This is a genomic window from Paenarthrobacter sp. PPS72 (genome assembly GCF_048537125.1).
GTDB lineage: Bacteria > Actinomycetota > Actinomycetes > Actinomycetales > Micrococcaceae > Arthrobacter > Arthrobacter nitroguajacolicus_E.
The window spans coordinates 1-55,543 of sequence record NZ_JBLYIE010000035.1; the positions used below are offsets into that span (position 1 = coordinate 1).

At 61.9% G+C, this 55,543-nt stretch carries 55 protein-coding genes, 3 tRNA genes, 1 pseudogene and 1 riboswitch (1 of these 60 cut by a window edge); of the genes and pseudogenes, 26 read left to right on the forward strand and 33 right to left on the reverse strand.

All coding sequences use genetic code 11. From position 1 onward, the window contains the following. The coding region (locus ACLRGI_RS14530; protein WP_419202396.1) for an excalibur calcium-binding domain-containing protein at positions 1-150 on the forward strand (150 nt) is incomplete at its 5' end. 63 nt (positions 151-213) lie between these two features. Here the strand turns inward: ACLRGI_RS14530 and ACLRGI_RS14535 are convergent. Then, positions 214-894: a GntR family transcriptional regulator gene (locus ACLRGI_RS14535; protein WP_419202335.1), complete on the reverse strand. Its 681-nt coding sequence runs from the start codon at positions 892-894 to the stop codon at positions 214-216. 120 nt (positions 895-1,014) lie between these two features. Here ACLRGI_RS14535 and purU point away from each other — a divergent pair, with 120 nt between their 5' ends. From purU to ACLRGI_RS14580, 9 genes are all read left to right on the forward strand, one after another. After that, positions 1,015-1,929 (forward strand): formyltetrahydrofolate deformylase, encoded by a 915-nt coding sequence (gene purU, locus ACLRGI_RS14540; RefSeq protein ID WP_419202336.1) that lies wholly within the window; start codon positions 1,015-1,017, stop codon positions 1,927-1,929. A gap of 48 nt (positions 1,930-1,977) precedes the next feature. Next, a complete protein-coding gene (locus ACLRGI_RS14545; RefSeq protein ID WP_419202337.1) occupies positions 1,978-4,470 on the forward strand; it encodes a GcvT family protein in 2,493 nt (830 codons plus the stop codon). A 7-nt stretch (positions 4,471-4,477) separates the two neighbouring features. Next, positions 4,478-5,104 (forward strand): cyclodeaminase/cyclohydrolase family protein, encoded by a 627-nt coding sequence (locus ACLRGI_RS14550; protein WP_419202338.1) that lies wholly within the window; start codon positions 4,478-4,480, stop codon positions 5,102-5,104. Further along, positions 5,101-5,985, forward strand: a complete 885-nt coding sequence (locus ACLRGI_RS14555) for a bifunctional 5,10-methylenetetrahydrofolate dehydrogenase/5,10-methenyltetrahydrofolate cyclohydrolase (RefSeq protein WP_419202339.1) — start codon at positions 5,101-5,103, stop codon at positions 5,983-5,985. The genes ACLRGI_RS14550 and ACLRGI_RS14555 overlap by 4 nt, the downstream gene beginning before the upstream one ends. A 10-nt stretch (positions 5,986-5,995) precedes the next feature. After that, positions 5,996-8,314 carry an FdhF/YdeP family oxidoreductase gene (locus tag ACLRGI_RS14560; RefSeq protein ID WP_419202340.1) on the forward strand — a complete coding sequence of 773 codons (2,319 nt, stop codon included), beginning with the start codon at positions 5,996-5,998 and terminating at the stop codon, positions 8,312-8,314. Between the two features lie 143 nt (positions 8,315-8,457). Then, positions 8,458-9,675 (forward strand): formaldehyde dehydrogenase, glutathione-independent, encoded by a 1,218-nt coding sequence (gene fdhA / locus ACLRGI_RS14565; protein ID WP_419202341.1) that lies wholly within the window; start codon positions 8,458-8,460, stop codon positions 9,673-9,675. A 114-nt stretch (positions 9,676-9,789) separates the two neighbouring features. Next, positions 9,790-11,025 (forward strand): molybdopterin molybdotransferase MoeA, encoded by a 1,236-nt coding sequence (locus tag ACLRGI_RS14570; protein WP_419202342.1) that lies wholly within the window; start codon positions 9,790-9,792, stop codon positions 11,023-11,025. A 120-nt stretch (positions 11,026-11,145) separates the two neighbouring features. After that, complete coding sequence (locus tag ACLRGI_RS14575; protein ID WP_419202343.1) at positions 11,146-11,952, forward strand: IclR family transcriptional regulator; 807 nt, start codon at positions 11,146-11,148, stop codon at positions 11,950-11,952. Positions 11,953-12,440: 488 nt separating this feature from the next. Next, the gene (locus ACLRGI_RS14580; RefSeq protein WP_419202344.1) at positions 12,441-14,480 is read left to right on the forward strand and encodes a BCCT family transporter; all 2,040 of its coding nucleotides are present in this window, start codon (positions 12,441-12,443) and stop codon (positions 14,478-14,480) included. 82 nt (positions 14,481-14,562) lie between these two features. Here ACLRGI_RS14580 and ACLRGI_RS14585 read toward each other — a convergent pair whose 3' ends face one another. The 3 genes from ACLRGI_RS14585 to ACLRGI_RS14595 form a co-directional block, all read right to left on the reverse strand. Next, positions 14,563-15,243, reverse strand: a complete 681-nt coding sequence (locus ACLRGI_RS14585; protein ID WP_419202345.1) for a fasciclin domain-containing protein — start codon at positions 15,241-15,243, stop codon at positions 14,563-14,565. A gap of 208 nt (positions 15,244-15,451) precedes the next feature. Further along, a complete protein-coding gene (locus ACLRGI_RS14590; protein WP_419202346.1) occupies positions 15,452-15,628 on the reverse strand; it encodes a VOC family protein in 177 nt (58 codons plus the stop codon). Further along, on the reverse strand, positions 15,612-15,812 hold the full coding sequence (locus ACLRGI_RS14595) for a VOC family protein (RefSeq protein ID WP_419202347.1): 201 nt from the start codon (positions 15,810-15,812) through the stop codon (positions 15,612-15,614). The genes ACLRGI_RS14590 and ACLRGI_RS14595 overlap by 17 nt, the downstream gene beginning before the upstream one ends. A gap of 46 nt (positions 15,813-15,858) precedes the next feature. Here ACLRGI_RS14595 and ACLRGI_RS14600 point away from each other — a divergent pair, with 46 nt between their 5' ends. Beyond that, positions 15,859-16,431 carry a GNAT family N-acetyltransferase gene (locus tag ACLRGI_RS14600; RefSeq protein ID WP_419202348.1) on the forward strand — a complete coding sequence of 191 codons (573 nt, stop codon included), beginning with the start codon at positions 15,859-15,861 and terminating at the stop codon, positions 16,429-16,431. Between the two features lie 290 nt (positions 16,432-16,721). Here ACLRGI_RS14600 and ACLRGI_RS14605 read toward each other — a convergent pair whose 3' ends face one another. Together ACLRGI_RS14605 and ACLRGI_RS14610 are read right to left on the reverse strand one after the other, a co-directional pair. Next, positions 16,722-17,306, reverse strand: a complete 585-nt coding sequence (locus ACLRGI_RS14605; protein WP_419202349.1) for a hypothetical protein — start codon at positions 17,304-17,306, stop codon at positions 16,722-16,724. A 275-nt stretch (positions 17,307-17,581) separates the two neighbouring features. Continuing rightward, positions 17,582-18,229, reverse strand: coding sequence for a SatD family protein (locus ACLRGI_RS14610; protein WP_419202350.1), 648 nt, complete (start codon positions 18,227-18,229; stop codon positions 17,582-17,584). A gap of 172 nt (positions 18,230-18,401) precedes the next feature. Here ACLRGI_RS14610 and ACLRGI_RS14615 point away from each other — a divergent pair, with 172 nt between their 5' ends. After that, positions 18,402-18,812, forward strand: coding sequence for a hypothetical protein (locus tag ACLRGI_RS14615; protein ID WP_419202351.1), 411 nt, complete (start codon positions 18,402-18,404; stop codon positions 18,810-18,812). 248 nt (positions 18,813-19,060) lie between these two features. Here the strand turns inward: ACLRGI_RS14615 and ACLRGI_RS14620 are convergent, their stop codons facing one another. Continuing rightward, the gene (locus ACLRGI_RS14620; protein ID WP_419202353.1) at positions 19,061-19,861 is read right to left on the reverse strand and encodes an IclR family transcriptional regulator; all 801 of its coding nucleotides are present in this window, start codon (positions 19,859-19,861) and stop codon (positions 19,061-19,063) included. A gap of 154 nt (positions 19,862-20,015) precedes the next feature. Between ACLRGI_RS14620 and ACLRGI_RS14625 the strand changes: the two genes are divergently transcribed. From ACLRGI_RS14625 to ACLRGI_RS14635, 3 genes are read left to right on the forward strand one after another with little or no spacing between them, the layout of a single operon-like run. Then, complete coding sequence (locus ACLRGI_RS14625) at positions 20,016-20,747, forward strand: CoA transferase subunit A (protein WP_419202354.1); 732 nt, start codon at positions 20,016-20,018, stop codon at positions 20,745-20,747. A 20-nt stretch (positions 20,748-20,767) separates the two neighbouring features. Then, positions 20,768-21,496, forward strand: a complete 729-nt coding sequence (locus ACLRGI_RS14630) for a CoA transferase subunit B (protein ID WP_419202355.1) — start codon at positions 20,768-20,770, stop codon at positions 21,494-21,496. Further along, on the forward strand, positions 21,493-22,707 hold the full coding sequence (locus ACLRGI_RS14635) for an acetyl-CoA acetyltransferase (protein ID WP_419202356.1): 1,215 nt from the start codon (positions 21,493-21,495) through the stop codon (positions 22,705-22,707). The genes ACLRGI_RS14630 and ACLRGI_RS14635 overlap by 4 nt, the downstream gene beginning before the upstream one ends. Here ACLRGI_RS14635 and ACLRGI_RS14640 read toward each other — a convergent pair whose 3' ends face one another. Beyond that, positions 22,708-23,226 carry an ankyrin repeat domain-containing protein gene (locus tag ACLRGI_RS14640; protein WP_419202357.1) on the reverse strand — a complete coding sequence of 173 codons (519 nt, stop codon included), beginning with the start codon at positions 23,224-23,226 and terminating at the stop codon, positions 22,708-22,710. Positions 23,227-23,483: 257 nt separating this feature from the next. Then, complete coding sequence (locus tag ACLRGI_RS14645; RefSeq protein ID WP_419202397.1) at positions 23,484-24,059, reverse strand: GlcG/HbpS family heme-binding protein; 576 nt, start codon at positions 24,057-24,059, stop codon at positions 23,484-23,486. Positions 24,060-24,255: 196 nt separating this feature from the next. On the opposite strand from ACLRGI_RS14645, the gene ACLRGI_RS14650 reads away from it, so the two are divergent. From ACLRGI_RS14650 to ACLRGI_RS14670, 5 genes are all read left to right on the forward strand, one after another. After that, positions 24,256-25,485: a sensor histidine kinase gene (locus ACLRGI_RS14650; RefSeq protein WP_419202358.1), complete on the forward strand. Its 1,230-nt coding sequence runs from the start codon at positions 24,256-24,258 to the stop codon at positions 25,483-25,485. Then, positions 25,482-26,108 carry a response regulator gene (locus ACLRGI_RS14655; protein ID WP_419202359.1) on the forward strand — a complete coding sequence of 209 codons (627 nt, stop codon included), beginning with the start codon at positions 25,482-25,484 and terminating at the stop codon, positions 26,106-26,108. Before ACLRGI_RS14650 ends, ACLRGI_RS14655 begins: the two co-directional genes overlap by 4 nt. 28 nt (positions 26,109-26,136) lie before the next feature. Then, entirely contained in the window at positions 26,137-26,703 is a 567-nt protein-coding gene (locus tag ACLRGI_RS14660; RefSeq protein ID WP_419202360.1) for an HdeD family acid-resistance protein, read from the forward strand. Positions 26,704-26,772: 69 nt separating this feature from the next. Next, positions 26,773-27,579 (forward strand): exodeoxyribonuclease III, encoded by an 807-nt coding sequence (locus tag ACLRGI_RS14665; RefSeq protein WP_419202362.1) that lies wholly within the window; start codon positions 26,773-26,775, stop codon positions 27,577-27,579. Positions 27,580-27,615: 36 nt separating this feature from the next. Beyond that, on the forward strand, positions 27,616-28,503 hold the full coding sequence (locus tag ACLRGI_RS14670) for a DUF8083 family protein (protein WP_419202363.1): 888 nt from the start codon (positions 27,616-27,618) through the stop codon (positions 28,501-28,503). A gap of 133 nt (positions 28,504-28,636) precedes the next feature. On the opposite strand, the gene ACLRGI_RS14675 is transcribed toward ACLRGI_RS14670, so the two are convergent. The 4 genes from ACLRGI_RS14675 to ACLRGI_RS14690 form a co-directional block, all read right to left on the reverse strand. Next, on the reverse strand, positions 28,637-29,692 hold the full coding sequence (locus ACLRGI_RS14675; protein WP_419202364.1) for a LacI family DNA-binding transcriptional regulator: 1,056 nt from the start codon (positions 29,690-29,692) through the stop codon (positions 28,637-28,639). Positions 29,693-29,805: 113 nt separating this feature from the next. Beyond that, positions 29,806-30,768: a carbohydrate ABC transporter permease gene (locus ACLRGI_RS14680; RefSeq protein ID WP_419202365.1), complete on the reverse strand. Its 963-nt coding sequence runs from the start codon at positions 30,766-30,768 to the stop codon at positions 29,806-29,808. Continuing rightward, the gene (locus tag ACLRGI_RS14685; protein WP_419202366.1) at positions 30,765-31,730 is read right to left on the reverse strand and encodes a carbohydrate ABC transporter permease; all 966 of its coding nucleotides are present in this window, start codon (positions 31,728-31,730) and stop codon (positions 30,765-30,767) included. The genes ACLRGI_RS14680 and ACLRGI_RS14685 overlap by 4 nt, the downstream gene beginning before the upstream one ends. Positions 31,731-31,826: 96 nt before the next feature. Continuing rightward, the gene (locus ACLRGI_RS14690) at positions 31,827-33,173 is read right to left on the reverse strand and encodes an ABC transporter substrate-binding protein (RefSeq protein ID WP_419202367.1); all 1,347 of its coding nucleotides are present in this window, start codon (positions 33,171-33,173) and stop codon (positions 31,827-31,829) included. A gap of 249 nt (positions 33,174-33,422) precedes the next feature. On the opposite strand from ACLRGI_RS14690, the gene ACLRGI_RS14695 reads away from it, so the two are divergent. Then, positions 33,423-33,824: a helix-turn-helix domain-containing protein gene (locus tag ACLRGI_RS14695; RefSeq protein ID WP_419202368.1), complete on the forward strand. Its 402-nt coding sequence runs from the start codon at positions 33,423-33,425 to the stop codon at positions 33,822-33,824. 5 nt (positions 33,825-33,829) lie between these two features. On the opposite strand, the gene ACLRGI_RS14700 is transcribed toward ACLRGI_RS14695, so the two are convergent. From ACLRGI_RS14700 to ACLRGI_RS14725, 6 genes are read right to left on the reverse strand one after another with little or no spacing between them, the layout of a single operon-like run. Continuing rightward, positions 33,830-34,531, reverse strand: a complete 702-nt coding sequence (locus ACLRGI_RS14700) for a DNA alkylation repair protein (protein WP_419202369.1) — start codon at positions 34,529-34,531, stop codon at positions 33,830-33,832. 53 nt (positions 34,532-34,584) lie between these two features. Then, positions 34,585-35,196, reverse strand: a complete 612-nt coding sequence (locus ACLRGI_RS14705) for a hypothetical protein (RefSeq protein ID WP_419202370.1) — start codon at positions 35,194-35,196, stop codon at positions 34,585-34,587. Continuing rightward, positions 35,193-35,840, reverse strand: coding sequence for a DUF6286 domain-containing protein (locus ACLRGI_RS14710; RefSeq protein WP_419202371.1), 648 nt, complete (start codon positions 35,838-35,840; stop codon positions 35,193-35,195). Before ACLRGI_RS14710 ends, ACLRGI_RS14705 begins: the two co-directional genes overlap by 4 nt. After that, positions 35,837-36,217: a hypothetical protein gene (locus ACLRGI_RS14715; RefSeq protein ID WP_419202372.1), complete on the reverse strand. Its 381-nt coding sequence runs from the start codon at positions 36,215-36,217 to the stop codon at positions 35,837-35,839. Before ACLRGI_RS14715 ends, ACLRGI_RS14710 begins: the two co-directional genes overlap by 4 nt. Then, positions 36,214-36,405: a DUF2273 domain-containing protein gene (locus tag ACLRGI_RS14720; protein WP_018779541.1), complete on the reverse strand. Its 192-nt coding sequence runs from the start codon at positions 36,403-36,405 to the stop codon at positions 36,214-36,216. The genes ACLRGI_RS14715 and ACLRGI_RS14720 overlap by 4 nt, the downstream gene beginning before the upstream one ends. Continuing rightward, positions 36,402-36,848: an Asp23/Gls24 family envelope stress response protein gene (locus ACLRGI_RS14725; protein WP_419202373.1), complete on the reverse strand. Its 447-nt coding sequence runs from the start codon at positions 36,846-36,848 to the stop codon at positions 36,402-36,404. Before ACLRGI_RS14725 ends, ACLRGI_RS14720 begins: the two co-directional genes overlap by 4 nt. Before the next feature lie 224 nt (positions 36,849-37,072). Here ACLRGI_RS14725 and ACLRGI_RS14730 point away from each other — a divergent pair, with 224 nt between their 5' ends. Together ACLRGI_RS14730 and ACLRGI_RS14735 are read left to right on the forward strand one after the other, a co-directional pair. Continuing rightward, positions 37,073-37,738 (forward strand): DUF6318 family protein, encoded by a 666-nt coding sequence (locus ACLRGI_RS14730; protein WP_419202375.1) that lies wholly within the window; start codon positions 37,073-37,075, stop codon positions 37,736-37,738. Between the two features lie 223 nt (positions 37,739-37,961). Further along, positions 37,962-38,687, forward strand: coding sequence for a PKD domain-containing protein (locus tag ACLRGI_RS14735; RefSeq protein ID WP_419202376.1), 726 nt, complete (start codon positions 37,962-37,964; stop codon positions 38,685-38,687). Here ACLRGI_RS14735 and ACLRGI_RS14740 read toward each other — a convergent pair. The 10 genes from ACLRGI_RS14740 to ACLRGI_RS14785 form a co-directional block, all read right to left on the reverse strand. Then, entirely contained in the window at positions 38,684-39,568 is an 885-nt protein-coding gene (locus ACLRGI_RS14740) for a sugar phosphate isomerase/epimerase family protein (RefSeq protein ID WP_419202377.1), read from the reverse strand. The two genes, ACLRGI_RS14735 and ACLRGI_RS14740, sit on opposite strands and share 4 nt — an antisense overlap. Before the next feature lie 2 nt (positions 39,569-39,570). Beyond that, on the reverse strand, positions 39,571-40,407 hold the full coding sequence (locus tag ACLRGI_RS14745; RefSeq protein WP_419202378.1) for a carbohydrate ABC transporter permease: 837 nt from the start codon (positions 40,405-40,407) through the stop codon (positions 39,571-39,573). Continuing rightward, entirely contained in the window at positions 40,401-41,372 is a 972-nt protein-coding gene (locus ACLRGI_RS14750) for a carbohydrate ABC transporter permease (protein WP_419202379.1), read from the reverse strand. Before ACLRGI_RS14750 ends, ACLRGI_RS14745 begins: the two co-directional genes overlap by 7 nt. 11 nt (positions 41,373-41,383) lie before the next feature. After that, positions 41,384-42,682, reverse strand: coding sequence for an ABC transporter substrate-binding protein (locus ACLRGI_RS14755; protein WP_419202380.1), 1,299 nt, complete (start codon positions 42,680-42,682; stop codon positions 41,384-41,386). 237 nt (positions 42,683-42,919) lie between these two features. Continuing rightward, positions 42,920-44,026 carry a LacI family DNA-binding transcriptional regulator gene (locus ACLRGI_RS14760; protein WP_419202381.1) on the reverse strand — a complete coding sequence of 369 codons (1,107 nt, stop codon included), beginning with the start codon at positions 44,024-44,026 and terminating at the stop codon, positions 42,920-42,922. Positions 44,027-44,086: 60 nt separating this feature from the next. Next, positions 44,087-44,980: a PfkB family carbohydrate kinase gene (locus ACLRGI_RS14765; RefSeq protein ID WP_419202382.1), complete on the reverse strand. Its 894-nt coding sequence runs from the start codon at positions 44,978-44,980 to the stop codon at positions 44,087-44,089. An 81-nt stretch (positions 44,981-45,061) separates the two neighbouring features. Next, on the reverse strand, positions 45,062-46,063 hold the full coding sequence (locus ACLRGI_RS14770) for an SIS domain-containing protein (protein WP_419202383.1): 1,002 nt from the start codon (positions 46,061-46,063) through the stop codon (positions 45,062-45,064). 479 nt (positions 46,064-46,542) lie between these two features. After that, positions 46,543-46,618: transfer RNA gene (locus ACLRGI_RS14775), tRNA-Phe, on the reverse strand. Between the two features lie 46 nt (positions 46,619-46,664). Continuing rightward, a tRNA-Asp gene (locus tag ACLRGI_RS14780) sits at positions 46,665-46,738 on the reverse strand. Positions 46,739-46,821: 83 nt separating this feature from the next. Further along, a tRNA-Glu gene (locus tag ACLRGI_RS14785) sits at positions 46,822-46,894 on the reverse strand. 247 nt (positions 46,895-47,141) lie between these two features. On the opposite strand from ACLRGI_RS14785, the gene ACLRGI_RS14790 reads away from it, so the two are divergent. After that, a complete protein-coding gene (locus ACLRGI_RS14790; RefSeq protein WP_419202384.1) occupies positions 47,142-48,095 on the forward strand; it encodes a DMT family transporter in 954 nt (317 codons plus the stop codon). Here the strand turns inward: ACLRGI_RS14790 and ACLRGI_RS14795 are convergent. Beyond that, complete coding sequence (locus ACLRGI_RS14795) at positions 48,092-49,015, reverse strand: carbohydrate kinase family protein (RefSeq protein WP_419202385.1); 924 nt, start codon at positions 49,013-49,015, stop codon at positions 48,092-48,094. The genes ACLRGI_RS14790 and ACLRGI_RS14795 overlap by 4 nt on opposite strands. A gap of 89 nt (positions 49,016-49,104) precedes the next feature. Between ACLRGI_RS14795 and ACLRGI_RS14800 the strand changes: the two genes are divergently transcribed. Further along, entirely contained in the window at positions 49,105-49,605 is a 501-nt protein-coding gene (locus tag ACLRGI_RS14800) for a metallopeptidase family protein (RefSeq protein ID WP_419202386.1), read from the forward strand. A 24-nt stretch (positions 49,606-49,629) separates the two neighbouring features. On the opposite strand, the pseudogene ACLRGI_RS14805 reads toward ACLRGI_RS14800, so the two are convergent. Both ACLRGI_RS14805 and ACLRGI_RS14810 read right to left on the reverse strand, forming a co-directional pair. Continuing rightward, a pseudogene (locus ACLRGI_RS14805) lies at positions 49,630-52,376 on the reverse strand (PEP/pyruvate-binding domain-containing protein). Positions 52,377-52,394: 18 nt separating this feature from the next. Next, positions 52,395-53,432 (reverse strand): universal stress protein, encoded by a 1,038-nt coding sequence (locus ACLRGI_RS14810; protein WP_419202387.1) that lies wholly within the window; start codon positions 53,430-53,432, stop codon positions 52,395-52,397. A 418-nt stretch (positions 53,433-53,850) separates the two neighbouring features. Here ACLRGI_RS14810 and ACLRGI_RS14815 point away from each other — a divergent pair, with 418 nt between their 5' ends. Further along, positions 53,851-54,543 (forward strand): NAD(P)/FAD-dependent oxidoreductase, encoded by a 693-nt coding sequence (locus ACLRGI_RS14815; protein WP_419202388.1) that lies wholly within the window; start codon positions 53,851-53,853, stop codon positions 54,541-54,543. A 156-nt stretch (positions 54,544-54,699) separates the two neighbouring features. On the opposite strand, the gene ACLRGI_RS14820 is transcribed toward ACLRGI_RS14815, so the two are convergent. Then, positions 54,700-55,485, reverse strand: a complete 786-nt coding sequence (locus ACLRGI_RS14820; RefSeq protein WP_419202389.1) for an NlpC/P60 family protein — start codon at positions 55,483-55,485, stop codon at positions 54,700-54,702. 3 nt (positions 55,486-55,488) lie between these two features. Continuing rightward, positions 55,489-55,543, reverse strand: a riboswitch (cyclic di-AMP (ydaO/yuaA leader); it runs 113 nt beyond the window's last position.

A 55,543-nucleotide genomic window follows, 5' to 3' on the forward strand; every position in this document is an offset into this window, starting at 1 on the left:
CCGGTTGCCCCAGCGCCGGTTGCCCCCGCACCTGCTTACTATGCCAATTGCGCCGCCGCCCGCGCCGCGGGTGCCGCACCCCTGTATGCGGGGCAGCCCGGATACCGTGCAGGCTTGGACCGCGACAATGACGGCGTCGCCTGCGAATAGGCGTACTCGAGGCTCCGAGCCTGATGCCCCTGCAGGCAACTGCGGGGGCATCGTCAGTTCAAGCTAGGCCGCGAAAAGCGCCTGACGCACAGCCTGCTCGAAGCCGCTGACGTGGACGCGGGCCAACTCAGCGGCTTTCTCCTCGTCGCCGTCAATGACGGCCCGCAGCAGGTCCAGGTGCTCGCGCACGTGGTGCTCAAGGTTCGGCAGTCGGTCCAGAACCATGCACCAGATCCGGGTGGCGAGGTTGTCATAGCGGATCAGGACGTCTTCGAGGTGCGGGTTCGCGGCCGCCGCGTAGATGCCCCGGTGAACGCTGGCGTCGAGCCGCAGGGTTTCAACCACCGACGCCGCGTTGACGTCAAAGTCCTCCACTGCGCGCATCACTTCACGCAGGTGTTCCTTGGTGGCAGCGGAAGCAACCCGCGCCGCCCTCGCAGCGGCAAGGGGTTCCAGCTGGGCCCGGATCTCGGAGATAAAGGCGAGGTCAGTTACTTCCACCCGGGTGGCAAACGTCCCCCGCCTCGGATAAGTAATGACCAGTCGATCCAGCTCCAGGCGCTTCAGGGCTTCACGCACCGGCGTCCGACCGATCTCCAGGTCCTTGGCCAATTGATCGTCGTTGAGGAGGTCGCCAGGTTTGATGTCCAGCATCAGCAGGCGATCCCGGAGCCGTTCATAGGCGACGTCGGCCAGAGACTTCTTAGCGTCTTCACCGGCGACTGCCAAAGTTCCAAAAGCCACAGCGCCATCCCCTTCCTCATAACCGGAAAATCTATTGACCTGCTCCAGGGACCAGTATACGCTGAATCCCAATCCTAATATATCAGTTCAGGACTCAAGAATATATCTAAAGGAGGCGACATGACCCTCATGGCGACAGATTCCCCCGTAAGCACCCAGACCAAGCCCGAAATGCTCAATGGCGAGCAGGCACAGAAGTTCGTACTCACATTGTCGTGCGTCGAACGCGCCGGAATCGTTCAGGCAGTCACCACCTTCCTGTTCGAGCGCGGTTTCAACATTGAAGAGCACCAGCAGTTCGACGACGGCCTCCGCCAGACACTGCACCTGCGGACTGCTTTCTCCGGCCCGCTGTCCTACTCTCCGGAGCGGCTCGAAGAGGAATTCAGTGCGATTGCTGACCGCTTCGACATGAAGTTCAGCTTCCATGACCAAACCAAGAAGCGGGTCCTGGTGATGGTGTCCAAGTTCGGCCACTGCCTGAATGACCTGATCTTCCGCTGGCGGGGCGGCAGCCTCGGCGGCGAGCTCGTGGCCGTTGCCTCCAACCATGAGACCCACCGCGCCATGGCCGAAGCCGCCGGCCTGCCCTTTATCTACATTCCCGTCACCCCGGATACCAAGGCGGAGGCCGAGCAGCGGCTTCTGGACCTGGTGGAAGAGTACAACGTGGATCTCGTGGTTCTCGCACGCTACATGCAGGTACTTTCAGACGATTTGTGCCGTGCCCTCGAAGGACGCGCCATCAACATCCACCACTCTTTCCTGCCGGGCTTCAAGGGCGCCCGCCCCTACCACCAGGCCTATGACCGCGGCGTGAAGCTTGTGGGTGCCACTGCCCATTACGTCACCACTGACCTGGACGAGGGGCCGATCATCGAGCAGGAAGTCATCCGCGTCGACCACAGCTACGGTCCCACCACACTCTCAACGGTGGGCCAGGATGCCGAAGCCCTGGCCTTGTCCCGCGCCGTCAGGTGGCACTGCGAACACCGTGTGCTGCTGGACCGGACCAGCACCGTGGTTTTCCGCTAAGTCACCCGCCGCCCCAGATCCCCACGAACTTCAGCAGGAGAAACCCCCATGGCATCCACGCCCCGCATTGTCATCATCGGAGCCGGAATCGTCGGCACCAACCTGGCCGACGAACTGGTCACCCGCGGTTGGAACAACATCACCGTCCTGGACCAAGGACCCCTGAACATGCCCGGTGGCTCCACGTCCCACGCCCCGGGCCTGGTTTTTCAGACCAACCCCTCAAAGTCCATGGCACTTTTCGCCAAGTACACCGTGGAAAAGCTGCTGTCCCTCACTGAAAACGGCCAAAGCTGCTTCAACCAGGTGGGCGGCCTTGAAGTTGCCACCACGGAGACACGCCTGGCTGATCTGAAGCGCAAGCTCGGCTACGCCCAGTCGTGGGGCATCGAGGGCAAGATCCTCTCCCGCGAAGAGTGCAAGGAGCTCTACCCGCTGATCAATGAGGAAGACATCCTCGGTGGCCTCCACGTTCCCACCGATGGCTTGGCCCTTGCAGCTCGCGCCGTGCAGTTGCTCATCAAGCGCACCGAGGCCGCCGGCGTGAAGTACATCGGCAACACCGAGGTGACTGGTATCGAACAGTCCAACCGCCGCGTGACCGGCGTCGAAACCGCCGACGGCGTGATCCCCGCGGACATCGTGGTTTCCTGCGCGGGTTTCTGGGGCGCCAAGGTGGGCGAGCTGATCGGGATGTCCGTTCCGCTCCTCCCGCTGGCACACCAGTACGTAAAAACGACGCCGGTTCCGGCCCAGAAGGGTAAGAACGAGCTCCCCAACGGCGCCCAACTGCCCATCCTGCGCCACCAGGACCAGGACCTCTACTACCGCGAACACGGCGACCGTTACGGCATTGGCTCCTACGCCCACCGCCCCATGCCCGTGGACCTGGACGAGTTGGGGAGCTACGAGCCCAGCAGCATCAGCGAACACAACATGCCTTCCCGCCTGGACTTCACCCTGGAAGACTTCCTCCCCGCGTGGGAGGCAAGCAAGCAGATCCTGCCGGCACTGCGTGAAAGCGAAATCGAGGATGGCTTCAACGGCATCTTCTCCTTCACTCCTGACGGCGGTTCGCTGGTGGGCGAGTCCAAAGAAGTGGACGGCTTCTTCGTGGCCGAGGCTGTGTGGGTTACGCACTCCGCAGGCATCGCCCGTGCCGTGGCAGAGCTGCTGACCACCGGCAAGTCCCACATTGACCTGGGCGACTGCGATATCCACCGCTTCGAAGAGGTCCAACTGACTCCCGAATACGTCAGTGAGACCTCCCAGCAGAACTTCGTGGAAATCTACGATGTGATGCACCCGCTCCAGCCCAAGCTTTCGCCACGCAACCTTCGCGTCAGCCCCTTCCACGCCCGGCACAAGCAATTGGGCGGCTACTTCCTCGAAGGCGCCGGCTGGGAACGCCCGTACTGGTTCGAAGCCAACGCTGAACTCCTCAAGGAAATGCCGGACGACTGGCAGCCACCGGCGCGTGACGCCTGGTCCGGCATGTTCAGCTCCCCCATTGCCGCAGCTGAGGCGTGGAAGACCCGTACAGCAGTGGCCATGTACGACATGACGCCGCTGAAACGCCTTGAGGTTTCCGGCCCGGGGGCCCTCAAACTCCTGCAGGAACTGACCACCGGAGACCTCAACAAAAAGCCCGGCGCAGTGACCTACACTCTGCTCCTGGACGAGGCCGGTGGCGTCCGAAGCGACATCACGGTGGCCCGCCTCAGCGAGGACACCTTCCAGCTCGGCGCGAACGGCAACATTGACACCGCCTACTTTGAGCGCGCAGCCCGGCACCAGACCGAAAACGGAAGCGCCGGAGACTGGGTCCAGGTCCGAGACACCACGGGCGGCACCTGCTGCATCGGCCTGTGGGGCCCGCTGGCCCGCGACCTCATCAGCACGGTCAGCAGCGATGACTTCAGCAATGACGGCCTGAAGTACTTCCGTTCCAAGAAGGTCACCATCGGGGGTGTCACCGTCACCGCCATGCGGCTGTCCTATGTGGGCGAACTCGGCTGGGAGCTCTACGCCAGCGCCGACAATGGGCAGCGCCTCTGGGACGCCTTGTGGAAGGCCGGCCAGCCGTTCGGCGTGATCGCGGCAGGCCGCGCAGCCTTCAGCTCGCTGCGACTGGAAAAGGGCTACCGCTCCTGGGGCACGGACATGACCACCGAGCACGATCCCTACGAGGCCGGCCTTGGCTTTGCCGTGAAAATGGCCAAGGAGAACTTCGTCGGCAAGGCCGCTTTGGAAGGCCGCACGGAGGAAGGCTCCGCCCGCCGCCTGCGCTGCTTGACGGTGGACGACGGCAGGAGCCTGGTGCTGGGCAAGGAACCGGTGTTCTATAAGGACCAGGCCGTGGGTTACGTCACCAGCGCCGCCTACGGTTACTCGGTCCGGAAGCCTATTGCCTACGCCTACCTGCCCTCTGCAGTGTCCCTCGGAGACTCCGTGGAAATTGAATACTTCGGACGCCGCATCCAAGCCACCGTGACCGAAGATCCGCTGTACGACCCCACCATGAGCCGGCTCCGGGGCTAGCACTCACATGATCAGTTCAGAAACCATCAGTGAGTATCTCTCCAGGCTCGCTTCACGTCAGCCCACCCCGGGTGGAGGCGCGGCCGCAGCCCTGCATGCCGCCCAGGGTGCTGCCTTGGTAGCCATGGTTGCCAGGTACACCACCGGAGCAAAATATGAGGAACATTCCGCGCTGGTCACCCGGATCACCAGCGCAGCCGATCACCTGATCGTGGAGGCGTTGCGACTCGCGGACGCCGACGAACACGCCTTCCAGTCCGTCATCGACTCCTACAAGCTCCCCTCCGAAACCGACGAGCTCAAGTCATTAAAGACAGCTGCCATCCAGGACGCCCTGGTCCAGGCCGCCCATACTCCAGCGCAGCTCATTAAGGTTGCCGGGGAGGTGGTGGAACTGGCTACGGAGCTCTTTGGCGTGGCCAATCCCAATGTCATCAGCGACGTCGCAGCGGCCGCGGATGCCGCCCGTGCCGCCGCCACCACTGCCCGGGTCAACATCGACATCAACGTCGTCGCCATCAAACACGGCGAAGCGCGTTCCCGCTTGGCGGAGCAGACGGACGGGATTGAAGACAAGGTGGTCCTGGCAGCGGACTCTTTGGTGAAGCGTGTACGCGAAAGGATCCTCGCATGAACACTGCAGTGCTTTCCGGCAAGGAACTGGCCGGCGTTATCCAGCAGCGGGCCCGGGATGAGGCCCGCATCCTCCGCTCCGAGGGGTTGGGGACCACGCTGGCGGTTGTTGTCGCCACGGAGGACGAAGCAACCCATTGGTATGTCCGTTCGATCGAGCGCGCAGCTGAACGGGCAGGGATCGGATGCCGGCTTGTGGATCTTGGGGCGAACGCCGGCCAAGCAATGCTGGCGCATGTCATCGAAGACTTGAGCGCTGAGCCAGCCGTGCACGGCATCATCCTCCAAACACCCCTGCCCGCCGGCGTCCGGGCTGACACCCTGGTGGGGCTCATCGCTCCGGAGAAGGATGTCGACGGCGCCAATCCCCTCAGCCTTGGCCGCTTGGCTGTGGGACAGCCCGCCTTCGCACCAGCGACTGCCCGGGCCGTGGTGGAACTGCTGGACCACTTCGAGGTGCCCGTCGCGGGACGGAACGTAGCCGTCGTCGGGCGTTCCACAGTGGTGGGAAAACCGCTGTCCCTGCTCCTCCTCGAACGGGATGCGACCGTCACCATCTGCCATTCCAAGTCAGGCGCGCTGGAACGCTACACCCGGCTGGCCGACATCGTGGTTGTTGCTGCCGGGCGGACCGGACTGCTGAAGGGCAGCCACGTCTCGCATGAAGCGGTAGTGATCGACGTCGGCACGAACGTCCTTCCCGACGGTTCCCTGGTGGGAGATGTTGACGAAGCCAGCGTCACCGGAGTGGCTGCCGGGCTGAGTCCGGTTCCTGGCGGCGTCGGGTCGGTGACCACCGCGCTCCTGCTCCTGCACACTGTGGAAGCGGCGCGTCAGCACTCCCCCGCTGCCCTGCTGGCTGCTTCCACCTCCCGGATCTGAAGGGTTTCCCATGCATGCCAAAGCTCCGCGCGAGAACATTGATGAGTCGAAGCTGACAGTCAGCAAACCGAAAACCAAGGCTGTGGGCATCCCCGCTGTTGCCAACGCCTTGAAGATTTCGTTGGAACAGATGGGTCCGGTACGCAGCGTCCAGACCCTGCTTGCGGTGAATCAGCTGGACGGGTTCGACTGCATGGGATGCGCCTGGCCCGAACACGAGAAACGCAATGCGGCGGAGTTCTGCGAGAACGGCGCCAAGGCCGTGGCAGAGGAAGCCACGCGCCGCCGCGTCACGCCCGAGTTCTTCGCTCAGCATTCCGTTGCCGATCTCAAGACCCGCGACGACTTTTGGCTGGGCCAGCAAGGGCGTCTGACGCACCCGATGTTCCTTGATGAAGGCGCTACGCACTACAGGGCCATTGACTGGGAGGAAGCGTATGACCTCATGGCCGAGGAACTGCGAAGCATGGAACACCCGGACCAAGCGGTCTTCTACACCTCGGGTCGTACCTCCAATGAAGCAGCTTTCGTGTACCAGCTCCTGGTTCGCGGCCTGGGTACCAACAACCTTCCGGACTGCTCCAACATGTGCCACGAGTCCTCCGGCTCCGCGCTGGTGGAAACCATCGGCATCGGCAAGGGTTCTGTCAGCCTGACCGACCTGGAAACGGCGTCGCTGATCTTCGTGGCCGGGCAGAATCCCGGCACCAACCACCCCCGCATGCTCAGCGCGCTGGAGAAGGCGAAGAAAAACGGCGCGGTCATTGTGTCCGTCAACCCCCTTCCTGAGGCCGGGCTCCTGCACTTTGAGAACCCGCAGCATGTAGCCGGGATGATCCAGGGCACCCAACTGACGGACGATTTCCTGCAGATCCGCGCAGGCGGAGACCAGGCCCTCTTCCAGGGCCTGGGCAAATACCTGCTGGAAGCCGAAGCTGCGGGACGCAACACTCCTGGCCTGGAAACAGTCCTGGACCACAACTTCATCGAGAACCACACGGTGGGCATCGACGACTACCTGCGCTACCTGGAAAAGGTGGAATGGGATGACATTGTGGAGGCAACGGGCCTGACGTTGGAGCAGATTCATGCAACCGGTGAGCGGATGCTCGCGTCCAGTGCCACCATTGTGTGTTGGGCCATGGGGCTGACCCAGCACAAACACTCCGTACCCACCCTCCGCGACGTAGTTAATGTCCTGCTCCTGCAGGGCAACATCGGCAAGCCCGGCGCCGGCGTCTGTCCCGTGCGCGGCCACTCCAACGTCCAAGGCGACCGCACCATGGGCATCTTCGAAAAGATGCCGGAAACCTTCCACGATCGGCTGGACCAGGAATTCGAGTTCCGCTCTCCCCGCGAGCACGGCTTCGACACCGTGGCTGCCATCCGCGCCATGCGGGACGGAAAGGTACGTTTCTTCATGGGAATGGGAGGCAACTTCGTCCGAGCCGCCCCTGACTCAGAGGTCACCGAACATGCCTTGGCCAACACCCGGTTGAGCGTCCAGATCTCCACGAAACTGAACCACTCTCACTTGTCCACAGGCCGCCGGGCGTTGATCCTGCCTACCCTGGGACGCACCGAGAAGGATACGCAGCGTACCGGCGACCAGCGGGTCACCGTGGAAGATTCCATGAGCGCCGTCCATGCCTCACGTGGGCGCCTCAAGCCTGCAAGTGAACACCTTCACTCCGAGGTGGCCATTGTCTGCAACCTTGCAGACAGGTTGTTCAAAGACGGCCACCAACGCCTGCCCAATACCCCGCAGGCTTCCTGGTTGGCCATGAGGGACGACTACTCGCTGATCCGTCAGCACATCGAAGCGGTGTTTGACGGCTTTGAGGACTTCGAACAACGGATCCAACATCCTGGCGGGTTTGTGCTCCCCCACCCGCCCCGTGATGCGAGGAAGTTTGACACGGCGTCCGGGAAAGCACATTTCACGGGCAACGAGTTGGAGTTCATCAAGATCCCGCCCGGTCGCCTGGTCCTCCAAACCCTGCGCTCACACGACCAGTACAACACCACCATCTACGGCAAGGATGACCGCTACCGCGGAATCCATGGTGGTCGGCGCGTGGTGCTCATCAACGCTGAGGACATCACCGAACTCGGATTTGACGACGGCGACATGGTCCACCTGATCTCCGAGTTCGAAGGAACGGAGAGGCGGGCCGAGAACTTCCGCATCGTGTCCTACTCCACGCCCAAGGGGTGCGCCGCCGCGTACTACCCGGAAACCAACGTCCTGGTGCCCCTTGATTCCGTAGCAGATACCAGCGGAACGCCCACCTCAAAGTCGGTGATCATCCGCTTGGAAAAAGCCTAGGTCCCAACAGAGTTCCAACCAGCCCAATGGTCCGTGAAAGGTGCTTCGGTGCCTGAAACCTGGGGAGGTATTTCCTCATCGAAGCACCGCTTTCGGATCATTGGGCCGCATGTTCAGCAACAGCCAAAGAATAGGGAGTGACCATGTCAGGAAACAGAGCAGTCGCCTACAAGGAACCCGGTGTCGTCGAAATCATCGACACTGACTACCCAACGTTTGAGCTCCAAGACGGACCAGGTGTCAACCCCGCCAACGTGGGACGCAAGGTCCCGCACGGCGCGATCCTACGGACCGTGACCACCAACATTTGCGGTTCGGACCAGCACATGGTCCGCGGCCGAACCACAGCCCCGAAGGACCTGGTCCTCGGCCACGAAATCACCGGCGAAGTGGTGGAGGTGGGACCCGACGTCGAATTCATCAAGGTGGGCGACATCGTGTCCGTGCCTTTCAACATTTCCTGTGGACGTTGCCGGAACTGCAAGGAACAAAAGACCGGCATCTGCCTCAACGTCAACCCTGACCGCCCGGGCAGCGCCTACGGCTACGTGGACATGGGAGGCTGGGTGGGCGGACAGGCAGAGTATGTGCTGGTTCCCTACGCCGACTGGAACCTGCTGCGCTTCCCCGACCGCGATCAGGCGTTGGAAAAGATCATGGACCTGACCATGCTCTCGGACATTTTCCCCACAGGATTCCACGGTGCCGTCACTGCCGGCGTGGGCGTGGGCTCCACCGTCTACGTTGCAGGTGCCGGGCCCGTTGGCCTCGCCGCTGCCGTGGGCGCCCAACTGTTGGGGGCCGCCGTCGTGATTGTGGGCGACATGAACGAGGACCGCCTGGCGCAGGCGCGTTCCTTCGGCTGCGAGACCGTCAATGTGTCCAACGGCGACCCCAAGGAGCAGATCGAACAGCTCCTCGGAGTTCCGGAAGTGGACTGCGGCGTTGACGCCGTTGGCTTCGAAGCGCGCGGCCACGGCAAGGACGCCTCCCACGAGGCTCCGGCCACCGTGCTGAACTCGCTCATGGACATTACGGCCGCCGGCGGATCCCTGGGCATCCCGGGCCTCTACGTGACGGGCGATCCGGGCGGAATCGACGAGGCTGCCAAGCATGGTTCCCTCTCGCTTTCGCTGGGCACCGGCTGGGCCAAGTCCCTGTCATTCACCACGGGGCAGTGCCCGGTCATGAAGTACAACCGTCAGCTGATGATGGCCATCCTCCATGACAAGGTCCAGATCGCCAAGGCAGTCAACGCCACGGCCATACCGCTCGAGGACGCTCCGCGCGGCTACGCCGAATTCGACGCCGGAGCGGCAACAAAGTTCGTACTGAACCCCAACGGTTACGTGAAGGCCTAATACAGTACGCATCAACTGATACCGGGGACTGCGCGGCGCGATGTACGGGAAGGCCGGGCAGTCCCCGGTATCTATGCCACACACCAGAAGCACTACCTCAGGAATCGGAAATCCATGCTGGCCCAAGCCACCCACACCGCCGCTGCCCTCCGCCGGAAGCATGCACCCACCTGGGCCGAAGCCCGGCAGCTGGCCTATCACTGCGCGGGGCCCCTTCCGTCCTCGAACGCCTCCCTCGCCCAAGCCATAGGGAGCACCCTTACCAGCGCCGTCACCGCGCCATGGAACCTGCCCCATTACGCGTCGTCAGCCATGGACGGCTGGGCCATCCACGGCAGCGGCACCGGCAATGGCACCGGACCGTGGAAGCTGACGACGGCGGGGCCTCCGCTCGCCGCCGGTGAAGCGTGCGTTATTGCCACCGGAGGCCTCGTCCCCGCCGGAGCCACAGCAATCCTGCGCAAGGAAAGCGGGCACGTCTCCGGGGACGGATACCTCATGCTCAGGGACGATGCGAAGGCAGGTGAGACACTCCCTGGCCGGCACATTCGTCCAGCCGGAGAAGAAGCCCGGGCTGGCGATGTCCTCATACCCGCCGGCACCCTCCTTAACCCGGCGCACATAGCCCTGGCCGCTGTAGCAGGCCACGACTACGTACACATACAGCGCAAGCCGAGGGTCGCCGTCGTACTTACCGGCTCGGAAGTGGTGACCTCAGGCGAGCCGGCACCGGGACAGGTCCGGGATGTGTTCGGCCCGCAACTGGATGCCGTGATTACACAGTTGGGCGGGCAACCCGGCGGTCATGTCAGGATTGGCGACTCCTTTGAAGAGTGGATGGCGGCGCTGGGTGGCGTTCCTGAAAGGACACCGCGGGATGTAACGATCACCACCGGCGGAACGGGAAAGTCCGGGACAGATCACTTCCGTAACGCGATTAGCTCGCTCGGCGGCCGGCTCTTCGTGGACGAAATAGCCATGCGGCCAGGGCATCCGGCGGTGTTGGCAGAACTTCCCGGCGGACGTTTCGTGATCGGACTGCCGGGAAATCCGCTGGCGGCGATGATGGCGCTGATGACCCTTGGCGAACCCTTGCTGGCTGCCCTGGGACACCGGCCCCTCCAAGAAACCGTCCTGATGACATCCGGAGCCGACATTGATCCCGATCCTGGGCGTACCCGCCTCATACCTTGCACCTGTGTCCACGACCTCGCGTTGCCCGCCTCCCACACTGGTCCCGGGATGATGCGCGGGCTTGCCTGGGCAGACGGATACATGGCAGTTCCCCCTGAAGGCGTCGTGGCAGGGGCGCCGGTGCCCGTCCTTCCCCTGCCATGGACTAACCATTAAACGAGTCCCCCCGTTGTGAAAGGGTCCGTGCAAAACTCCGTCTAGGATGAGGAAAGACGAGAGTGCAGGCCGAACAGGGCTCCCAGCTCAGGGCCTGCCTGGACAATGACACGAGGCACCATGGCCGCACGTAACAACCCGGACATCGACAAGGACGTAGACGCCCAAGGCGGCGGCGTCCAATCCGTGGACCGTGCACTGCAGATCCTGGAAATCCTGGCCCGTAAAGGCGATGCCGGTGTGAGCGAAATCGCCGAGGAAATGGGCGTCCACAAGTCCACTGTGTCCAGGTTGGTGGGTTCCTTGGTCAACCGCGACATCGTGAGGCAGAACAGTGAACGCGGCAAGTACCAGCTGGGTTTCGGAATACTCCGCCTGGCGTCTTCCATCCCTGGCCGACTGAGCGTGGTTCATGAGGCGCGTCCGGTTTTGGAGACGCTGGCCACCGAATACAAGGAGACCGTTAACCTGGCCGTTCTGCGGTCAAACTATGCCGTGAACGTGGACCAGGCGATGGGACCCTCAACGCTGGCTACCTACGACTGGGTGGGCAGCCTGACGCCGTTGCATGCCACATCCAGCGGCAAGGTCCTTCTGGCCGCGCTGACCGCCGATGAAAGAACCCAGGTCCTCAAGACGGTGGGCCTTCCCGCCCGGACACCGCGTACGGTGACAAACCGTGAAGAGCTGGAAAAACAGTTGCTCGATGTTGCCCGCAAGGGATACGCCACGGTCCACGAAGAGTTCGAGATCGGCCTCGCCGCGATCGCCGTGCCCATCTTTAACCACTCGGGCAGCGTCATCGCCGCCGTCAGCATCTCCGGACCGGCGTTCCGCTTCTCACCCGAGGACCAGCCCGGGCTTATCGACGGCCTCCGCGAGGCCGGGCTGACCATTAGCGCCCGCATGGGTTACAGGCACCGCTAGGGCGTGTCTCCTTATTGGCCTAGCCAGATGAGAACGGATTAGTAATTCAGCGAGTCCCCCTGTGTTGCGGGGCAGGTTCGTTCCGCGCTGGTGGGCACGGTTGGTTGTCAAGTCCACACTGTCTGCCACGGGCCGAACTGCTCCAAGGCCCTTCACACAGTGGTGATGCTTAAAGCCAATTGATATATCAAATTACTGTCAAAGAGCGGAAACGCCTTGACTTTGAGTGTGACGGAGCGCACTCTGTTGCTTAGCGCGAATGTTGTTGATTCATGCGGAACGCCTTTTAGGCTCCACGAGCCGAGCGTTCAACCAACCCGTCCGACCAAAGAGGTGCACCATGAAACTGCCCGTCCACGCTCAGGCAGCGAAGATCGGGGACAGCAGAATCATGGTCAGCGGGGGAAGCCCCAACCTTTCCTTCGGCCTCATCTTCCAGGGCCATGTATAAACGCAAACCCATGACTCGCCGAGCAAAGGACCCGCTCATGGCTATAAACAGCGACACAAAACCTTTAACACCCGAGGAGTTACCTGCCGACGATCGCTTGGCGGGTGCTTCAGCAGCAGCCAGTTCCACCAAAGCAAGCAGCCCTGCCCACGCGGAGAACCCTGAGGGAATCATCAGGGTCTCCCCCGACGACATCAACTTGGCCGCCCTCGACGCTGAGGACGGAGGCGCAGAGAGCCTTCCTGATTCTGAAGAATATGAACAGATCATGGAAGAGCTGCGCCACGCCAAGACCGAGCAGGCCGTTTCGGCCCGCCGGAACCGCAAACTTACCCTCGACAAAGTCACCTTCGGGATCACGGGCGCCATCGCCGTCGCCTTCGTGGTCTGGGGATTTGTCGGACGGGACAGCCTGTCGGATACCTCCAAAGGCGCCCTGAACTGGGTTATGGAGTACACCGGCTGGCTCTTCATGGTCCTCGCTTCATTGTTCGTCGTCTTCGTCCTGTGGCTTGCCCTCGGCAAGTTTGGCAACATCCCGCTGGGCAAAGACGGCGAGAAGCCCGAGTTCCGGACCATATCCTGGGTGGCCATGATGTTCGCCGCCGGCATGGGTATCGGGCTCATGTTCTACGGCGTGGCCGAACCGCTGTACAACTACATATCACCGCCGCCGGGCACCGTGGATGGACGCACACCGGCAGCCATCCAGACGGCCATGGCCACGTCCATCTTCCACTGGACCCTGCACCCTTGGGCCATGTACGCAGTAGTCGGCATCGCCATGGCCTATGGCACCTACCGCTTGGGCCGCAAGCAGCTGATCTCCGCGGCCTTCACGTCGCTGTTTGGCATTCGAATGGTCGAAGGTCCGCTGGGGAAGTTCATCAACATCCTGGCCATCTTCGCCACGCTCTTCGGGACTGCCGCTTCGCTGGGCCTCGGTGCCCTCCAAATCGGCAGCGGTATGACCTCCAACGGTTGGCTCGGTGAAATCGGCACTCCGGTGCTGGTGGTGATCGTGGCCATCCTGACCTTCTGCTTCGTGGCATCGGCGGTCTCCGGGATCAGCCGCGGCATCCAGTGGCTCTCCAACATCAACATGGTCCTGGCAGTTGTTCTGGCCCTCATCGTGTTCGTGGCCGGACCTACCCTCTTCATCCTCAACCTGATCCCCTCTGCCGTTGGTGCCTACGCCCGCGACTTGGCTGAAATGGCATCCCGGACAGAAGCTGTGGGAGACGAATCCCTGCGTAGCTGGATGACCAGCTGGACCATCTTCTACTGGGCTTGGTGGATCTCATGGACGCCCTTCGTCGGGATGTTCATCGCCCGCATCAGCCGTGGGCGCACCATCCGACAGTTCGTCACCGGCGTCCTGCTGGTGCCCAGCGTTGTCAGCGTCATCTGGTTCGGCATCTTCGGCGGCGCCGCTTTCAAGGTCCAGCAAGAGGCAGACAAGGCCGGCACGCCCGGGCTTGTGACCATGGTGGACGGCGCACCCTCCATCAACTTCGATGGTGCCCTCTTCGACCTCGTGAAGAACCTGGGCATGCCTGGCTGGCTTACGGCAGCTGTCATCGTCCTGGCCATGGTCCTGGTGGCGATCTTCTTCGTCACGGGCGCCGACGCCGCATCCATCGTCATGGGATCGCTTAGCTCCAACGGAGCCGAGCACCCGCGTCGAGGAGTGGTGATCTTCTGGGGAAGCCTCACGGGCGCAGTGGCAGCGGTCATGCTGCTTGCTGGCGGCGATAAACCATCGGAAGCCTTGTCGGGCCTGCAAAGAGTAACCATCGTGGCAGCCCTGCCTTTCGTGGTCGTCATGCTGCTGCTCTGTTTTGCATTGGTCAAGGACCTTCGCCGGGACCCGCTCCAGTTGCACAAGCGCTTGGCCACTTCGGTGGTGGAACGAGCCATCCGAACGGGCGTTGAGCAACATGGCGGCATTCAGTTCGACCTCGTCACCAAACACGACCGCGCCGAACAGTGCACGGACTCCGATTGCGCCGGGGGAACACCCACAGGGAGCATACCGATCCCTGAGACCCCCCGTTCGGGGACAGCCGACAGGTAGCCGTACGCTAGCAGCCACACAACAACGCAGGCGCCGGGGTTCCGGAGCCTGCGTTGTTGTTAATGCTGGTGGAGGCTAAGGCCTATTTGGGCATCAGCACCGAGTCGATCAGGTAAACCGTGGCGTTAGCGGTCTGAACGCCGCCGCAGATCACGTTGGAAGCTCCGTTAACCGTGAGGGCATCCTTGGTGCCGCCAACCGTCACTTCGCCACCCTGGACAGTCTTGTGGGTGCCGACGATCTGGTCCGGGGTCAGCTGGCCGGGGACTACGTGGTAGGTGAGAATTTTGCTCAGCAGGGCATCGTCCGTCTTGAGCGTCTCGATTGTGGCGGGGTCAATCTTGGCGAAGGCATCGTCAACCGGTGCGAACACCGTGAATTCGCTGCCGTTCAGGGTGGAAACCAGGTCAACCTTGGGGTTGAGTTTGCCCGAGACGGCGGCGGTCAGGGTCTTGAGCAGCGGGTTGTTCGATGCTGCTACGGCTACCGGGTCCTGGGCCATGCCCATTACCGAGCCGGCACCGTCCGGAACCTGTGCCGCGTAACCGGCGCAGCCGGGGCCAACCAGGTTGGCGGCCGGATCCATTGCGGCGGAGCTCATGGCAGAAGCCGACGGCGACGGTGCCGCCATGGAGGTTTCCGGGGCGGCAGAGGAAGCAGCCGGTGTGCTGGAGGTGCTGGTACCACCACAGGCAGTGAGACCGAGAAGGGCGGCTGCAGTGAGGCCAACGAAGGCGAGGGCGGGGCGCTTTGTGGACAACATGTCATTCTCCTTGTTTTTGGAACCAGGGCGTTGGGTCCAGTTGGTGGTGGGACACGGGCTGAAAGTGATGCTGTTTGCTTCACCGGCGGTTTGTGTCTCACCAGCTATTCGGAGGTTGGCGCGGGGTGGATGGGTCCGGATTGAAAAAGTTTTTAAAAACTTCGAGATCCGCCCCGCCGTGCCCCTTGTCCAGCGTCCACTCCCCCTTTTAGAAGTACGGCCGGGTGATCAGTTCAAGGGCATGGCCGGCCGGGTCTTTGAAATACACGCCCCGTCCGCCATGCTCGGTGTTCGTCTCGCCCGGGCGGGACATCTGCGGATCCGCCCAGTGCTCGACGCCGGCACTCACCAAACGCTTGTAGGCGCGGTCAGTGCTGGTCGTCAACGAGGAATGCGTAGTGCTGCATCTGGATCTCGACCGGTGGCTCGGCAAGTTGCAGCATCACCCCGGCGGCCAGTGCCAGGTTGGTGAATGGGCCCCAGCTGGGAGCTTCCTCGGCCTCGAGGATGGAGCGGTAGAACTCGGCTGACACTGTGCGGTCAAGGCAGAAGCCCGATCCGGTCATCACGTTGGCCAGTCTAGCGGAGGGCCCCAACCGGTGGCAGGATGGGCGGATGGCTATCGAGGTCCGACCCGCGACGGTGTTCGATGACGTGAAAACCATGGTGGGGCCCAAGAGTCCCGACTCCAACGTGTGCTGGTGCCTGAGCTACAGGATCCCGTCGAAGCTGAACCAGGAGCTCCAGAAGCAGGAGCGCGGAAAGTACGTCCAAAAGCTGGTTTCCGAGGACCCGCCTCCCGGGGTTTTGGCGTACGACGGCGACGAAGTGGTCGGGTGGGCAGCGGTCCACCCTCGCGCGGACACCAGTTTCGCGAAGAACCGCAAGATCCCGCACGTGGACGAGACTAAGGCGTGGTCCATTTGGTGCATCCGGGTAAGGCCCGGGCATCGGGGCAAGGGCATTTCCCACGAGCTCCTGCGAGGGGCGATCGACTTCGCCAAGAGCCACGGCGCTCCGGCGATTGAGGGCTACCCGGTGGACAACAGGGGCGGCAAGGTGGACCTGACCATGGCCTATGTGGGTACCCGGAGGCTGTTTGAGAAGGCAGGCTTCAAGAAGGTTGCCGAAACCACGTCGGTCCTCAACGGCTTCCCGCGGGTGTTGATGCGCCTGGACCTCCGCTAGCGCCGGGCGAATCGCAGAGCAATTGGTTCTGAGCCGCTCAACGTCTAATGCCGGATTCGGATGAGGAGGGCTTCCCAGGATTTTCCGACAATCGCTTGTCGAAATTCCTGACGCGGTGATGAGCCTCGCTGAAGACAACCTCATCCCCGCTAGCCTGTTCGAAGTCGCTGTAGATGAAGCCAACTTCTCGCAACTCATCGGCCAACGTGCTGGCCTGCATACCCTCGTATGCGGTAGCTATAGGGAGTAGTGCTACCGGTTTCATTAGCAAATGACTTATAGAAGATCGATTATAAGCTGCTACGCACGAGTATCAGGTAGAGGATCGCGATTGCGGACATTGCCCAGCTTGTAAGGCTTCCTACTAGGAACTCTTCCGCCTTGGAGCCCGAAGTGCGGTCCTCAGAAATTTCCGGAAAACGAATGACCCCCTTCGCAGCCGCCAGCCCTGCGATAATGGGCCACGCGCCAGCGAAAGCAAGGACGACGACAAGGAGCCGCTCAATGGGGCCGATGAGTCGGCCTCCCTTCAGCGCTGGCCCGGACACCGGTTTGTCGCCTGCACGAAGGCTAGCGACCTTCCTGTTACTGACGAACAGTTCCCACTTACTCTCAGGTACCCCGCTGCCTGATTCCGCATAGACCGCGTCTTGTATCTCCGCTTTTGTGTCTTCTTTTTTGGCCCACCTAAGTGCTGAAACCGTGACGTTGTTGGCACTTTTGGTTAGAAAGATGGCAACTGCCGTGGCGGCCACGATGATTGGAAGGGGGAACGACGCCGCGAAACGTGGATCAGTCCGCGAATAGAAATCGACGAGGAAGCCGCTCGCAGTTTCAAAGGTGCGGTCGTAAGCGCTGATCCCAAAGACCAGCACGAAGAGTAATATAACCGGCCAGAGTCGCGGAGAAGGCTGGCGGGGTTCTCGAAGGTTCTTCCTCGACGATTTCGTCGAGGTCGACGTCGTGGCCCAAATCCAGGCCACAGCAGGCGCCAAGCATGCACCAGCGAGTAAAGGGTCCAACCCCAAACCCCAGTATGCTAGCGCCGGAACGCCTAAAACGACCAACAGCCGAAGCAAAAAAGACATTGCGCGAGTGCCGCTACCAACAAGGTCAACAAGACCAACCATCAGGAGAAGCGTGGAGCCGATCAATGAATTTCACCCTTCGTCAGTTCCTGCTGCGCTGCAACAAGGGCCGCTCCTCCCGAGCGACGAAGACTTTGTGAGACAGCAGACTGACTGATCCCTTCGCGCTGCGCCAGATCTAATTGTGAGGCGCCTGAAAGTGCCCCCATGATTAGCCTGCGGTCGCGCGGTCGCATCGAGCTGATCAACGAGTCTCGGAGCAGCAGAAAGCTATTGACTAACGCCATGGTGCCTGCCTCCCGGCGGTTGCTTGAAACGAACCATGAACGCAGGTACGGCTCATTCTTATGCTCCTTGCGATGGGTTAGTTCAATCGCCTCTCGTGCGTTCCACCAAGCCGATCCGTCCTGGATTGCTATTGGAGCCGACGGATCGACATATACAGTCTCGCCGCGCCCCAACCCAAACCTACAGTCGACGTCCTCGGGAAGCGCGAGACGAACAAGAGCCGTCGTCAGAAGTGCATCACCCAGCGTCGCGAACACGGCTTGGAACTCATCCCCCACAGTCGGCCACAAAGGTCTAAGGACTGGATGTTCCTTGCGTGCGTCGTCGAAAACAGACCGGATGGACTGTTGCGCGCCTAAGCGATCTCTAAGCTTGCGGGAGTTCACGATATCTACAATGAGTGCCACAACCGGATCCGACATGTCATAAGCATATAGCTTCTATGGGGACGACTATAAGCTGTTTCGAAGCACAGGAAGAAGAAGACCGGGGGCCGGAATTCGGACAGTTGCCCTTATAATTTTCAAGTCGCGTCCGGGAAACCGCCCCCACGCCGGTTCCATCACTGTCGCCGGCGCTCACGCCGAGGCCGCCATGAAGCGCCTGTTGCTGGTCCTGTCCACCGACGAAACAACCTTTGGCCTGGTGGATTATCAGTGGGGTGATCTTGAGAGTAAGCTTGCCGCGCAATGCGACGACCGGGACAAGCGCCGCGTCCGGCTTTCCCGGATTCTGGATTGGGCACAGAAGCTTGACCTCCGGGAGCGCCGCAATACAGCCGTGCACGGGTCATGGCGGCTGTACAAGCAGGATCGCACTGTGGCCAGCCGCTGGCCGCGCAAGAAGAATGACACGATACTCATCGGCTCACTGAATGACCTGCGTGCCCTTGAAAGTGACTGCTGGAAGCTCGTTGAGAACCTCGACAGACTGCTTGGCGAGGAGTGGCCGGGGGCAGTCTTTCCGGAGGAATCAGTGCCCGCGTCGTTCAGACGAAAGGAGTAAGACCGACGCGCCGTATGTGATTCAAAGCGGCAAATCCTGGTGGTGCCAGGGCCAGTCAGTCGTTGCCGGTGACGCGGTTCTCGATCCCGGGACCGACGCCCTCCATGCGAGCGAGAGTTCCTTCTCGGCCCACTCGTATCGCTGCTCCTGGGTTGACCCACGTGTCGCCCTTAAAACCGTCCTCATCAGCAGCTTCAGTTCGTGCAGCTTCTTGGCGGCGTCCGCTTGGTGGGACCATCTACTTTCACCTAGTTGGGGTGGGCGCCCTGCAGGCGCGCGCTCATCCGGTGCGCTTCTTCGAGCAGCAGCTTGCCCAGGAATTCCTGGCGGCCCGGCCGGAACCTGGGCTCGATTCCCGTCAAGGAAAGAGCCCACGCCGGCCGTCCCTGCTGATCGAACACCGCCGCTCCCATGCCCCAACTGCCCTCCAGGATCAACCCGGGATTGACGGAGTAGCCGGCAAGCCGTGTCCGTTCCAGATTGCTGCGCACCACGTCCGCAGGATGCCCCACGGCAAAGTCGCCGGCATGCGCAGGCCAGTCACCCAGCAGCGATTCCTGTTCGTCGGGAGGCAGGAAGGACATGATGGCTGTCCCGGCAGATGCCACGCCCAAAGGAAAGCGCACCCCTTCGTGCAGCACGAAGGACCGCACCGGGAACGAGCCCTCTTCGCGCAGCACGCACACGGTTTCGTTTCCACGACGTATGGAGAAGAAGGCGCTCTCCCCCGTCTCTGCCGCCAACCTGCGTAGCGAGGGCCGGGCAATGTCCTCCATAGGGAACCGCGCAGCCGCCACCGATCCCAGCAGGAAGATCTCCGGCCCCAGGACCCACTTCCCGGACACGGAATCGTGTTCCAGCAGGCCCTCCGCGGCCAAGGACGTCAGCAGCCGGTGGACGGTTGGCCGGGTCAGCCCTGACTCGCGCACCAACCCGGCCAAGGAGGTGCCTTCGGGCTTGCGTCCCACCAGCCGAAGCAGTAAAGCCACCCGGCCCACCACCTGTGCTCCCTGAACTGCCACAGCACCCTCCCGATAGTTTTCATCCATAATATGGACACCTCCCATCCTAATGTCCACACCTTGAGTATCCCGCACCTCCTCCCATTGACCGGTAGACGCAGCGATCCTAAGCTGCTTCTGAAGAGCCAGCGTGGTCCACAAAGTGGATACCCTGGGAAGCAAACTCAAAGAGGAGTCGTACGTGGCAAAGATCCAAACAAGCGCAGCCCAAGCACTCCATGACCTGATGGCAGACGGCCTGACCATCGCCGTCGGCGGCTTTGGCCTCAGCGGCATCCCTGCGGACCTGATCGACGCCGTCCGGGAGTCGGGCGCGAAGGACCTCACCATCGTGTCCAACAACATGGGTGTGGACGGCAAAGGCCTTGGCGTCCTGATAGAGGCGGGCCAAGTCCGGAAGGTCATCGCTTCCTACGTGGGTGAAAACAAGCTCTTCGCCGAACAGTACCTGGCCGGAAAGCTGGAGGTTGAGTTCACGCCGCAGGGCACCCTCGCCGAACGCCTGCGGGCCGGCGGCGCCGGAATTCCCGCCTTCTACACGCGGACCGGGGTGGGAACCCTGGTTGCCGAAGGCAAGCCGCTGGAAGAGTTCGACGGCGTGACGTACGTCCGCGAGCGCGCTATCACCGCCGATGTCGCGCTTGTCCACGCTCACAGGGCCGATACCGACGGCAACCTGATCTACCGCTATACGGCACGGAACTTCAACCCCGTGGTTGCTGCGGCCGGCGCAGTGACCGTCGCCGAGGCTGAAGTCATTGTGCAGCCGGGTGAGCTGGATCCCCATCACATCGTCACCCCTGGCGTGTACGTGCAGAGGCTGGTTCAGGCCACGGATCGGGTCAAGGACATCGAACAGCGCACAGTCCGCCCCCGGCGCGAAGCACCCAGCCCCGAAGCACTCACGGTTTAGAAGCAAAGGAGCTCATCACCATGGCATGGACAAGAGACGAAATGGCTGCCATTGCGGCCGAAGAATTGAACGACGGCGACTACGTCAACCTCGGCATCGGCATCCCCACGCTGGTGGCCAACAACCTGCCCGACGGCGTGCGGGTGGTCCTCCAGAGCGAGAACGGCCTACTCGGCATGGGCCCATTCCCCTATGAGGGCGAGGAAGATGCCGACCTCATCAACGCCGGCAAGCAGACCGTCACCATCACCCCCGGCGGCAGCATCTTCGATTCGGCAACATCGTTCGGCATGATCCGCGGCGGGCACGTCAAGGTGGCCATCCTGGGCGCCATGCAGGTGTCCGGCTCCGGGGACCTGGCCAACTGGACCATCCCCGGCAAGATGGTCAAGGGCATGGGCGGTGCCATGGACCTGGTGGCAGGCACTCCGCGCGTGGTGGTCCTCACCGAGCACAACGCCAAGGACGGTTCGGCCAAGATCGTCACCGAATGCACGCTCCCGCTGACGGGGCTCAGGTGCGTTGACCGGATCATTACGGACCTCGCCGTTTTCGATATTGAAGAGGCGCCAAAGGAAACGCACGACGCCGGCACGCGGCTGCTGCTGACCCGCCTCGCCCCGGGCGTCACGGTGGAAGAAATCCGCAGCAAGACCGACGCGGAGTTCACAGTGGCGCTCGCCTCCGGGGAAGCCACGCCCGGTGAACCGACGCCTGTTGAACACAAGCTTGAAGGAGCACACCCATGAGCCTGAAGGACCAATTTGGCCAGGACATCCTGCTCACGGGGTGGGGGCACAGCAAGTTCGGAAAACTCACTGAGGACACCTTGGAGTCGCTGATCGTTCAAGTGGCCGGCGAAGCCATCAAGAACTCAGGGCTCGATCCCAAGGACATTGACGAGATCTACCTCGGCCAGTTCAACTCGGGAATGCAGCCTCTGGGATTCACGTCCTCGCTGGCACTTCAGTTGTCTGCGGACCTTGCCAACGTCCCCGCAACCCGCACCGAGAATGCTTGTGCATCCGGTTCGGCGGCTTTCCAGCAGGGCGTCAAAGCCGTCCTGGCAGGAACGGCCCGCAACGTCCTGGTGATCGGGGCGGAGAAAATGACCGACGCCGGCGCGGACGTCGTGGGGGCGGCCTTGCTCGGCGCTTCGTACGAGATGGCCGGAAAAGCGTCCAGCACCGGATTCACTGGCCTGTTCGCGGAGGTCGCCAAGCACTACGGCAAGCGCTATGGGACAGGCATCAGTGGCCCTGGCTTTGAAGGCGGCCTCGGGGACGTCCTCGGTTCCATCGCCGCCAAGAACCACCGCAACGGCATGGCCAACCCCTACGCCCAGATGCACCGGGACTTCGGCGAGGAGTTCTGCCGGACCATCTCCGAGAAGAACCCCATGGTGGCCGACCCCTTGCGCCGCACGGACTGTTCGCCGGTCTCCGACGGTGCTGCCGCCGTCGTGCTTTCCACGTCGTCTACCGGAGGTGCAACCGCGCCCGTGCGGCTGGCCGGTTTCGGCCACGCCAACGACTTCTTCCCCGCGGAGAAGCGCGATCCCACCGAGTTCGCAGCCACGCGCGCGTCGTGGGAGCGCGCGTTCACCATGGCGGGCGTCGGCCTGGAGGATCTGGACTTCGCCGAGGTGCATGACTGCTTCACCATCGCCGAGCTCATCATGTACGAAGCCATGGGCCTCACTCCCCGCGGCGAGGGCGCACGCGCCATCCAGGAAGGCTGGGTCTATAAGGATGGCAAGCTGCCCGTCAACGTCTCCGGTGGACTCAAGGCGAAGGGCCACCCGGTGGGTGCCACCGGCGTGTCCCAGCACGTCATCGCAGCAATGCAACTCAGCGGGACCGCAGGCGACATGCAGTTGCCTACGGCCCGCCGTGGCGCGGTGCAAAACATGGGCGGAGTGGGCATCGCCAACTACGTGAGCGTGCTCGAAGCCGTGTAATTAGCGGCTCCGGATCAGCTCCGCGATCTCCGTAAATCCGAGCCGCTCTGCGTTTTGCAGGGCGGTTCGGCCTTCAGGGTCGCGGATGTCCGGGTTGGCTCCGGCGGCGAGGAGCTGCCTGACCACGTCCTGCTGATTGGGCCCGCCGTTATTGAGCAGGATGGCTTCCTGCATGGCGGTCCAGCCTGGTTTGTTTACGTGGTCCACGGGCACACCCGCCGCGATCAGAATGCGAACCGTTTCCGTATACCCGTGCTCGCTCGCCGGGATCAAGGCGGTGCCGCCGTACCTGTTGGTGCTGCGTACATCCGCGCCCGCAGCCAACGTTAGTTGCAGCACCTCGTTGAAGCCTTCGGCTCCGGCGTAGAGGAATGCGGAGTCCTGGATTTCGTCCTTGGCATTGACGTTTCCGCCGGCCGCGATCAATTCACCTACCCGGGCAACGTCGTTGGCTTTCGCCGCCAGGATCAGGAGTCGGTCGGTTTCGATTTGCGCCTCCGGTGAGAGAGTGGGCGGCATAGCAGTCGACGACGCCGGGCGGGGACTTGCGCTCGACGTCGCGGCCGGGCTTGGGGCGACAAGAGACGGGCTGGGGGGCGGCGTCGGCCTGGAAGTCGAGGCAGGGCTGGAAGGCGGGGCGGCCGCCGTCGTACATCCGGACAGCAGCCCAAGCACCAGCAATCCCGCCCCCACCCCCGGAGTTTTTGTACAGATAACGCCCCTAAAGCGCCTCCATAAGGGCGGTATCTGTACAAAAACTCCACGAGGATTCATGGTTACTTCGCGGCCGTGGCCAACGCATCGGCTCCTGCGGTGGCGCAGGCTTCGTCCAGGGCGCCGTCGGGAGCGCCACCAACGCCGATGCCGGCCACGGATACGCCGTTGACCTTCAGCGGAACGCCGCCGGGCAGGAACAAAGTGCCGGGCAGATCGGCGATGGACGGGCCGTTAGCGTTGACGCGCTTGGCGAGTTCGCTGGTCGGAGCACCGAAAGCGGCTGCGGTGTAGGCCTTCTGCTTGGCGGCTTCGATGGTGTGCTCGGCAGCGTTGTCACCGCGAAGGAGCGCTTGGACGGTGCCGAAGCGGTCAACCAGGGCCACGGTCACGAACGGAAGCTTGTCGGCCTGGCACTTGGCGAGCGCGGCATTGACGGCTGCGCTGGAGGCACCCACGGAAATGCGGTTCTGAGCGACCACGTTCTCCGGGGCGGGCTGGACCTCGGCGGCAACCTTCACCGGGGCGGCAGCAGGTGCGGCAGCGGGTGACACGGCGTTGGCCACGGCAGTAACACCGCCGGTGAGCAACAGTGCTCCGGCAGCGGCGGCGGCAATCATCTTGTTGGACTTCTTCACGGCGTTCTCCTCGTAGTAAAGCATCGGGTACAGCTCCATGCTTCCGCGGACAGCCCCAAGGCACATCGGCCGGGCGCCGTCCCGGGGCTCAGCCTTTCCGCCACCGGTATCAGCCAAAAGGTGGAGAGACCAATGACTGCGCGGGACCTAGCATGGAAAGAACGTCTTCCATCAATGTCCTGAACGGGAACCACCCATGCCAACTGCTCATCCACGGCCAGATACCAGTAACGGGACCAGTAACCGGATTGATGGCCGCATCGATGTAGTGGTGCATGTGGGCTTTGCCGTCCTCATGGTGGCTTCCGCGGTCAGGTACGTGATGCGCCACTCCCCCGCGGACAACCTGTGGACCGTTGCGCTGGCCGTTGCCGTGTGCGCGCTTTATGCGGTCACCGCAGTGTTGGCCCACCGGCAACAAGGCCAGCGTAAGCAACGGCCATGGATTCCTTGGATGGTCGCCTTGGTGGCAGCGTGGGCCGCGCTGGTGGTGGTCGCCCCGAGCTTCGCCTGGTGTTCCTTCGCCATCTTCTTCCTCACACGCACGGCCTTTCGAGGGTGGGCAGGCTATGTGGCGGGAGGTGCGACGGCTGCCGCCACCGCCGTCGGACTCTTCCGGATGAGCGGCTGGACGGACATCGCCATGCTGCTCGGCCCACTGGCAGCGGGCGCCCTGCTCACCCTGATCTACGACAAGATTGAGCGCGACGCGGCACTGCAACGGACGCTTTTCGACGACGTCACCCAAGCCCAGCAGCAGCTTGCCGCCAAGCAGCGCGAAGCCGGAATTGCCACTGAACGCGAGCGCGTTTCACGGGAAATCCACGATACCGTCACCCAAGGCCTGGCCAGCAGCCTGCTCCTCCTCGAGGCCGCCCAGCGCTCCTGGCCTGCCGAAACCGCCCAGGACGACGTACGCAAGGCGACGGATCTACTCAGGCGGAACCTCGCTGATACCCGCAGCCTGGTCCACGAACTCTCCGCCCCTGGCCTCGAGTCAGGTCCGCTCCCGGAGGCCTTGGAACACGCGGCACGGCAGTACGTTGAGACCGTCAGTATCCGGGTCACCGGTGATGTGCGCACTCTTCCTTCCGAAGTCCGGCATGCCCTGCTCCGCGTCACGCAGAGCGCCGTGGCCAACATCAAACTCCACTCACAGGCGGACCACGCCAGTGTGACCCTGGGGTACCTTCCGGACGCGGTCACCCTGGACGTGTTCGACGACGGCCGCGGCTTTGATCCCGCAGCTGTACATCCGCCGTCGGCAGAGGGAGGATACGGCCTGAGGGCCATGCGGCAGCGCGTTGAACAGTTGGGCGGAGAATTGTCCGTGGAAAGCTCACCGGGCGAGGGAACCATCATCGCCGCGCAGTTCCCGCTGACCCATCCCGCTGATCCGGCAAACCTCCTGAAGGAGTCCTTGTGAATACCATCTCCGTGCTCCTGGTGGACGACCACACCGTAGTCCGGAGCGGGCTCAAGGCCCTGTTGGGCACCCAGGGTGATATCGCCGTCGTCGGGGAAGCAGCCTCCGGCGAGGATGCACTGAAAGCTGCGCAGGAGCACACGCCTGCGGTAGTCCTGATGGATCTGGCCATGGGCAGCGGAATGGATGGCATCGAAGCCATCAAGCAGCTCCGTCAGTGGAACCCGAAGCAGGCCGTCATCGTATTCACCACCTACGATTCCGATGCCGACATCGTCCGCGCAGTGGATGCCGGAGCCATGGGTTATCTGCTCAAGGACGCCGCGCCGGAGGAGATCTTCGCGGCCGTCCGGGGCGCTGTGCAGGGAAAGAGCGTAATGAGCGCGCCGGTGGCCTCGCGCCTGTTCCAACAGCTGCGGAATCCGGACGAGATCCTCACTCCCCGCGAAGCCGAATTACTTAGCCTCCTGACCGAAGGCCTCAGCAACCGGGACTTGGGGAAACGCCTGTTCATTTCCGAGGCAACAGTCAAAACCCACCTCGCCCACATCTACGCAAAACTGGGCGTGGAAACCCGGGCGGCAGCAATTGCCACGGCCATCAGGCGCGAAGGGATGCGGTAAAGGTGCGTGGTTGGCTACGCTGAGGCTTATGTCGGACGTAGCGGATCGCAAAATGTTCAAAAGCCCGGGAACTGCTTTGTTGGTCCGGGGAGCCCTTTCCATAGTTTTTGGCCTCTTGATCATTGTTTTGCCGAGCGTTAGCGCGTTGGTGGTGGTTGTCATGTTCGGCGTTTTCGCGATCATTGACGGTATTACCAGCGTGGCGCATTACTTCTACGACCCCGCCGGCCGTTCCCGCTGGACCATGGTGGGGGGCTTCATCTCCGTCGCGGCCGGCATTGTGGCAATTGCGCTGCCGGGAATTACTGCAGCAGCAATTGGCGTCCTTATTGGGTTGTGGGCCCTTGTTCTCGGTCTCTCCCAAATCGTCCTGTCGCTCGCTGCGAGGAGTTTCATCCGGAGCTGGGGTCTTTGGTTCCTGACGGGACTTATCACCACCGTGTTCGGGATCGTTGTCCTTTTCAACCCCGGGCTCGGCCTCTTGGGCGTGGTGTGGATGCTGGCAGGGTTCGCGATCCTGACGGGGTTGCTCCTGATCGCCTCAGGCATCGGGCTCCGCAAGCTGGCCAGCTCACCGCCGCTGTTCGCGCGTTAGAGCTGGTTGTGAACGGCAAAAAGGGCATCAGGGGATGCGCTCAGCGCCAAGTTCGGTAAGTTAGTGGCTGTGAAGATAGCAACCTGGAATGTGAACTCCCTCCGCGCCCGTGCCGACCGCGTTGAAGCCTGGCTTGAGCGCAGCGACTGTGATGTCCTGGCCATCCAGGAGACCAAGTGCAAGGACGAGAACTTCCCTTGGGAGCTCTTTGAGCGCATGGGTTACGAGGTTGCGCACTTCGGCGTGAACCAGTGGAACGGCGTTGCCATCGCTTCGCGTGTGGGCTTGGAAGACGTGCAGCGCACCTTCCTGGACCAGCCGGCGTTCGGCAAGGCAGGCAAGGATCCTGCACAGGAAGCCCGCGCCATCGCAGCCACCTGTGGCGGTATCCGCATCTGGAGCCTCTACGTTCCCAACGGCCGTTCCCTGGATGACGAACACATGCCGTACAAGATCAAATGGCTGGACGTCCTCCAGGGCCACGCCGCCGAGTGGGTAAAGTCCGCTCCCACCGCCCAGATCGCGCTCATGGGCGACTGGAACATAGCACCGTTCGACGACGACGTGTGGGACATCGAGCTCTTCCGCAACAACAACTACACCCACGTCAGCGAACCCGAGCGCGCGGCCTTCCACGCCTTCGAAACCGCCGGGTTCACCGACGTCGTCCGCCCCTACACACCGGGCCCCGGCGTGTACACGTACTGGGACTACACGCAACTGCGCTTCCCCAAGAAGGAAGGCATGCGCATCGATTTCTGCCTCGCCTCACCGGCGCTGGCATCACGGGTCACCGGAGCCTCCATTGACCGCGAAGAGCGCAAGGGCAAGGGCGCTTCGGACCACGCTCCCGTGATCGTGGAGCTCGCAGACTAACTACACGCTCCACGCGACGAAAGGGGACGGCTGGACATGACTGGAAACCTGTACCGGGGCCAGGCAGGTCTGCCGTTCTCTTCGTCCCTGCGCATTTACGAGCCCCTTGAGGCGTTCCCGCCTGAACAGCAGCGCCAGCTCGTGGCGGAAGGCAGCAAGAGCGGTTCCCGGGCCGCCGTCGAGAATGCGGAGCTCCAGGCCTCGCTGGGACGCATCACGCGCTCCGGCGGCGATCCTTTCCCCACCGGCCGCACGGACTTGGTGCGCATGACGCGTGTGCCCACCGGACGGCACGCCGCCGAGCCGGATACAGAAGATCACGACGCCGGACGGCTGCTTTACTGCCCCAGCCAACTGGTAATTCGGGCTGGCTTGGCTGCCAATGCGCTCATGGACGGTGTGCACAGCCCTTTGGCAGACCTTCTCATTCCGGTCTCGCAGCGGGACAAACACCAGGCCAGGATCGACCGCATCAACGCCGGGGAGGCCGCCAAACGTGTCCATACCCGTGCCTCAACCTGGGGAATACCGTTCAGTTGGTTCTCGCTGTTCAACGAGTCGGATCGCAAGGACGTGGTGGAGTCCGAGGGGCGCATCCTCACCGTCCGTGTATGGACACCCCTCACTGAGGCCTTGGACCGGGCACGGTTTGCCGTGGCGCACTTAGCCTTGGCCGCACCGGATCTGGACATGCTGGATGACCTGACGCAGCTCACGGAGTGGCTGGAACTCTTCCATGTCCAGTCCATGGTGGAGCTGGACTACGGTGCAGTAGCGGACAAGGTGTACCCGGACGAGTCTCCCATGGATGTTCGGCTGGGCATCGAGTGCTTGGCTGAAGGCGACATGACCGGGGCGGCCGCTGCCTACCGACGCCTCGCCTCGCGTTGGATCCCCATCCGGCAGCTGGCGCGGGCTTCCTAACCCGGCGCATTTCTTTAGCGTTCGAGGATGAACAGCCATACCTGTCCCAGCCCGGTTGCTACAGGCACGGAAACCGATGCCCATGTTGATCCGGTCCTCGGAGAGAGGACAAATGCAGCTTGGCGCGGGCTTGCTAGCTTGTTGTTGGCGGGGCAGTTGTGTCGCGCACGATCAGCTTGTGGGGGGCCACTTCCGAATGCACTGCTCCCGGGTTGCCGTCCAATTCGTCCAACAGCATTTTTGTGGCCAGTTCGGCCTGGTTGTCCGGCCGCTGGCCCACGGTGGTGAGGCCCACTGACGACGAGAAATCGTGGTCGTCTATTCCGATGACCGACAGGTCTTCCGGCACCCGGACACCGTGGCGGCCGGCTTCGAAAATGACTCCCATCGCCATCTCGTCCGAGGAACAGAAAATGGCTGTTGGTTTGCGGCCGGGCTGGCTCCAGAGCCGGTTGAAGGCTTGCTGTCCGCTGGCTACCGTGAAGTCACCCCATTGGTCCCATTCCGGCCGGACTTCCAGGCCGGCATGGGTCATGACTTCCTGGAAGGCGCGAATACGCACGCGGGGAACATCGAAGTTCAGGTCCGTTTCGTCGTCACCGTGCAGCAGTGCGATGTCCTTGTGCCCCAGGTCCAGCAGATGCCGCACGGCGGTGGACGCGGCGTCGTAATCATTGATACCTATATACGCGCAGTCCTCAACGTGACCTCCCACCACAACCAGGGGGATGTCGATCTTGTGGAGGTGTTCCAGCTCTTCCTCGGTCAGTGACATACACAGCACCAACAGCGCGTCGATCTGTTTGTAGACCATGGTGGAGCTGAAGAGCCGCTCTCGGTTGCTGCCGTGGCCGCCCAGGTTGAACAACGAAAGGTTGTACTTGCGCGAGTGCAGTTCCCTATCCGCGCCTTCGATCGCCTTGGAGAAGAACCACCGGCTGACGAAAGGGGCCAGGACGCCGATGGTGCGTGTGCGGCCCGTCGCCAACCCCGATGCCGACGACGACGCCACGTACCCGAGGGAACTGGCTACCTCGAGGATTTTCTCGCGGGTGGCGGGAGAGACCCGCGGTAATCCCCGCACGGCCCGTGAGACGGTCGCCGTCGAGACTCCAGCGGCCGCTGCGACATCCTCGATACTGACGCCTGTGTGGCCGCCGCGTTGGGACCTACCCGTTGTTTTTGACACAGGCTCCCCTCTCCGGCCGCCGTTGCTCCGCCTTCACCTTAAATGTGGACTTGTGCTTTATAGCCCTCGGTTACGCAGCGACGTAATGCGCTGCGTAACCGAGGCTGCCGTTCCTAGCCCTTGAGGCCACCGGAGAGCAGGCCGCGCACGAAGTAGCGCTGCAATCCGAAGAACACCAAGAGCGGGATGATGATGGAAACGAATGCTGCCGCAGGGTTCAGGTAATCCCTGGCACCGCGCGTACCCGAGATCTCCGCCAAACGCTGCGTAATAGGAGCAACGTCTGCTGTACCGCCAGAGAACACCAGCGCCACCAACAAGTCGTTCCAGACCCAGAGGAACTGGAAGATGGCCAGCGAAGCGAGTGCGGGAACCGACAACGGAAGGATGATCCGCCAGAAAATGGTGCTGTGTCCGGCGCCATCCACCCTTGCCGCCTCAATGACTTCCCCGGGAATTTCCGAGATGAAGTTGTGGAGGAGGAAGATGCCCAGCGGAAGGCCGAACATGGTGTGGGCAATCCACAGCTGCGCGTACGAGCCCGCCGGAAGCTGCAGGGTCTGCGTGAAGAACTGCAGGAGCGGAATCAGCGCCATCTGGAGCGGAATGATCTGCAGGGCAAAGACGAAGATGAAGAGTGCGTCGCGGCCCTTGAACTTCCCCCACGCGAAAACGTACGCAGCCATGGACGCCAGCACCAGAACAAAGATGGTGACTGGGATGACGATCGCTATGGAGTTGACGAAGTACTGCGAGAGGTTGGCGGACTGGGAACCTGCCGGAGTCAGGACGTCAACATAGTTCTTGAACGTGAAGTCCCAGTCAACGAAGGCGTTCCACCAGCCGTTGGAGCGGGGACCCACCTGCTTGGCGGCGGGACGGAGCGAAGTAACGAAGAGCCCCACCGTCGGCACGGACCATACGACGGCGATGATGATGGCCGCCGCTGTTGCCCACTTGGAGGTGAGCTTCGTCTTGACCCGTCGCATGATGGGCTGGGCGTCCTCCGTGGGGTCGGATCCAGGACGCTGCCGGGTGGCCTTCGAGGCCTCTTTCGGGGCTGGCGTGGCTGTCAATGGATCTCCCTTTGCTTGCGAAGGACTCGAGCGTTGTACACGACGATCGGCAACACCATGAGGAACAGGACCAGGGCCAAAGCGGCACCACGTCCCGGCTCACCGGCGCGGAAGGCCTGTGTGTACATTTCGTTGGCAACCACTGACGTGTCGTAATTGCCTGCCGTCATGGTTCGGACAATGTCGAACACCTTCAGCGTGGCGATGGTGATGGTTGTCAACACCACCACCAGGGCGCCGCGGATACCCGGAACCGTGACGTTGCGGAACTGCTGCCAGGCGTTGGCCCCATCCAGGCGGGCGGCCTCGAGGAGTTCCACGGGGACACCCTTGATTGCTGCAGAGAGGATCACCATGGCAAAGCCGGTCTGGATCCAGACCATGACGATGATCAGGAAGAAAGTGTTTTCCGGGGCATCCAAGAGGAACTGCTTGGGATCCATGCCCAAGGCGTCCCGGAAGAAGTTGATGACACCGGTCTGCTCGATGTTCGGGCCGCGGTAGTCGTACACGAGCTTCCAAATGATGCCGGCGCCCACAAAGGAGATAGCCATTGGCATGAAGACGAGTGACTTCAGAACCCGCTCTCCACGGGCTTTGTCAATGAACACCGCGTAGGCGAGTCCAAAGCTCGTGGACAAAAGTGGAACCAGGACGGTCCAAATCACGGTGTTCCGCAGCGTGGTCAGGGCCTCAGGCTGCGTGAACATCCAAACGAAGTTGTCAAATCCGTTGCCGTTGCCACCGGCATCCGTGAAGGCCAGCATTGACGTGCGGACCGCCGGGTAAACCAGACCAACCAACATCAGGATGGCTGCGGGGGCAAGGAAGCCTGCAACGGTTACCTTGTCCTTGACCGATTTAGGTGCCCTGTCCACCAAGAGCATGATGAGGCCGATAACCGCTGCGAATATCGCCAGGGCTATCACTACTTGTAGGAGTTTTTCTCCAATAAATTCCATACCCAACCTCCGGGGCGTGAGTGAATCACTAAGTTCCGGGAAAAGCACTGCCTCCCCGGCTGGGAGTTCCAGTCAGGGGAGGCAGCACTTTGGGAGTTAGCTCTTAGGCCAGCTGGATTCGATGCTGTTGGCAACATCCTGTGAGGACGTGCCGTTGATCCACTGCACAATGCCCTTCCAGAAGGAGTTGGAACCAACCGCGCTCGGCATCAGGTCCGAGCCGTCGAAGCGGAAGACAGTCTCAGGGTCCTGAAGGATCTGGACGGTCAGCTTGTCGAGGTCCGACTGAGCGTTGTTCGGATCCAGACCCTTGTTGGCACTGACTACGCCGCCAAGCTTGACGCGGTTGTTGGCGAAGTCGGCGCTGGCCAGGTAAGCGAGGAACGACTGGACTTCAGGCGTGTCCTTGTAGGCGCCCACCATCTCGCCGCCACCGGTGACTGCTTTGCCCTTGCTTTCGTCAATCGGCGGGGTAATGAACGCCCACACGTCGCCATCCTCGGCAACGTTGGTTCCTGCAGGCCAGTTGGCTGCCTGGAAGTTGGCTTGGTGGTGCATGGCGCACGTGCCATCCAGGACTGGCTGGCCGGCCTGGGCGAAGCCGGTGCTCAGGATAGTGCGAACGTCGCCGAAGCCTCCGTTCACCATCTCCGGGTTGAGCAGGATGTCGCCGGCCTTGTTGAAGGAATCAACGATCTTGGGGTCATTGAAGGGGATCTGGTGAGCTACCCACTGGTCGTAAAATTCGGGTCCCTGGGCGCGCAGGACGACGTCCTCGATCCAGTCCGTGCCGGGCCAGCCAGTTGCCTCACCGGACTCGAACCCGGCACACCAAGGCTTCATGTTCTTGTCGTCGGCTGCAATCTTCTTGGACAGCTCGATCATTTCGTCCCACGTCTTGGGGACTTCCCAGCCCTTGTCCTTGAAGGTCTTGGGCGAGTACCAGACAAAGCCCTTGACGTTCGCGAGCATCGGGGCCGCGTAGTACGTGCCGTCTACCGTGCCGTACTTCTTCCAGTCAGGGGACCAGTTCTTGTCCACTAGGTCCGAGACGGTCTTGGGAGCGGGCTTCAGGTAGCCTGCACGTGCCTGCGTGGCGAGAAGACCGGGCTGCGGGAAGATCGCGACATCCGGGGCGGTGCCGGACTGGGCACGGACGCCGATCTGAGTTTCGAATTCCTTGCTGCCCTCGTACTTAACGGTGATGCCTGTGCAGTTCTCGAACTGCGACCAGGATTCCTCAAGGTTGGTTGCTTCAATATCCACGATGGTGGAGTAGACAGAGACGGTCTTGCCGTCATACTTGCCATAGCTTTCGTAGGCGGAGCAATCATCCGAGCCGGCGGTGGATCCTCCACCGCCACCATCTCCGCTGCAGGCGGAAAGGGTAAGTGCCAGAACACCGGCCGCTGCGACCGGTAGCAGGTACTTGGTTTTCTTCATGCTAAAGACTCCTCGCTGAGTACAAAGATTCGGCGGCGCAATTGATGTGGTGACGCTCACACTAGCCATGATCGTCCATGTAATGCAAGCGCTTACATATAACGTAACCGCATCGATACCAAGTAGCCTGACTTTATCCAAAGGCGGGTCCATCTTGGGGCTCCTGCGCATCAGTGAGACGAACTTCACGCCCCGCCATTTAGCCGCCCGATTTGATTGCCTACTATTGCCTATGGAAAAGTGGGAATCGTGGATGAACTTGAAGCACTGCAGACTATCGGCCGACTGATCAAAGAAGAACGCCTGGCCCAAGGCCTGAGCCAGGTTCAGTTGGCCAAGCAGGCCGGCACTGCCATCAAGACGGTCCGCACATTGGAATCAGGGACCCGCCGGACGCAAGAGATCAACCAGCGCAAGCTCGAGCACGCCCTGGGCTGGAGGGCAGGTTCCGTTTCGGAGGTCTTGAAAGGCAAGTCGAACTTCGCCCCGGACATGATCACGCCTGACGACATGCGCTCGAGCGACGAGTCACGGCAGGGACCTCCCCGCGTTACTGTCCCCGCTGCTCCCATAGCCCGGGCCTCGCACCTCTCCGACGAAGAGCTCCTCGCCGAGCTGACGTATCGGATGATGCACCGCAACAGGGGCTGATCGGACTACTTCACTGACTGACGCCGCACCATCTCATTGATCCAGGCCGGGGCAAATGGTGACGTGCAGTTAGGCGGCGTCGGGTAGTCCTTCAGGACCTCCAAGCGCTCACCGATATCCAAAGCCCTGGCCCGGTGCTCCGGGAACTCAATTCCGATTTGTGCCAAGCAGTGGTTCATGGCCCACTGAAGTCGGTCCGGGGCATCCTTCATTTCAGCCTCGATGACATCAAGCAGTTCCACGAGGTCCAGGCCTTCAGGCTTCTTGACCACACGTTCAGAAGTCAACGCCCATCCTGCACTTGCCACCACGGGATGGGGGTCGGAGAACCATGCCCGTCGCAGGTCTTCGGAGTGCGCGCTTTTCTTAACGACGTAATTCACGAGCCAGTCCTGCACTTTGGGCGCCCGTGCCTCACGCAGCATGCTATCCAGCTCAGCCAATTCAAACGCCTTGGGGCGGCAAATCAAGAGCGCCAGTAACCTGGCGGCGGTGTCGCCGGTTTTCCAGAGCTCACGTGCGAGATCCGGCTGGGTCTTCAAGCGCTTCGCGACAGCACGCAGCTTGCTGAGGTTTACCCCGTGGTCATCACCGCGTTTCGCATTTACCTCGCGAGCCCGGGGTTCTTCCAAGGCAGCCAATTCCGCCATAAGCTCAGCCACCGTTGTGCTGGCCACTGTTGTTGCAGCCACTGTTGTTCCAGCCACTGGGGCGTCCTGTCCTTCGGGTATGGGTCAATGGACTTCCGGGCTCCAACCTCTCAGCGGACCCTTTCGGCCTTGGTGAATCTGGACCGGGCACCGGAAACCATGTGCACCAACACCGGTGTTTTTTGTCCGATCACGAGGTCCAATGCTTCAACGAGCTGCGACACTTCAGCCGCGAGGATGTGCGGCGCCACTCCTTGCCTCGGTTGGATGCGAATACGCAGGCCGGGTTTTCCCTTCACCTCAAGGGTTGCCACGGATGCGCCGGCGAGGTCGGTCCTCTCAGACAGGGCAGCCCTTAGCGCTTGCTCGGCAACCCCACCACCGATCCGGACCTCGCCGTCCACGTCGCTGTCGTCGTCGCTGGCCACCAGAAGATTGGCCCGGCCTTTGCCCTGCTGCGACAACCAGGCGATCATCGCAATGATGATTGCCACCAGGATCAGGCCTGCCACAATCCACAGCCAGCTCTCTTCGCGCCCGGGAAAGGGCGTCTGACGGAACGCATTTTCGGCTGCCGTCCACGCAGATGCGGACCAGCCGTGCCACCATGTGGCCACTGCCGGCACGGCGGCCAGCAGGACGAGAAGCAGCCCTACGGCCAACAGTTTCACGCCAATAATGAAGAGCAGTACGCGGTTGAGGGCCCGCGGTGTTCCGTTCATGCTCCGATCACCCCCGACGACGCCAGGTTTACCCTGACGGCAGGCGTCGGCACAGGCGACATTTCTTCAAGCTCAGCCTGCACGGCCGTCAGTACTGCTTCTTCGCTGACCCGGCTGCCCGAGGTGGGCCGGACGTTCACCACCACCAATTGTCGCGAGACCACCACCATGACTTGTTCCTGGGTGACGTTCGCGGCGGTCCGTGCACGACGTGCCAGCGCAGAGGCCAGGACTTCGTCATCAACCACGACGGCGGTGCGCGGGTCCCGGAGCAAGTGGCGGGCGCGCCTGCCCGGCAGAACAGCATGAAGAAGGAAGAAGAGTCCCACCATGGCAATGACGGCACCGCTCGCACCGAGCAGCAGCGGTGAGATGCCTGCGGGGAGTGCGATGATGCGTTCCGCGGCCGTGGTGGGATCAATGAGCCAAGGGGGCTGCCCGACGGCGCGGACCCCCGCTTCGAGGAGTGCGTAGACACACAAAATGATGACCAGGACGGCCGCGATCACGGATGCTCCTGCGCGTGACGAATGAGTCTCACGGCGCAGGATGCGGCTCATTTCGGGATCTTCCCCGGCCACCGGGCTGGCTCCCGCGTTCGGGTCCGTAGTTTTCAATTGTCGTGTTACCTGGTCTTGGGTCATTGGACGCGGCCTCCCTCAGTGACGTGCGCTCCGCTGATCCTGATATCCACCCTGCTGAGTTGGGAACCGCTGAGCCGGGTCACGGTTTCAAGAACGAAGGCCTTGGCCGCCACGGCACGGTCCCAGATGGAGCCTCCAAATCCCCTGACACGCTGCGGATCACGCAACACCTCTGTCAAAGCCGGGACGCTGATAGGTGCCACGATGGACAAAGCCAACAGGCCGTCGTCGTCCGCCCAATCAGCACGGATGTCATGGGCCTCAACGCCGAGCGCCTCGGCGGCAGCGGCCCGAGCCAAGGAAGTCAATGCCTGGGTAGAGATCCGGTTATGGCCGGCCAGGCTTGTGGTGTACTCCACAGCCTCAGCCACGCTCATGACGAAGAGCGCCGGCCCGTAATGGCGTCCAGCACACTGCGGAGATCCAGCTTGCCCTCGGCTGCGCGGCCCAGCAGCGCGCCGATACCCATGAACAGCAGGGAGATCAGGAACCCCCACAGCCCGAACGAGAAGGACATGAAAGCCACGAAAGCGCCGATAGCGATTCCCACTACGGTCATGCTCATTGGAGTGCCTCCCTTTCCACTACGACTGTTTTGCTTCCAGCCGGTTTTGCCGGCGGTGCAATGAAGACATCGGTGATCTCAATGTTGACCTCAATCACCTGGAGTCCCACCAGTTCCTCCACGGCGCGGTAGACCGCAGCCCGAACCTGGTCGGCGACGCCGTGCAGGGGATGACCATAGAGAGCAACCAACGTGATGTCCACCGCCACTTGGGTCTCCCCCACCTCGGCGCGGACGCCTGCTGCGTGGTCCGAGCTGCCGACGGCGTCGCGAATGGCACCCAGCGCACGGGACGGTGCCGAGCCCAACGAGTAGACGCCAGGCACTGTACGGGCAGCAATACCCGCTACTTTGGCGACGGCCGCCTCGGAAATGATGGTGCGTCCGCTACCAAGGATTTCGCCCCCGGGCACGGGATCAAGCTGCACGTTCTGGTCTTCCACGGAGCACTCCCCTTCTCTTGAGTACCACCCTAGCGTCTAGCTCCGACGCTTTGGGAGAAGCTTCAGGGAGAAGGCAGCGCGCCCGACGCAGGCTACTTGCAGTTCTTCCCCGCCTAGTCCTGCAGGCAAGTTATCCACAAGGCCAAATTCCCAGCTGGGCCGCGGCTGTTTGCCCCACCTAGACTGGCCGACACACCACCAAAACAGCTGCTGGGGAGCCTGTCATGCCACGCCATCCGTTCATGTCTTCATCTTTTGCTCGCGCCCGGCCAGCAGTTTTGGCTCTCACAATTGCGCTACTTCTGAGCGGTTGCCAGGGCGGCGCCACACCCGGCAGCACCGCCTCCCAAACAGGCTCGACGACGGCGGCACCCACCTCGAGCGTCTCAGTTCCCTCGGCTTCGGCTACTCCGGCAGCGCCTGCTGAATACAAGCCTGCGGACGCAGCAGGTAAGGCGCAGAACGTGCCCGTTCCCGTGATGCCCGAGATGGCGAAGGAGAACTCGAAGGCGGGACTGGAGGCGTTCATTGGGTATTACTATGCAGTGAAAAACTACGCCAATGAAACAGGCGATATCTCAAGTCTCTCCATGCTGAACTCTCCGGAATGCACGGCGTGCAGCACGCTTCTCGATGGAACGTCTGACAGCTACATCAATGGTCGCTGGATGGCTGGAGGACGGATCACAATTCCTTCGATGGAGCTCGACTGGAAGGCCGACGACCCATCGCATCTAGCAAAAGTTCAGTTGATTCAGGACGGCATTGCCTATTACAACGCAGACGGCACGGAAGGGCGCCCGGCAAGTGCAGCGACGAACAGTGCTTTTGTGTTGATCGCGCGTTTCCAGGCCACTTGGAAGGTGGTGGAAATAGGTGTCATTCGGTAACCGCGTCCTGGCCGTGTTCGCCTGTATCGCAATGTTGTTTCAGCCGCTCCCCGCGGCTGCTGCCGATCGACCGGGAGGCTCATCGTCTTGGGGAACTAGCAACGAACAAGAGGGAACGATTGATGCGGGCGTTATTTGGAAGTTCGATCCGTTAAAGGGGGCGGCTGTTCGAGCCGGGGCTGGTGGAAGTCCTAGTTCGGTAGCCAACGATCCGAATCAGTACATGGCCGACACCCACTGCCGTGCAGACGGGCCTGACACTAAGGACCCCGGTTGCGACGCCCTCGAATGCCCAGCCACCACTCCCGCAGGTGAAGAAGGCACACCGGTCATCTGGAAAGAAGCACCTAAAGCCATCACCAACCCTGGCTGGACGGACTGGATCCCAGTCAGCGGTCCCACCTGTCTCTACGACCCGGAGCCCGAGAACGTCCTGGCCGACATTGCCGCCAGAATCCTGAACGACTTCCGCCAACTCCCCGTCAACCCGGGAAACCTCGAAGCCCAACCCTTCCCCCACACCCTCAAAGGCGGACTCACCAACTTCTACGCCACCCCCGGCCAACAGGCCTTCGACGTCACCATCCTCGGCCAAGAAGTCCACCTGACCGCCACACCCACCAACTACACCTACACCTTCGGCGACGGCACCACCCTCGGACCAACCCCAGCCGCCGGCTACCCCATCCCCGAAGCCGAATGGCTCACCACCGAGACCCGCACCAGCCACATCTACGCAGAAACCGGCAACTACCAAGCAACCGTCACCACCAGCTTCGCCGGCACCTACTCCGTCAACAACGGACCGCCCCTACCGATCAACGGAACACTCGACATCACCACACCACCCAAAACCATCCAAGTCTGGAAAACAGAAAAAGCCCTCGTCGCCGACACCTGCCAGGAAAACCCCAACTCCTGGGGCTGCCCCGGCGCCGAGACCGGCTAAGCCGAGATACGCCTCAGGCTGGCCTCAACAGCATCGAGGCACTGGACTACTGCAGCGCGGGGCTCCAAGGCGTAGGAGCCGTCGCCGAAGAGTTCAAAAGTCAGGGCTCCGCTGTAGTTCAACTGACTTAGTTCGCGCAGAATCTCATCCAGGTCCAGGAAACCGTCGCCCCAAGCCAGGTGCCCGGTGGGAGCACCGTCAACCAGGTGCACGTGTCGGATGCCCTCACCGAAGGCCTTGGCGTAGTCGCTGATGTTTTCTCCCGCTGCCGCCATGGCAACAGTGTCAATCACCACCCCCAAAGTTGAGGACCCGACGTCGTCGAGCATTAAACGCAGTGAGCCGGCGTCAGTGACGAGGTTCGACTCGACACGTTGAAGAGGCTCCAGCACGCAGGCCACCCCGAGATCAGCAGCGCGTTGGGTGATCGTTTGGAGGCATTCAACGGACCGGGCCCACGCGACTTCAGCTGGTTCGTCCTCGTACCCTCTTCCTGCAGTGAGGAACAAAAGCGGAGATTCCAGCTCGCTGCACACCTCCGCGGCCCGCAGGAAGAACTGCAAGCTCTGCTCTCTGAGCCATTCTTCCCCCGAGGCAATATTGACGGGATAAGCAACCTGTTCGGGGGTAACGCAGGCGACGGTGAGCTCACGCTCCTGCAGCAACTCCCTGACTTTTTTCTGATGGGCCGAATCAGCTTGGGGAATGTGAAGGTGCGGGGCGATGCCCCACAGCTCCACTGTGGTCCTTCCCAGTTCGGCCATGTCGTCCAGGCATCGCGTGAGGGTGTGATGCTGGTAGGCGAAGTTCGAGCCACTCACCTGATCCAAGCCCGGAACGCTACCCAAACCCAGTACGCCGTCTAAACCCAGGACGCTCATGACTACTTACCAACTCCATCGGCGAGTCCACGGATGAAGTACCGCTGCCCGGCAAAGAAGAGCACGATCACGGGAATTGCGGCGATGGCCATGCCCGCGAACACCACGGGATAGTCCGTGCCGTGTTTGGACATCAGATTGGTCAGCCCCACAGGAAGGGTTTGCAGCGCTCCCCCACTGGTGAAAACCATGGCAAACAAGTACTCATTCCAGGTGAACAGGATGTTCAAGAGGACGGTCGAGACCAGGATCGGCTTGCACATGGGCAGAATGACCTGCCAGAACGCCCGGGCTTTGGAAGCTCCGTCCACTGATGCTGCTTCGTCCACCTCGGCGGGCAAGTCCATCATGTAAGCCCGGATAAGGAACGTGGTGAAGGGAACCCGGAAGGCCGTGTACAGAATCAGCAGCGCCCAGAGGTTGTTGTAGAGCCCCAGGCTCTGGAACATCTTGACCAGCGGGATCAGGGCCACGGTGGGAGCAAGCATTAGGCCACCAAGAATGAGAACGAGCACCACCCTGTTAAAGGGGATGTTCACCCTGGTCAGTCCGTAGGCAGCCCACGCGCTGATGAACACTGTGGCAATGGTGGAAGCAACGGTGACCAAAACGCTGGTAGTGAGATAGTCGCCAACTCCGCGGTTCCACGCGGTGACGTAGTTGTCCCATTTCCACGCAATGGGCATCGCGAAAGGATTGGAGAACAACTCGGAGTTGGACTTCACACCGTTCAACAGCATCCAGACCAAGGGATAAACGACGACGACGGCGAGGGCAATCAGGAACGCTTTGATAAGAACCCGTCCAAGTACCAGCAGTACGGCTGAGCGCGTCACCATTGGACCCTCCTCTTCTTGGAGATACGTAGCTGAATGACCGCCAGGACCAGGGTGATGATGAAGACGGCAGTGGCGACGGCGGCGGCATAGCCAAAGTCATTGCGGACGAATCCGCTTCTGTAGAGCCACGTGCCCAGGACCTGGCTGGAATTGTTCGGTCCTCCGCTGGTCATCACCATGACTTCGTTGAACACTTGGAAGGCTCCGGACACCGTGACGATCATCATGAGGCCGGTCATTTCCCTGACGAGCGGCAAGGAAATCGAAAAGAACCGCTGGAAGGGACCAACGCCGTCGATTGACGCAGCTTCATACAGTTCGGAGGGGATTCGCTGAAGCGCCACCGAGAAGAGAAGCGTGCAGTACCCGAAGCCCTGCCATTGGCTCATGGCGATGATGGCAAAGATCGCCGTGTTCTCCTGTCCCAGCCATGCTTGCGTGAAGTTGCCGAGGCCCAGGAACTCCAAAGCCGCGTTCAGGATGCCCATCTCGGGTTCGTAGATGAAATAGAACAGGAGACCGGCAACTGTCAGGGAAATGGCGGAAGGTACAAAGTAGACGGCCCTGAGGATTCCCCTCCACCGCTGACTTCGTAGTCCTTCGATCATCGCAGCGAGGATCATCGCCCCGAATACTTGAAACGCGATGGAGATGACCGCGTACAGCGTGTTGTTAAGGAGCGACTTCCAAAAGATGGGGTCGTTGAACATGCGGACGTAGTTATCCGCACCCACAAAGGTTTGTCGGCCACTGTAGATATCCCACTTGAGGAAGCTGAACCCCAGGTTCTGCACCAAGGGCAGATAGGCGAAGACAGCTAGAAGCAGGACCGCCGGCAGCACCCACACTACGTTGCGCCAACGTCTTGCCCGGGCGGAATTGGCTGCCCGGCCTTTCGGCGTCTTAGTGGAAACAGGTGCCGGAGGCGGAGCCGCAGGCTTCCAGGCAGTATCTGAAACGGTCATGGCGTTGCCTGCTACTTTGCTGCACTGGAAGCAGCTCGGACGGAGGCAAGGACCTGGTCAGGCGTCTGCGTTCCGGCCACCAGGGCCTCCCCGCCGGCCAGCCAAGCATCAGCCACTGCGGGAACGGTGACGGAGTCCAGCCAGGTTATGGCTGCGGATGCTTCATTGACTTGCTTGATGCCCTCGATGACCGGGCCCGAAGAGTTCTCCGTGGAAACTGCGCCTTTGACTGCGCTGGGCTGCCCGTATGGCGGAGCAGAGAGTTTTGCAGCGTTCTGGCTGCTGGTGACGAACTTCATGAAATCAGCTGCAAGTGCGGCGTTCTTGGAACGCGCATTGATGATGTAGCCCTCGGGCGAACCTTCAATGGCTTTTGGATCGCCCTTGGCATCTGTTGCCGCCGGAAGCTTGAAGATCCCCAGCCCATCCTGCTTGAGCTTAGATTCGGCAGATGCGGTGGAGTCGAACTCCAGGATTTCCTGGTAGTACATGCCTGACTTCCCCTCAGCCAAGGCCTGCTGAGCCGTGGTGTAGAGAACACCGTTGGAGTCTTTGCCGCTGCCGGTGCATTCATTGACCAGGGTGGTGAACTGGTCCATGGCCTTGAGGTAACCCTTGTCCTCGAGCTTGGCTGTTTCCGGGCTGAAGTCGGCTTGCAGCGTCTCGGCGGGCACCTCGTAGGCGAAGAGTTGCTGCAGGTAGTGCAGGCCCGGCCAGCCGTCCTTGTTTCCGAACGAGATCGGCTCGTAGCCGGCTCCCTTGAGCACGGAGCAAGATGCGATGAGTTCGTCGAAGGTGGACGGCGGCGTCAGGCCCAGTTCTTTGAAGATCCGCTGGTTGTAACCCATGAACTTACCGTTGTTGTAGAGCGGGACGGCGAAATACTTGCCGTCCTTGGCAAATGCCTTCAGCGCGGATTCGCCGAAGTTGTTGCCCCATTCGGTGCCGGGGGCAATGACGGGGGTCAGATCTGCTGCGAGTCCTCCGTCAATGAAGTTGTTCGCCCAACTGCCGGCCCAAGTGAAGTAGATGTCCGGCATGGCCTGGGAGGCAGTGAGCGTCTTGGTCTTGTCCTTGATGCTCTGGTCCGTCTCCTGGATGAGATCGAAGGATACTTCCGGGTGCTGCTTCTTGTACTCCGCAGCCAGGTCCTCGAAGTAGGGTTCCAGGGGGTCTCCACCAAACTTCGTGAGGATGCTGAGGGTTCCTGTGAACTGTGGCTCAGCGTTGGGATCCAGGACAGCGGCAGGCTGGCTACCGCCGTCGGAACAGCCGGTAAGCGCCAAAGCCGCGCCGGCCAGCAATGCCATCAGTAATTGTGTGCTTTTACGCATCATTTCTTCTTTCGGTCGAAGGGCCGATCAGCCGGGGGCTCCTCTATGGGAGTGGGAAGTCATGCCCGCCGTTGGGATGTACTTCACGGAGACGGGCTGAAGGGTAGCTCCTGGGGTGTGACGTGGGGCTGAAACTTGTGATACCGGTACCACAGTGAATCATGATTTGAGGCAGCGGGGAAGAGAGGTGGAGGAAATTACAGGAAGGAATTTCTAGTCGCTGCGGGCAGCCCGCACAGGACCGTCCGACGAGCGGGCCACCAGCAACGAGGGCAGGACGTGCTTCTTCGGGGCAGACGTATCGCCGTCGATCCTCGCGATGAGCTGCTGGGAAGCGACCGCCCCCATCTGGCGCATGGGTTGCTGGATCATGGTCAGCGGCGGCTCCATGACGGCGGCCCAAGGACTGTCGTCAAACCCGATCAGGGAGACGTCTTTCAGCAGACGCAGGTTTTTGGCGCGCAGGGAATGCAGTGCACCCACCGTCGCCTCCGTCTCGGTGGTGAAGATGGCAGTTGGGGGGTCCGCAAGAGCCAGCATTCCACTGACAGCCCTCGTCGCCTGGCCCTCATTCTTGAGAACGTGGGTGATGAGTGCAGTGTCAAACGGAATCCCGGCTTCTTCGAGCGCGTCCAAGTAACCCCTCAGCCGTTCACCGTCACTCCAGAGCGCTTCATCCAGGATGCTGTGCATCTGTTTCAAGTCCGTCGCCGGGCTCAGGGTTACCGGCCCCCACGCGAATGCGATGCGTCGGTGACCGTTGTGAATGAGCGAGGCCACGGCCGACCTCGCAGCTTCGCGGTTGTCGATCACCACCGAGTCCGTCTCCAGCTTGTCCACCAAACGGTCGATAAGAACCACAGGAGTTCCGCGATCCATGGCATTGGAAAGGTGGGAGACGTCGTCACTTCGTCCCGCGGCTGAGGCCACAACGAGGCCATCCACTTGCTTTGCCAGCAAGACGGCGATTGCATCGCGCTCCAGCTCAAGCTTCTCGTCAGTGCTCAGGATGATGGCGTCGTAGCCGGCAGTTTTCGCGGTTTCCGAGATGCCTTTGAGCACGCCGGAGAAGAACGGGTTGGCCACGTCCGCCAGCACAATGCCTAGGGTCTTAGTGACCCCCGTGGTCATGCTTCGAGCCAACGTGTTTGGTTGGTAGCCCAATTTCTCAGCGGCCCTCATGACCTTGGCCCGTGTGGCATCACTGACCGAACCATAGTTCCCCAGGGTTCGGGCGACCGTGGCCCTCCCCACTCCCGCGGCCGCTGCCACTTCAGTGATGGTTGGGGCAGCCGGGTGGTTCTGATGATCCGTCGCCATCCGGCCCCCTTCAGTCGTGGAATCCGCGCGTGCGGTTCCGTCCGTTGATTTGTCTCTGCATCAGATCCTAGTAGCTACCTCGCTGCTGGCTATCTCGACCGCCCGGCCGTGACCGAAGGCGCCCTCCACATAACACTGCGCCGCGGCGGACTCGGCGCCCCGGGCCAGTGCTGCCTGGCATTCCTCCGCTGATGGCCGATAACTTCGGCTCCACCCCGAGCCCAGCAAACTGACCACGAGTCCGGCCAGGAGCGCATCACCGCACCCCATCGTGTCTGCGAACCGCAGCGGATCGGTAGGTGACGCTGCCTGCGTGAGGAAGCGTTCGCCGTCGTACATTAATGCCCCTGCCTGGCCCCGCGTCCCCACCGCAAGCGAAACGCCCGCTGCGTGTACGCGTTTGAGGTCATTTTCGACGGCGGTGACGGTCATGTTTCCGCACGACAAAAGCGCCAGGTCCACGTAAGGCGCTGTCTGCATGAGATAGGAGTCGGTTCTGCGCTCCGGCTCGGACGAGTAGTCAAAACTGACCAGGGCCTCTGTGCTTCGAACGGCACGCAACTGGGTCTCGGAGGCGGAGTAGACGCTCGAATGCACCAGATCTGCTGAGGCCAGGTACTGGAGGTGTTCGTCCTCCAATATGAAGGGATCACTCGTGGTGACTCCCCCGTCGTTCCAGCCCAGGAAGACCCTGTCACCGTCCACCACTTTGATTTCAGTGACCCCATTGAGGCCGTCACGGATGATGCACCGACTGGTGTCAACGCCCTCCGCATCAATGGCATCGCGGACAAAGGCGCCCAGCGGATCCGAGCCAAAGACGCCGAGGTAGGCGGACTCAACGCCCAGCCGGCGGGCAAAGACCGCGACGTTGACGCAGTTTCCCCCCGGGTACATCACTTTGCGGTCGAGAAAACGGTCCACAATGTTGTCCCCGAACCCGATTACTTTCATGCTCTTCCTGTCTCGAATCTGCGGGCCCGCGCAGGGCCGGGCCCGCAGCGCGGCCTTATGCCTTTTCGGGCGACGTGCTGGTCAGTACTCGACCACCCGGTAGTAGCGGCGCAGATCCAGGGAGTGGTTGCGGACGCGTTCGAGGTGCTTGCTGAAACGGTCAAGAACCGTGTCCAGAATCAGCGGGGAAAGGAGTGCACGGAATCGAGGGCTAACCCCGGGGAGTTCATAATCCTTGCTGTCCAGCAAAGTGGTGTTCTTGTTGTAGTTTTCGGCGAATTTGGCCACGCGGTCCATCAGGGGGCGGGTCTCGTCCTCGCCGAGGAGCAGCATGAGGCTGGTGTCTTCCTCAATGAGTTCCAAGGATCCGTGGAAGAACTCCGCACCGTGCACGCGGGTGGTGCGGAGCCACTGCATCTCTTCCAGGATGCACATGGAATAGAGGTAGGTGAGGCCCCAGAGATTTCCGGTGCCCACCAGGAAATGGTAGTCAGCGTCCTTGTTCTTCTCGGCAAAGGCTTCCGCTACGGATTCTGCTTGGCGGGCTACATTAACCAAGCTTTCGGGGACGGTCTGCAGTTCTGCAGCCAGTTCTTCATATCCTTCGAATTCGCCCCGCGCGGCAAGAAGACGGGTGCTCAGGAGAATCATCGGGATATCGAACGGCCAGGTTTTGGGTTCAGTCACCAGGGCCACGTCCAGTGCTTTGGCGAACGGGCTATCACCGAATCCCGTGAACCCGATGGTGTAGGCGCCCTTGGCCTTGGCGAACTCGATCGCCTCAATAACGTCTTCCGTAGTGCCCGAAACAGAGGCGAAGACGGCCACGGAACCGGGGCCGAACGTGGGATCCCCGGTCAGCATCAGCTCTTTGCCGATGGACGCACGGACGGGCAGCGTGGAGCGGGACCGGATGAAGTGCTCGTAGGGCAGCATCGCGGCGTAGGTTCCGCCAGCGCCAATGAGGAACAAGTTAGTCGGTTCCCGCTGCTGGATGGAGTCAACCACCGATTCGATCTGCCCCTGCAGCGCCAGGGCGCTGCGGGTCTGTGTGAGGAATTCCTCTTCTTTGAAGCCAAGCACGGATGGTCCTTTCGATATGACGAGCTGTGGGTTGAAACAGGTTGATACCGGTATCAAGATGTGGTCATTATGGTGTCATGGCGAATTGGAGGCGTCAATAGATTGGCTCGAACAGGTTTTGTGGGCGGCGAGCTGAGGCGCCTGGCGGCACCGCTGGCTTGGCCGGGTTGGGGGCGCCACAGGAGCCCTGCAGGCCGCGGCCGGCCCGACGAGCAGCCTCCTGCCGGGCCGCGAGGAGCCTGCGGCCGCCCAGTGAGCAGCCGCCTGGGCATCCGCGCCGCCACCACCGACTTTGAGGCGCCCGGGCTACGACACTCCGGGTATTACGGCGTGTCAGCCGCCGTCGAAGCTTCAAATTAGGTGGTGAGCGTACGCCATGGGTAGGGCCCGGACGAAAAAGATTTGAGGGATAAAGCCGCCCACAGTAAATGCGCGTTAAAGAAGAAAAGCACCAGTTCCGAAGAACTGATGCTTCCCAGTGGTGGCTCCGACCGGCGTCGATCCGGTGACCTTTCGATTTTCAGTCGAACGCTCTACCAACTGAGCTACAGAGCCTAGGTGACATGTCACCTTGAGAACCGAATTTCTTCGGCGCTCAGAGCGACCCTGACGGGACTTGAACCCGCGACCTCCGCCGTGACAGGGCGGCGCGCTAACCAACTGCGCTACAGGGCCTTGCGTTGCAGTATCTCTACCGCGTTTTTTTCAAGGCTTCTAGCTTACCAGACTTTTTTCATCCGGTTTACCACTTCCTTGCGTACCCCCAACGGGATTCGAACCCGTGCCGCCGCCGTGAAAGGGCGGTGTCCTAGGCCGCTAGACGATGGGGGCCTGAACTCAATTCGGATTTCACGAAGAAAAGCGACGCTTCACGCGTTCTTTCCGTGTCTCGCTCGTCCGAACTGGACTCTAAAACTTTAGAGCATAGATGGCGATATTCCCAAATCGACGTTCGCAGGGTGTCCTGGACCACAGAACGGGACCAACGAGAGGCCACCGCAGAACATTGGCAGGATCTTGTCCTGACGCGTCCGAAAACCGCCAGCCGCCCCCACTGCCCGCCGGATAGATTTGGCTCATGACAACCACCACCCCGGCCGAACCCGGCCAGCCTTCCCCGGACCTGCCCCCGCGCATCACCCCCGCGCCGGGCGCAACCATCAGCAAACTCGGCATCGCGGCCGTCATCATTACGGTGGTCCTCTGGGCTTCGGCTTTCGTAGGCATCCGTGCAGTCGGCCCCAGTTTCTCCCCCGGCTCCTTGACGCTCGGACGGTTGGCCGTTGCCGCCGTCGTGCTTGGAATCGTGGTGCTGCCAACGCTGAAGGTCTGGCCAAGCGGCCGTGAGTGGTTGCCGATCGTGGCCTACGGGGTGATGTGGTTCGGCGGCTACAACGTTGCGCTGAACGCCGCGGAGCACATGCTCGACGCCGGGACCAGCGCCATGCTCATCAACGTCTCTCCGATCCTGATCGCCATCCTTGCCGGTGTCTTCCTCAAGGAGGGCTTCCCGCGGTGGCTGCTGATCGGCAGCGGTGTGGCATTTTGCGGCGTCGCGATGATTGCGTTGGGTTCCGGACAGCGCTCGACGGCGGACGTAGCCGGTGTGTTGTTGTGCTTGCTGGCCGCTGTACTCGCCTCGGTGAGCGCGATCCTGCAGAAACCCGTGCTCCGTAAGTTCACGGCAGGCCAGGCGACGTGGTTCGGCATCATGGTGGGTGCGATCTGCTGCCTGCCGTGGACCGGACAGCTGATCTCCGAAGTCCAGGCGGCACCGCTCCCTGCAACCCTCGGCTTGGTCTACCTGGGAATTTTTCCCACGGCCATCGCCTTCACCACGTGGGCCTACGCCCTATCCCTGATCTCTGCCGGAAAGCTGGCGGCCACGACATACCTGGTCCCGGGCACCACCATCTTGATTTCCTGGGCGGTGCTTCAGGAAATTCCCACCATCTGGGGACTGATAGGCGGCGTTATCTGCTTGGTCGGCGTGGGTTTGACGCGACGCCGTTCACGCCAGCTCCCCCGTTAGCGGGCCATGCCCACCAGAAGCTCGCGGTGCGTGGGCGGGTTGGCGCCCGGGCGGCCAACTGCGATGGAGGCGGCCATGGAGGCGATGGTTCCGATCCGTTCCAGCACTGTGGGCGCCAGGCCGTCGCTGCCCCGCAACAGCAACCCCATGATGAGCGCAGCTGTGAAGGAATCACCCGCACCGATGGTGTCTGCCACGGTGGCCGGGACGGCGGGGACGTTGATGTGAATGTGCCGGGTTGCCATGAGCGCGCCCTTGACCCCCTGGGTCACCACAGCCAGCCCGGTGCCCAAGGCCAAGAGATGGTTCGCCGTGTCCTCCAACGACTTGCCGGGGTACAGCCAGCGGGCGTCCGAACCGCTCATTTTTACGACGTCGGTCAGCGGCACCATCTCTTCGAACAAGGACAGAGCCTCGTGGTGGCTTCCAAGGAGGTCAGGGCGGATATTGGGGTCGTACGTGACCATGCATCCACCCTGCGCCTGCTCCAACAAACTCCTCACGACGCTGGCGCCCGGTTCCAGGAAGGTCGCGATGGAGCCGGTATGCAAGATCCTCGGCGCGTAGGGCAGGGCTAGTGGAGCCAGCGCCCAGTCGATATCGAAGGTGTAGTCTGCGGAACCGTCGGCAGTTATCCGGGCGGTGGCCGTGGCGGTCTTGCCCGCTGACATGGATCCGGGCAGCAGGACCACCCCGGCGTGCTGCAAATGCGCGGCAATGGCATCGCCGCGGTCGTCGCGGCCAATAGCGGTCAGCAGGCCCGTTTTCACATCCAACAGGCCCAGGCCATAGGCGACGTTGGCCGGCGATCCGCCGGGATACTCCTTTTGTCCGTTCGTCGACTGGACGATATCGATCAAAGCCTCACCAACAACGACGACGTCGAGGGGCTCGGGTGCGAGGGAAGCGGTGCCGGTCATGCGGTTCCTGTGTCTGTCGAAAGGAGGATTGAGTTCAGTATCTCCCATCACACGGCGCCAATGATGCTTACGCGGACTAAAGTCGAATCATGCCCGCGAATCTCCCTCCCGGCCTGCCAATTGTTCCCGACGGCGAGCGCCCTTCGTCGCCGCTACGGGAACGCAATGCGGTGCACAGTCCTGTCGAAAATGCACCCCTTGATGAGGCCTGCGATTCAGGGCCCTACGACATGTCACCCGAAGATTTTGAAGAAGCCGTCAGTGACGCCTTGCAGTTGATCCCGCCCAAAGCGGCCAGCGCCATGGATAACGTGGCGATCTTTATCGAGGACGACTACACACCGCAGCCGGGCGAAGATCCGGACACCGTGCTGTTGGGACTCTACGAGGGAGTTCCGCTGACTGAACGCGATTCCTGGTGGGAGGCAGGCTCCCTGCCTGACCGGATCACGATCTTCCGGCAACCCATCCTGAACATCTGCAGCACCCGTGAAGAGGTCATCGACGAGGTGGCCATCACGGTGGTCCACGAGATCGCGCACCACTTCGGAATAGACGACGACCGCTTGCATGAGCTCGGCTGGGGCTAGCCGGCACCAGCACACCTGAGCTGTTCACTGCTCGGAGTGTTCGATGCTGACGGTCCCTGCTGCGCCGTCCACCGTGATGTGCTGCCCCGTACTGATGCGCGAGGTGGCGTCCGGGACGCCCACAACAGCAGGGATCCCGTATTCACGGGCCACCACAGCGCCGTGTGAGTTAGGCCCGCCCATCTCCATGACCAGCCCACCCGCTGTGAGGAACAACGGCGTCCAACCAGGGTCCGTTGAGGGCGCCACGAGGATTTCCCCCGGCTCCAGGTGGGCGCCCACCGGATCCATGATGACGCGCGCGGGAGCAGATACCTGACCTGCCGACGCCGGGCTGCCGGACAGGGTTCCTGGGTGCACGGTGCCTGGGCTCTGCTGGCCACCGTTCCCGCTGACCGTTGCCTCGGGTTCCGTCCCATCAGATAAAAGTACTCTGGGAATGCGCCTGCGGCGGAGTTCCTGCTGGTACACCGCACGGTGTTCGGCAACCACTTCGCGGAGGTCATCTCCTGCCAAGGCGACCTCGACGTCGTCGAGGTCCAGGAAGAAGATGTCCTCAGAACGTTCGATTCGGTGTGCAACCGCAAGCTCATTCCCGACGACAATCAGCTGCTCCCGGGCGCTTGACAGTCCCAGGACCACGTTGTATTTGGGCAACTCCCGCAACCCGGCGAAACGCCGTGTTCGGTCCAAAGCAGCTCTGACGATTGCCGCGTGCAGCGGACTCTTCGTCCGGGCTCGGGCCACGAATCGCGCTACCTGCTCATCGGCGTCGCGCGCAGCTCGCGTGAACTGTTGATCCGGTGCCTCTGCAGCCTCTGCAAGCCTCAAGTAGTTGGCTACGACCCCGAGTATGTGCGTGGGGTCGTCGGACCAGCGAGGCATGCCGAGATCGATCTCTGCAACGGCTCTGTGTCCATATATACCCAGGAACCTCTCCACGCCGGACCGGGCAATCTCTGGAAGGTCGGCGTCGCGATACCGTTCCACCAGCTCAGCTGCAGTTTGACCAACCATGGAGGCAACGGCGTCTGGATCCTCACGGATCTCAGCGGCGAGCTTCCACAAAGTCAAGTCCATCTCCGTGGTGATGTTGTTGGGTAGGCCACGGATGACGGTTTGCAGCTCGTTGTAGGGCGCTTGGCCTCCAAGAATCCGTCTTACCAGCACCAGCATCGCGAAGCCGAGCGCCGGAAGGGGGAGCACTTGCGGAACCGTGGCGAAGACTTCCTCGCCCAGGATTCTCTGGACGTGGCCCAGCCGCTGATGCGCTGTGGCTTCGGGCGGGACGGAATAGGTGTTGCGCAGTTCCGCGTTGAGACGTTCCACGCGCTTCAAAGCGCTGCCGGGACGGAACAGTCCTCGGATAAGTGTCTCGGGAACGCGGTACTTGGCTGCGACAGGAGCCACATGCCGGATCAGTCCAATGGGCGTCTTGAGGGTGACAGCGAAGCGTGGGTCATCGAAGAGTCCACGCATGATCGCGGCTGAGCGGGCTTCCATGACGTCAAAAACCCTTGGCACGATGGCCCGGCCCACACGGCTCCGCAGCACCGCCGTGAAGTCAAAGAAGATGCGTTGCCCGGCCTCGTAGTAGGCAGGCGGTCCTGACCGGAGCTGGGGAACGTCCAAAGCCGCAGCTCTGGCGACGCTGGAGGCGATCAGCCGGATTCCGGCCAAACCCATGGGCGTCAGAGGCCGGGTGAGGCCCTGGCGAGGCTGAAGTTCAGGAACGCGTGCTCGCCGGGAGCGGGAGGGGTGCGGGTAGTGTGCGGGTAGAGCGTGGTGATGGGCCTGGCCTGGGTGAGCCACAGCTTTCCGGCGTCATCGATGGCCCACTCAGTATCCTGCGGAGCGCCGTAATGCTCCTGAACCTCAAGCCCCAACGTGGCCAGCGCAAGAACCTGGCCATCAGTGAGGCATGGTGGTGGGCTCTCAAGCCTGCCTTGATCGGGGCGTTCCAAGCGTTCCGTGCCACCACCGGCTACAGGACGGACTTCCACGTGCCGATCTCCCAAGGTCCTCTTCACGATGGCCCCGCCCTTGGCATCGGACCTCCGGGGGTCAATAACGAAGTGATCCGGATTCACAGCGCCGGACACCACCGCCTCTCCCAGGCCAGGACTGGCATCAATGACGGTTTCGTGGCGATTCCCGGTGACCGGATTGGCGGTAAACATCACCCCGGCGACCGCGGAATTCACCATCTCTTGCACCACAACAGCCAACGCCACAGTCGCGTGGTCGATCCCGTTGGTGGTCCGGTAGCTCACTGCACGGTCGGTCCAGAGAGATGCCCAGCAGCGGCTCACGGCATCCAGGACTGAGTCAGCGCCCACCACGTTCAGGAAAGTGTCCTGTTGTCCGGCGAAGCTCGCAAAGGGCAAGTCCTCAGCGGTGGCCGAGGACCTCACGGCGACGGGGACGTTTTCCCCCAAAGCTTCGTACGCAGACCGCACGGCTTCAGCGATCCCGGCGGGGACACCGGCATCAAGCACCAAAGACCGGGCACGTGTGGCAAGCCCCTTGATCTGGTCCAAGTCCGGGGCGTTCAAGCCGGCGGTGGTCACCTTCAGAGCCCTGAAGACCTCCTCCAGACCAGCGCTGGAGAGTGCCCGTTGGTACGCAGCAGTTGTAAGGCAGAAACCGGGCGGCACGGGAAGGCCAACGCTGGCCATCTCGCCTAGATTGGCAGCCTTGCCACCGACTTCCGAAAGCATTGACCCACGGATTTCGGCGATATCCAGTACCAACCCGGAGTTCCTGTTCATGGACGTAGCAGGCTCCGTTTAGGCAGCGCCGAGCATAGGCCCAAACTTGTGACGATCAGCGAGCCGCGGATCCTCACGATCCGGCACCACCATGACCGGCCCCTTGGAGTGGTGCAGTACTCCATCCGACGTGGAACCCAGCAGCATCCCGGCGAATCCGCCACGGCCCCGGGTACCCAGAACCACCAATTCAACGCCGCGGCTGGTTTCCACCAGAACATCAACCGGGGAACCATCCCGGAGTTCCGTCTCGATGGTCAAGGACGGGAAGTGGCTTCTGAGCCAGTCGACGCCCGCGTCAAGCTGGATCTTTATATCTGCAAACAGGGCATCACGGTCCAGCGGGGCCGGAACCCACGCAAGCGAGCCGCTATATTGCGGTACGGCGCAGATCACCCGGAGCTTCGCACCCATCCGCTGTGCTTGCTCGGCAGCTTCGAGCACGGCCACGCGGGCTTGCTCCGAGCCGTCCACGCCCACTGCGACCACGTTTTCCACGGTTCGTGGTCCCGCCTTGGCATGCTCGGCCTTGATGTGTTTGTCCTCGGTGCTTTCTCCAAGCCGGTCAGCACAGTAGAGCGGGACTGTCACCGTGGGGCATTTGGCGTGGGCGGGCAAGGCGCTGCTGACCGAGCCAAGCAAACGCCCTACGAAGCCACCGCGACCCCGACTACCGAAAACAAGGAGTGCGGCATCCGCGGAAAGGTCCAACAGGACCCCGGCAGCATCGCCGTTCTCCACGGAAGCATCAACGTCAATGGCATAGCCGGAGACCTTATCCAACGCCTGCCGAACTATCGCGTCCGCGCCCTCACGGATTACGGAGTCGTCAACCGTTGCGTAGCCACCATCCAGCCCGGAGGCGGCGAAGATGGGTACTGAATATGCCGTGACGATGTGCAGGGGAAGTTGCCGCCGTTCAGCCTCACGCGCGGCCCAAACCAAGGCGCATTGACCATGCTCCGAGCCGTCCACTCCCACCACGATGCCACCGGGTTCCACGGCCTGATCCTGGCCGTCCTGTGACTCTTCACTGTGTCTGCCGTGCTGGTCCATGGGGGCCCGCCTCTCCACCTACTGCTTGATGTTCCGGCTATTCTGCCAGAGGTTCTCCGCGTCGGATTCCCTCGCTGTTTCATTGTCAATGGCCGGAGCAGGAGAAACTTGGAAATTTCTCCTCCCAATGCCAACTATTCTCGGTCGGCAGTGCCGAATCAAGGCGACATTGGGCTATGTGCATAACGGTCCGGGCTCGGTTCCCGGACGTCAACATTGCGCTCCGGACGAACACACAAAACGCGCAGTCGCAGAGGCTATCCATGGCCGAAAAAGTTCGGTAGTGTTCGAGTCACCGAATGGCCGGCCAACGTGTTTCACACCACACACTCCGGCCATTTAGTTGCGGCCGCTTGGGGAACTCGGACGCGATCCCACGCGATGCCGTAAGGCACACACGTCAAGGAGGAACCAAGCAGTGTCGCTCACGCCTGATTCCGCCACGGAACGCACCACCACCGTGGTCATCGGAGCCGGCATGTCCGGTTTGGCAGTTGCCAGCGAGCTCAGTCGCTTCGGCGTGAACTCAATCGTCGTGGACGGGTTCGGTGCACTGTCCACCACGGGCCCTTCTGTCCACACAGGCATGCTTCAACGCACCGAGGTGGCCGATCCCGCCGCCATGCAAGAACGCAACGAGATCCTCCGTCACCTCCGGAACTACGCCGCCAACCATCAACTGGACGTCCGCAACACCACCCGTGCCGTCCGCCTTGATTTCCTGGGGTCAGACCCCTCCCGGCAGATCGGGTACGGATTGGCGGCCAGCATGACCACAGCCGGCCTGAGAACAGGCCTCCACGTATCCGGCCCCCTGGAATCCGCTCCACGGCAATGGGCGGTCCACACAGCCAACGGCGTCCTTCTGGCAGACCACGTAGTAGTGACACGATGCGCCCAGAGCCAGTTGCGCCGCATGCTCGCCGAGCTTGGAATAGCCGTCGGCCAAAACTTCGCCGCAGCCATGCGGGCGGTAGGAATGCACCTTGTGGGCGTCGGGGACCTCATTACTCCGTCCCCGAAGGAAGTACTGAGGCAAGCCAAAGCAGTCGGTCAGGCCATCTCCTCCAAGGTAGCCCTGCCTGAAGGTCCAGGCATCGCCCTCGCCTAGGGGCTCACTACACGCGCCCGCCGCCTACGCGACTCCCCGAGCCGCCGTCGAACTTTCCAGATACACATTAACAAACAGCAAGTAACGCCAAAGGCCGGTGCCTCCAAAGACGATATTCTTTGGAGGCACCGGCCTTTGATCTGAAGCGCGAGGCCCTTATGCGCCAGGGCGTACGTAGGTCAGTGCACCCTTTGCTGTCAACCAGCTGATCGGGTGGATGCCCGTCTGGTTGCCGTTGATGCCACCGCTGATTGCCTGGCCATTGCCGATGTAGATGGCGACGTGGCCGGGCTGGACGATCATGTCACCGGGCTGGGGATCGCTGACGACCTTGCCGTAGTTCATGAACTGCATGGGACCGAGGTCTCCTACCGGGATGCCTGCGGAGCCGAGAGCCTTCTCGACCATGGCGGTGCAGTCCTGGAAGATACCGATCTGTGCGTAGGCCGAAGCAACCATGGCTGCGTTGACGCCGCCAACGGCGGGAGCAGCAGCTACAGGAGCCGGGGCAGCCACAGGAGCGGCACCAACCGTAGCTTGGGCGGCAACGGGAGCCGTTGCAGCAGCAGTGGTGACGGCTGCCTTCTTGACAACCGGGGCCTCCACAACAGGCGCCGGCTTTACGATGACCGGAGCCGCTACGGAAGCAACAGCCGGACGCTCGAAGTTGATGGTAGCCGTTGCCAGCGCGGTAACAACCTTGGTGGGGGCCTCGGAGGCGGCCTCAGCAACCGTGGAAGGGCTGGAATCGCGCTGAACCGGCGCCTCGGCTGCCTGAGCAGCAATGGAACCGGTCAACACGAGACCCGAGGCTGCTGCTATAACGGCTGCCTGGCGTCCAGCGCCGGAGGCGTTGCTGGCTACTGCCTTCGAGATGGAGATGAACGGATTAGGACGTACGCTGTCCGCCTTACGACGGCCGCGAAGAATGCGTGAAGACATGAAAGAGCCTCTCCCGATGCCTGCGAGGTTAGCTGTCGGATTCGGATGGGAGTCACCC

Excerpts from the sequence above, each read along its gene's own strand:
- ACLRGI_RS14730 (WP_419202375.1), top strand. The coding sequence starts at position 37,073 with ATGCCACGCCATCCGTTCATGTCTTCATCTTTTGCTCGCGCCCGGCCA.
- ACLRGI_RS14670 (WP_419202363.1), top strand. The coding sequence starts at position 27,616 with ATGACTGGAAACCTGTACCGGGGCCAGGCAGGTCTGCCGTTCTCTTCG.
- ACLRGI_RS14545 (WP_419202337.1), top strand. The coding sequence starts at position 1,978 with ATGGCATCCACGCCCCGCATTGTCATCATCGGAGCCGGAATCGTCGGC.
- ACLRGI_RS14600 (WP_419202348.1), top strand. The coding sequence starts at position 15,859 with ATGGCTATCGAGGTCCGACCCGCGACGGTGTTCGATGACGTGAAAACC.
- ACLRGI_RS14740 (WP_419202377.1), bottom strand. The coding sequence starts at position 39,568 with ATGAGCGTCCTGGGTTTAGACGGCGTACTGGGTTTGGGTAGCGTTCCG.
- ACLRGI_RS14795 (WP_419202385.1), bottom strand. The coding sequence starts at position 49,015 with ATGACCGGCACCGCTTCCCTCGCACCCGAGCCCCTCGACGTCGTCGTT.
- ACLRGI_RS14710 (WP_419202371.1), bottom strand. The coding sequence starts at position 35,840 with ATGACCCAAGACCAGGTAACACGACAATTGAAAACTACGGACCCGAAC.
- fdhA (WP_419202341.1), top strand. The coding sequence starts at position 8,458 with ATGTCAGGAAACAGAGCAGTCGCCTACAAGGAACCCGGTGTCGTCGAA.
- ACLRGI_RS14610 (WP_419202350.1), bottom strand. The coding sequence starts at position 18,229 with ATGTCGGATCCGGTTGTGGCACTCATTGTAGATATCGTGAACTCCCGC.
- ACLRGI_RS14560 (WP_419202340.1), top strand. The coding sequence starts at position 5,996 with ATGCATGCCAAAGCTCCGCGCGAGAACATTGATGAGTCGAAGCTGACA.
- ACLRGI_RS14715 (WP_419202372.1), bottom strand. The coding sequence starts at position 36,217 with ATGAGCGTGGCTGAGGCTGTGGAGTACACCACAAGCCTGGCCGGCCAT.
- ACLRGI_RS14660 (WP_419202360.1), top strand. The coding sequence starts at position 26,137 with ATGTCGGACGTAGCGGATCGCAAAATGTTCAAAAGCCCGGGAACTGCT.
- ACLRGI_RS14550 (WP_419202338.1), top strand. The coding sequence starts at position 4,478 with ATGATCAGTTCAGAAACCATCAGTGAGTATCTCTCCAGGCTCGCTTCA.
- ACLRGI_RS14635 (WP_419202356.1), top strand. The coding sequence starts at position 21,493 with ATGAGCCTGAAGGACCAATTTGGCCAGGACATCCTGCTCACGGGGTGG.
- ACLRGI_RS14760 (WP_419202381.1), bottom strand. The coding sequence starts at position 44,026 with ATGGCGACGGATCATCAGAACCACCCGGCTGCCCCAACCATCACTGAA.
- ACLRGI_RS14790 (WP_419202384.1), top strand. The coding sequence starts at position 47,142 with ATGACAACCACCACCCCGGCCGAACCCGGCCAGCCTTCCCCGGACCTG.
- ACLRGI_RS14820 (WP_419202389.1), bottom strand. The coding sequence starts at position 55,485 with ATGTCTTCACGCATTCTTCGCGGCCGTCGTAAGGCGGACAGCGTACGT.
- ACLRGI_RS14755 (WP_419202380.1), bottom strand. The coding sequence starts at position 42,682 with ATGGCATTGCTGGCCGGCGCGGCTTTGGCGCTTACCGGCTGTTCCGAC.
- ACLRGI_RS14650 (WP_419202358.1), top strand. The coding sequence starts at position 24,256 with ATGCCAACTGCTCATCCACGGCCAGATACCAGTAACGGGACCAGTAAC.
- ACLRGI_RS14580 (WP_419202344.1), top strand. The coding sequence starts at position 12,441 with ATGGCTATAAACAGCGACACAAAACCTTTAACACCCGAGGAGTTACCT.
- ACLRGI_RS14705 (WP_419202370.1), bottom strand. The coding sequence starts at position 35,196 with ATGAACGGAACACCGCGGGCCCTCAACCGCGTACTGCTCTTCATTATT.
- ACLRGI_RS14570 (WP_419202342.1), top strand. The coding sequence starts at position 9,790 with ATGCTGGCCCAAGCCACCCACACCGCCGCTGCCCTCCGCCGGAAGCAT.
- ACLRGI_RS14630 (WP_419202355.1), top strand. The coding sequence starts at position 20,768 with ATGGCATGGACAAGAGACGAAATGGCTGCCATTGCGGCCGAAGAATTG.
- ACLRGI_RS14615 (WP_419202351.1), top strand. The coding sequence starts at position 18,402 with ATGAAGCGCCTGTTGCTGGTCCTGTCCACCGACGAAACAACCTTTGGC.
- ACLRGI_RS14800 (WP_419202386.1), top strand. The coding sequence starts at position 49,105 with ATGCCCGCGAATCTCCCTCCCGGCCTGCCAATTGTTCCCGACGGCGAG.
- purU (WP_419202336.1), top strand. The coding sequence starts at position 1,015 with ATGACCCTCATGGCGACAGATTCCCCCGTAAGCACCCAGACCAAGCCC.
- ACLRGI_RS14640 (WP_419202357.1), bottom strand. The coding sequence starts at position 23,226 with ATGCCGCCCACTCTCTCACCGGAGGCGCAAATCGAAACCGACCGACTC.
- ACLRGI_RS14765 (WP_419202382.1), bottom strand. The coding sequence starts at position 44,980 with ATGAAAGTAATCGGGTTCGGGGACAACATTGTGGACCGTTTTCTCGAC.
- ACLRGI_RS14810 (WP_419202387.1), bottom strand. The coding sequence starts at position 53,432 with ATGGACCAGCACGGCAGACACAGTGAAGAGTCACAGGACGGCCAGGAT.
- ACLRGI_RS14575 (WP_419202343.1), top strand. The coding sequence starts at position 11,146 with ATGGCCGCACGTAACAACCCGGACATCGACAAGGACGTAGACGCCCAA.
- ACLRGI_RS14735 (WP_419202376.1), top strand. The coding sequence starts at position 37,962 with ATGGCCGACACCCACTGCCGTGCAGACGGGCCTGACACTAAGGACCCC.
- ACLRGI_RS14620 (WP_419202353.1), bottom strand. The coding sequence starts at position 19,861 with ATGGATGAAAACTATCGGGAGGGTGCTGTGGCAGTTCAGGGAGCACAG.
- ACLRGI_RS14585 (WP_419202345.1), bottom strand. The coding sequence starts at position 15,243 with ATGTTGTCCACAAAGCGCCCCGCCCTCGCCTTCGTTGGCCTCACTGCA.
- ACLRGI_RS14555 (WP_419202339.1), top strand. The coding sequence starts at position 5,101 with ATGAACACTGCAGTGCTTTCCGGCAAGGAACTGGCCGGCGTTATCCAG.
- ACLRGI_RS14750 (WP_419202379.1), bottom strand. The coding sequence starts at position 41,372 with ATGACCGTTTCAGATACTGCCTGGAAGCCTGCGGCTCCGCCTCCGGCA.
- ACLRGI_RS14690 (WP_419202367.1), bottom strand. The coding sequence starts at position 33,173 with ATGAAGAAAACCAAGTACCTGCTACCGGTCGCAGCGGCCGGTGTTCTG.
- ACLRGI_RS14745 (WP_419202378.1), bottom strand. The coding sequence starts at position 40,407 with ATGGTGACGCGCTCAGCCGTACTGCTGGTACTTGGACGGGTTCTTATC.
- ACLRGI_RS14720 (WP_018779541.1), bottom strand. The coding sequence starts at position 36,405 with ATGAGCATGACCGTAGTGGGAATCGCTATCGGCGCTTTCGTGGCTTTC.
- ACLRGI_RS14685 (WP_419202366.1), bottom strand. The coding sequence starts at position 31,730 with ATGGAATTTATTGGAGAAAAACTCCTACAAGTAGTGATAGCCCTGGCG.